This is a genomic window from Hymenobacter koreensis (assembly GCF_039541855.1).
In the GTDB taxonomy this organism is placed as follows: domain Bacteria; phylum Bacteroidota; class Bacteroidia; order Cytophagales; family Hymenobacteraceae; genus Solirubrum; species Solirubrum koreensis.
The window spans coordinates 402,993-460,378 of record NZ_BAABHA010000002.1; the positions used below are offsets into that span (position 1 = coordinate 402,993).

Below are 57,386 nucleotides of genomic sequence, written 5' to 3' on the forward strand. Positions count from 1 at the left end.
ATGACGAATTCGGCACCGAGGTATTCCGCTACGAAGGCCTTTACTGCGTAACCGGGTTTGAGTACGGCCCCGGCAAGTCAGGGGTGAATGTGTGGCGGTTTCGGCTAGTACCTGTTCGGTTTGGGGTATGAAGTACCTGGATTCACTTTTTGTAACGATGTACCGGCGGCGCCCCCACGACATACCGCGTGTATACGCCGTTCTCGTACTGGGGCTATTGTTTAGTATTTGGGTCTTGCTCCTGCTGGTGTTGACGGCGTTTGACACCTCAGTACAGTTCCCGCCGTGGTCAGTGCTCTTAGCTTTTCTGACTTTGCATGCCTTTGTGGCACACCGCTACCGTGCCAGCCGACGCACCTACTTGCTGCAAAGCCGTGAGCTACCGGCGACCAACCTATGGCACGTGGTTCTCTTCTTATTTGTACCGCTCGCTTTGTTTATGGCCTGGCGGCTTTACGTAACCAGCACCTGATCTGATGGATCAAGCCAACGCAATCCAAGCCTACGCCGACGACCACACCTCGCCCGAGCCGGCGCTACTGAGCCGCCTGGTGCGCGAGACGCACCTGCAAACGCTCATGCCGCGCATGCTTTCGGGGCACTTTCAGGGGCGGCTGCTGAGCATGATCAGCCACATGGTGCGGCCGCAGCGGGTGCTAGAGCTGGGCACATTTACCGGCTACTCGGCGCTGTGCATGGCCGAAGGACTGGCCGACGGCGGCGAGCTACACACCGTGGAGCAAAACCCCGAATTGCGCAGCCGCGTGGAGCGCTACGTTACCGAGGCTGGCTTTTCCGGGCGCATCCACCTGCACATCGGCGACGCCGAACAACTGCTTCCCACCCTCACCGAAACCTGGGACCTAGTGTTCATCGATGCCGACAAAATCCGGAACCGCGTGTACTACGATCTGGTGCTGCCGCAGGTGCGGCCCGGTGGCTTTATCCTTATCGACAACGTGCTTTGGAGCGGCAAGGTGCTGCCTTCGCACGCCATCAAACCGGCCGACAAAGACGCCCAGGCCGTGCGCGACTTCAACGACTTTGTGCAGCAGGACGAGCGGGTGGAGAATGTTTTTTTACCCCTGCGCGACGGTTTATTTCTAGTGCGAAAACGCTAGAAATCGGGTTTTTACCGAAAAACTACGTTTTACGGCGAGCTGCGTATAAGCGGGTCTTAAACATAAGGGCCCGGGCTTTGTCGAAGCCCTAAGCTTATTCTGCCCCACCCCATGAATCAACGCATACTCTGGCTGCTGGCCTTGCTGCTAACGGCAGCGCAGGCCACGGCCCAAACGTACCCGGTCAGCGGCCGCGTGCTCGACGGCAAAGACCAGGCACCGCTTATTGGAGCAAACGTACTGCTCACCCGCCTCAGCCCCGACTCGGCCCGCACCGGCGCGCCCGTAGATGCCGAAGGCAGTTTTACCATTCCGGCTGTCGAATCGGGCCGTTACCGGTTAACGGTGTCGTTTTTGGGCTACCAAACCCTCAAGCGGGCCGTAACGGTGAATGGGGCACCGCTGGGCTTGGGTACGCTTACCCTTCAGGGCAGCGGCGTAACGCTGCGCGGCGTGGAAGTAACGGGCCGAGCGGCGGCGGCGGTACAGAAGGGCGACACGGCCCAGTTTGACTCGCGCGCCTTTAAAACCAACCCCGACGCAAACGCCCAGGACCTGATTACCAAAATGCCCGGTGTAACCGTGGACCCCGGCACCGGCAAGGTGCAGGCCCAGGGCGAGCAGGTGCAGCGCGTGCTGGTCGACGGTAAAGAGTTCTTCGGCAACGACCCCGACGCGGTGCTCAAGAACCTGCCGGCCGAGGCCATCGATAAGATTCAGGTGTACGACCGCTCCTCCGACCAGTCCCAGTTTACGGGCTTCGACGACGGTAACCAGCAGAAAACCATCAACATCGTTACCAAGCCGCAATTCCGTAACGGGCAGTTTGGGCGGGTGCTAGCTGGCGCCGGGCTCGGCGAGGACAACCGGAGCCGCTACCGCGCCAGCGGCAACATCAACTCGTTTAAAGGCCGGCAGCGCATCTCGCTTATTGCCCAGAGCAACAACGTGAACGAGCAGAACTTTGGTACCGACGACCTGCTGGGCGTGGTGGGCAGTTCGGCCCGCGGCGGCGGGGGCGGCGGACGTCCCGGCGGCGGCGGTGGACGCCCCGGTGGTGGCGGCCAGGGCGGGGGCGGCAACAACGCCAGCGACTTTCTGGTGGGCCAAAGCGGTGGTATTTCGCAAACCCACGCCCTGGGCTTGAACTACTCCGACGCCTGGGGCAAGAAAACTGACATACAAGCCAGCTACTTTTTTAACCGCAGCACCAACACGCTCAGCAGCGTTACCAACCGCACCTACACGGCGCAGGATTCGCTCGGCCGCTTTCTGGTGTACAACGAAAACTCGCTCACGGGCAGCACCAATACCAACAACCGCTTTAATGTGCGCCTGGAGCATAAGTTCGACTCGCTGAACTCCTTGCTGTGGCAGCCGCGCCTCTCGGTGCAAAGCAACGACAGCCGCAACGACCTGAACGGTGCCACCTTCCGCACGCAGACTTTCAGCGAAACCGGCGGCGAGGTGCGCAGCACCAACCTGAGCAACTATAACGCCGATAACCTCGGCATTAATTTCGGCCAGCAGCTGCTGTACCGGCACCGTTTTACGAAGCGCGGCCGCACTTTCTCGTTGGGCCTTAACATGAGCTACAACGACCGGGAGGCCGAAAACTACCTCAACTCGCTTAACGAAGACTACACCCGGCGTACGCCACCCATCGTGAGCCGCACCGACCAGTTTTCTGCCCTCGACCAAGTGGGCTGGGCCTGGACCGGCAACGCCAACTACACCGAGCCACTGAGCCCCAAAAGCCAGTTGCAGGCATCCTACGGCCTGTCGTACACGCCCAACGATTCGGACCGGCGCACCAGCAACCTCGACCCGCTGACGGGTGAGTACACCGTGTTCAACGCTCCGCTGAGCAACGTATTCGAAAGCCGCTACCTCACCAACACCGGCGGCCTGACGTACCGCTACAACGACCGGGAGCTGCAGTGGTCGGTAGGGGCTTCGGTGCAAAACGCCGAGCTGCGCAACGAGCAGCAGTTTCCGCAGCTAGCCAACACCCGCCGCAGCTTCTTTAACATATTGCCCGAAGCCCAGGTGCGCTACAATTTCAACCCACAGCAAAACCTGCGCCTGTTCTACCGCACCCGCACCAACGCGCCCAGCATCAACCAGCTGCAGGAAGTGGTGAACAACTCGAACCCGCTGCAAATCACGACCGGCAACCCCGACCTGCGCCAGGAAACCACGCAGAACCTGTTCCTGCGCTATTCCGCCGCCAACGTGGAGAAGTCGACCTCGTTCTTCGCCCTCATCGGCGGCTCGTACACCGACAACTTCATCAGCAACAGCACCCAGGTGCTTACCCGCTCCGATACGCTGAACGGCGTGCCCATTGTGGCCAATGCCCAAATTACGCGGCCGGTGAACCTGAACGAGCAATATTCCTTGCGCTCCTTTGCCAATTACACCCTGCCCCTCACTTTCGTTAAATCAAACCTGAACCTGAACGCCGGCGCCAGCTACTCCCAAACGCCGGGCCTGGTGGCCATTACCGGGGTGGAGGGCCAGCAGCTCAACTTCAGCCGCACGCCCAGCTTCAGCTTCGGCGCCGTGCTGAGCAGCAACATCAGCCCGAACCTAGACTTCACGCTCTCGTCGAACTCCAGCCAGACGTACGTACGCAACAGCGCCCTGCCGGCCTCTAACCGTGACTTTTTCCGCCAGAACACCTCCCTGCGCTTCAGCTGGATTGTAACCAAGGGCGTCACGGTGCAGTCGGATGTAAACCACGTGGCTTTTACCGGCCTGTCGGCGGGCTTTAACCAGAACTTTGTGCTCTGGAATGCTTCGCTGGGCAAAAAAGTGTTTGCCAAGCAGCAAGGCGAAATCCGGCTTTACGCTTTTGACTTGCTGAAACAGAACAACAGCATTCAGCCCAACAACACCGCCGCCTACACCGAAGACGTGCGCACCAACATCCTTACCCGCTACTTCATGCTGATGTTCACTTACAACATCCGCAATTTCGGCGGTGGCCCCAGCCCCATTGATGCGCCCGCCGACAACGACCGGCCCAACCGCGGCCCCGGTGGGTTTGGCCCAGGTCGGCCGGGCGGTTTCGGTGGCCCGCCTCCCGGCGGCGGTTAACGAGCGGCTTGTAACGCACGAAACCCGGCCCGTAAGCCGGGTTTCTTTTTGGGCAAACGCCCGGTTCCAAGTGAATTATTTCAACCCAACAATGCTTGTTTTCAGCCGAAAAGCCCCCACACGCGGGTTTTTTTCGCCTATTTTGTAGGCTGAGGGGCCGTCCAGCACCGTCGGGCCCACTTGCTTGCCTGTTTATGAAACGACTGTTGCCCCTGCTGATTTGGTTGCTGCTGCCTTTGCTGGCCGTGGCCCAACGTGCTGCCCCTGCCCCCACGCTGCCCACCGTTACGGTACCTTCCGAGCTGGCCTTTGCCGGCCTGCGCCTGCGCCTGAACGATGGCGGCCGCGCTGCCGTGCAGCAGAAAGTTGACGCCTTGCGGCGCCACCCTACCTCGTTCCAAACGCGCGTAGCCTTGGCCGACGCCGCCTTTCCGCTCATCGACCGGGTATTTCAGGAAGAAGGCGTACCGCTGGATTTCCGTTACCTGTGCCTGCAGGAAAGCGGCTTACAGGGCGACGCCCAAAGCATCCACGACGCCGTGGGCTACTGGCAGTTCAAGCGCGAAGCAGCCATCGACTTCGGTCTGGTAGTGAACGACCAGGTAGACGAGCGCAAGCACTTGGTAGCGGGCACCCGCGGGGCGGCCAAGTACCTGCTGCGCAGCCAGCGCATGTACCAGAACTGGCTGAACACGCTGCTGAGTTATAACCTGGGTCCGGGCGGCGTGAAGCCCTACACCCTGCCCACCGACGCCAACGCCACCGAAATGGCGGTGACGGAGAAAACGCACCAATACGTGCTGACTTTCCTGGCCCACAAGCTGGCCTACGAGTCGGCGGTGGGGGCCAACCCGCGGCCGGCCATGCGCCTGCGCGAGTACCCGGCCGTGGCGGGGCAGTCGTTGGAAGTGCTGGCTAAGGCCCTGCAAACCGAGCCGGCCGAAATGAGCAAGCACAACCGCTGGCTGCTGACCGGCACCGTGCCCACCGACAAAACCTACACCGCGCTGGTGCCCGTAACCGACTCCCTGCAACTGCTGGCCATGTCGGTAATGCAGAAGCAGAACGCCACCAAGCTCATCAGCAAGCCCGAAACCGACCCCACCGATGCCGCGTTCGTGAGCGTGAACGGCATTCGGGCCGTAGTGGCCTTACCGGGGGAGTCGAAGGAGGAGCTGGCCCGCCGAGCCGGATTGAAACTGCGCAAGTTCATGCAGTTCAACGACCTGAAAGCTTTCGACCCCATAGTAGTAGGGCAGCCGTATTTCGTGCAGAAAAAGCGCGACAAGGCCGATACCGAATACCACGTGGCCCAAGCCGGCGAAACCGTGGCCACGGTGTCGCAGAAATACGGCGTGCGCGCTAAAGCCATTCGGAGCAAAAACCGCATGGTGGTCAACGAAAACCTGCAACCCGGCCGCGTGCTTTGGCTGCAGCACACCCGTCCGCGCGAAGTAGCTGTGGAGTTTATTCAAGCCGATGCCGGCGCGGTAGCCGCGCTGGAACGCCCGTTGGGTCAACCCGCACCCCGTCCCGAAACAGCCGCTCCTGCTCCCGCCGAACCCGTAAAACGCAAAGCCCCAGAAGCTGAAGCGACTAGCCGTACGCCCGAAACCGTGCGCGGCACTGCTACTGGCAACAACGATACCACCGTCACTCCGGCTCAACCTACGGCTCCCGCCAACGCCGATGCCGACAGCGGCGTAGAGAGTCTGAACGAAGTAGCCGTGGATACCAACTCGGCTGCCGTCGCGCAGCCGGCTCCCGCCCCTGCCTCAGCCTCCGCCGACCGCGGCCTGTACGCTGGCGGTACCGCCAAAAAACCGCTGCCCGCCTCGGCCCCGGTAGCCGACGAACCACAGGGAGAAGAGGAAGTCGTGGTTGCGGAAGCCGAACCCGTTAAACCGGTTACGCCGCCCGTAACGGAAACCCCCAAGCCAGCCGCGCCGCCCGTTGCGGCTGCTAAACCAGCTCCTGCCCCACCCGCTACGCCGGCCACCGCTTCACCAGTCAAGCCAACGCCCACAGCTGCCCCAACGACCGTTACCACCGAGGTAGTAGCCATTCCAGCTAACGGTCAGCACGTGGTGCAGCCCCGCGAAACGCTTTACGGTGTGGCCCGGCGCTATGCCCTGGCTCCTGCCGACTTGATTGCCTGGAACAACCTGCCGGCCAATCCGGGCCTGCGCACCGGCCAAGTTTTACGCCTCACCAGCCCGGCAGCCGGCACCGCACCCGGCGCCAGCCCGGCCGTTACGGCCTCGGCGAGCAAACCCGTAACGGTGGCAGCAGTACCTGCCGGTAAACCAGCCGCTCCAGCTGTGGCTCCGACCGCTGCACCAGTCGATGGCGTGGTAAAGCACACCGTAGCGGCTGGCGAGTCGATGTACGCCATTTCGCGCAAGTACGGCGTCACCATCAAGCAGATTATGGAGTGGAACAACAAACCCGATTTCAACGTGAGGCCTGGCGAAGTACTTACCCTGCGGCCGGCCAAGTTGAACTAACAAATCATAAGTAGCTGCTTCGCTAAAAACACAGCGGGGGACGCCTGGTAGGCGTCCCCCGCTGTGTTTGGGCACTGCTGCGTTAGGCGGCCATGGAGGCCGGCTGCTGCCGGGCAATTTTACGGGTGCGGTTTTTCAGAAGCTCAATTACCTCTTCATCGGAGCGGTACCGGTCGCCGAGGTTCACGAAGTTCTTGGCCAGCAGGTCGTAGCGCTTGGTCATCAGCCAAGCGAATACGTGCAGGAAGTGGATGCCGTCGAACACCACCGAATCGTGCTGGATATACTTATGCACGTTCTTCTGGAAGTTAGCCGGGTGCTCGGTCCAGTGCAGGCCGGGGCGCACGTGGTGGCTGGTGTGGTAGCCATCGTTCCAGCATTTGTGGTTGTACTTGGTGTTCAGGCACGTAATGCTGTTCGTGTAAGAATTACCGGGGTCCTGAGCATCCACAAAGGCGTGCTGGGTCCAGTTGCCCAGCATCATGATGATGCGGGAAATGACGAAGGGCAGCACGAACACCACCAGCGTAGCCGGCCAATTCACCAGCCACAGCCCAATGCACAGCGCAAAAAAAGCTATTTCGCCACGTAGAGAGCGGAAAAGAAACCTCCGCTTTCGGGTTTGAATGAAGTAGTGCGACATGTGAAAAATGCCTACGAACATGAACGTGCCCAGGTACTGCAGAAACCCGCGCCACGAGTCGCGCTGGTAGTGCATAGTGGAGCTGCGGTCCTCGGTCTGATTGTTTTCGGCGTGGTGCATACCCATGTGGTGGGTATAGTAGGTTTCCGGCGTTTGCCCGAACAACGGACCGATAACCCAGGGCAAGTAGTGATTCAGGAAACCGTATTGCTTCTTGAAAATGGGCCGGTGGCAGCTGCAATGCAGCATGAGCCCGAAAGGCCCTTTGAAGCGGATGTTGTTCAGGAACAAGTACGCTGCGGCGGCCAGCCACCAAATGCCGTTGGGCAAGCCCGGCACGAACAGCAGCACGGCCAGCGGAATAAGGGTAACACTGATTTGGAAAATGAGGTAGAGAAAGGGCAGGTCGCGCGGGTCCTGGGCGAAGCGCAGCAGCCATTTACCAAACGCCGACACCTGTTCCTCGGGGTTGTAAACCCGGTCTGTAAGCGGGAAAAGGGGTTTCATACGGATTCTTAATGAAAGGCGAAACGGAGAATTCCTCCGAAGATTCCGGTACTGCCCGAGTTAAAAACAGGTTTCAGCCGGAAGTTGCGCTTGTAACTGGCTTAACGAACAAAACACGGCTTCCGATGCCTGGCTGCTTTCTGCGAAGCCGGGCGAAAGACCGTTTTAGTGCTCGTACCGGCCAAGGTAGGCCTTTCCCGCTCGTAGGCCGGGTAGCGCGCCCATGCGCTTTTTCTGATTTACTGCGTTTATTAGGCAGCAGGCGTTTGTTCGTTTACCTGCTCAACGCTTGTCGCACTGCCTTTCTGCTTCTCTCCCAGGCTATTTGGGACCGAGCAGTGTGCCGATTAATTCTTCGCAACTTAAATTTTATGAAACGTCTTTTTGGTCTTGTTCTGCTCCTTTTTCCTTTCACGCAGCCGCTGCTGGCGCAAACCAAGCCAAGTGCGCCAGCACAAGCGGCCGCGGCTACCAGCCTTCAAGGGCGCGTGAATCAGTACTACACCGACCTCACCCAGCGCCTGCGCGAAATCTACTTTGCGCCCAGCGACGGACGAGCCATTGCCTTGCTCAGCACCACGCTGCAGGAAATGAGTGCCCGCCGCAAAGGGCTGCAGACGGAAATGCAGCAATTCAGCCAGAACGCAACGGCGGCTGGTAAACTGGCAGCCTGGCAAAAGGAGGTACAAGCGGTGCACGGCAGCACCTCGGCCGCGAAATTCCCGGAACGCTTCGTGCGCAACCCTGCCCTGGAATCGGCCTACACGCGCTTTATGGCTGCGCGATTAGAAGAGCTAAACCCCAAACCGGTCAAGAGCGCCCAGTAGTGCAGCGGTTGTTAATGCACGGTTTGGCCGACGGGTTTTATGCTTATGCCTATCTTTTGCCCGCTCATTCTATCACCTGACCTTCTCCCTGAGTTCATGATTCGTTCGTTCTGCATCGTACTTCTATCGTGGGTACTGGCTTTATCTGCCGCTGCCCAAACCGCCAAACCTGCTGCTGGTCCCGAGGCGCAGGTTAACCAGTATTTCAACGATTACATTGCCCGCATGGAGCCGGTGTACAGCGCCCCTACCGATGCGGCAGCCATTACCCTCATCGACAAAGTCATTAAGGACTTTTCGCCGCGTCAGGCCGTACTAGCCAAAAGCGTAAACCAATGGCTGGCCACCGCCAGCCCCGCCCAGCAGAAAGCCGCCCTTATGCGCATGCAAAAAGCGCCTTGGGTGGCACGGTACAGCAACATGGTGGCATCACCGCAACTCATGAAATTCATGGACCGCGAGAAACGCAATTCACAGCTAAAAGCCGCCTCGGCCCGTCTGATGGCCGCGAAACTTTACTCCGCTGGCTCACTTTCAAGCGCCACCATTCTCAAAGAACAACCCGCCGACGATACGGAATCGGAGTTTGTGGCCGATTAATAAGAACCCGTAGGCGCAGCCGATTTATTTCCCGAAAAGGATGGCTTTAAGGGCCATCCTTTTTTTGTGGCTGATACACAAAACATCGAGCCCGGCAACTTTCGCCGGGCCTGATTCGGCGGTAACTTTACCTACCGGTTCGGGTGTTCTTTCACCGAATCACCGCCTGCTTATGCCCACGTTCTCGCACCTGCACTGCCACACCCAATACTCCCTGCTCGACGGCCAGGCCAGCATCAGCGCGCTGATGAAAAAAGCCCAGGCCGACGGCATGCCCGCCGTAGCCCTTACCGACCACGGCAACATGTTCGGGGCGTTCAACTTTGTGGCCGAGGCAAATAAGTACAACGTGAAGCCAATCGTCGGCTGCGAGTTTTACTTAGTGGAGGACCGGCACAAGAAGAGCTTCAGCCGCGAAAAAGGTGAGCGGGACGTGCGTCACCACCAGTTGCTGCTGGCCAAGGACCAAGCCGGCTACCACAACCTGGCCAAGCTCTGCTCCATGAGCTTTATCGAAGGTGTGTACTCGAAGTACCCACGTATCGACAAGGAGCTGTTGCTGCAGTACCACGAGGGCCTCATTGCCACCTCGTGCTGCATTGGCGCCGAGATTCCGCAGGCCTTGCTGTGGAAAACCGAAGCCGAGGCCGAGGAAAAGCTGAAGTGGTGGCTCGACGTGTTCGGAGAGGACTACTACATCGAAATCCAGCGCCACGGCATCGAGAACATCGATAATACCGGCAAAAGCCAGGAAGACCTCAACCAAATTCTGCTGCGCTGGGCCCAGAAGCACAACGTAAAGGTCATTTGCACCAACGACTCCCATTACGTCGACCAGAACGACTTTGCCCCGCACGATTTGCTGCTGTGCGTAAACACCGGCGAAGAGTACAGCATTCCGGTTGGTGACTTCCAGACCAAGTATTTCCGCCTGATTTCAGGTAAAAACGAGGTACTCTACGACCACCTCGACCGCCTGCGCCCCCTGGCTGGGCGCGACGAGCAGGTGCGCCGCCAGCTCATGCGCATCGACGAGGAAATGCAGCTGCCTAAGCCCCGCTCCCGTTTCGGTTTCCCCAACGACCAGTTCTATTTCAAGACCCAGGCCGAAATGGCGCTGCTCTTCCACGACGTGCCGGAGAGCCTAGACAACACGAACGAAATCGTTGACAAAATCACGCCGCCCAAGCTGCAGCGCGACATTCTGCTGCCCAACTTCCCGCTGCCGCCCGAGCATCCCACTGCCGACGCTTTCCTGCGCCACCTCACCTTCAAGGGTGCCTTCGAAGGTCCGCGCCCGCGTTACTCCGAGCGCACGCCCGAAATCGAGGAGCGCCTCGACTACGAGCTGCGCGTGATTGAAACCATGGGTTTTGCGGGCTACTTCCTCATCACCCAGGACTTCATCAACCACGGCCGCAACATTGGCGTGGCCGTGGGCCCGGGCCGTGGCTCAGCCGCCGGATCGGCCGTGGCCTACTGCATCGGCATCACCAACATCGACCCCATCAAGTACTCCTTGCTGTTCGAGCGTTTCCTGAACCCCGAACGCGTGTCGATGCCCGATATCGATATTGACTTCGACGACGTGAACCGTCAGAAAGTCATCGACTACGTGGTGGACAAGTACGGCAAAACCCAGGTGGCCCAGATCATCACCTTCGGTACCATGGCCGCCAAATCCAGCATCAAGGACGTGGCACGGGCCATGGAGCTGCCGCTGCCGGTTGCCAACGACCTGGTAAAAATGGTACCCGAACAGGTGGGCACCACGCTGGCCAAGGCCTTCGCCGAAAACCAGGAGCTGGACATGATCCGCCGCGACGACGCGCCGGACAACTTGCGCGGCCAGATTCTGCGCCTCGCCGAGCGCCTCGAAGGCTCGGTGCGCAACACCGGCATCCACGCCGCCGGCGTCATCATCGCGCCCGACGACATCACCAAGTACATTCCGGTTTCGACGTCGAAGGACTCCGACCTGCTCGTTACGCAGTTCGACGGCAAGGTCATCGAATCGGCGGGGATGCTGAAAATGGACTTCCTGGGGCTGAAAACGCTGACGATTATCGTCGACGCCATCAACCTTATCGAGAAGAACCACGGGGTTAAAATCGACATCGATGAAATTCCCATCGACGACCCGAAAACCTACGAACTGTACCAGCGCGGCGACACCATCGGCACGTTCCAGTTTGAATCGGAGGGCATGCGCATGTACCTCAAGGACCTCAAGCCCACGAACATTGAGGACCTGATTGCCATGAACGCCCTCTACCGTCCGGGCCCGATGCAGTTCATTCCGAACTTCATCAACCGCAAGCACGGGCGCGAGGTGGTGGACTACCCGCACGAGCTGCTGGAACCCATCCTGAACTACTCCCAGGGCATTATGGTGTACCAGGAGCAGATCATGCAAACGGCCCAGATTCTGGCCGGCTACTCCCTGGGCGGCGCCGACTTGCTGCGCCGCGCCATGGGTAAGAAGGACATGAAGAAGATGGCCTTGGAGCGGGAAAAGTTCTGCGAGGGCGCCGAGAAGCTGCACGGAATCAAGGCCAAAAAGGCCAACGAAGTGTTCGACGTGATGGAGAAGTTTGCGGCCTACGGCTTCAACCGCTCCCACTCCGCCGCCTACTCCGTGGTGGCCTACCAAACCGGCTACCTCAAGGCCCACTACCCGGCCGAGTACATGGCCGCGGTGCTCACCAACAACATGGGCGACATCAAGAAGGTGACGTTCTTCATTGAGGAAGCCCGCAAGCAGGGCGTGCAGGTGCTGGGGCCCGACGTGAACGAATCCATCCTGAAGTTCAACGTGAACGAGAAGGGCCAGATTCGTTTCGGCATGGCCGCCGTGAAAGGCGCCGGCGAAGCGGCCGTGGAAGAAATGGTAAAGGAGCGCGAAAAGGGCGGCCCCTACCAGGACATTTTCGACTTCTCACGCCGCGTGAACCTGCGCGCCGTGAACAAGAAGACCTTCGAAAGCCTGGCCCAGGCTGGCGCCTTCGACTCGTTTGAGCGCTACCACCGCCGCCAGTACTTGGAAGGCGCCGGGGCTGGCGACCAGAACGTCATCGAGAAGGCCATGAAGGTGGGCCAACAGCACCAAGCGGCCAAAGAATCGGCGCAACAAAGCTTGTTTGGCGGCGGGGGCGGCGAAATGGCCATTCCTATGCCCAAAGTACTGGACATGGAGCCTTGGAGCCCCACCGAGAAGCTGCGCCGCGAAAAGGAAGTGGTGGGCTTTTACCTCTCCGGCCACCCGCTCGACGACTTCAAGCTCGAAATCGACAGCTACTGCACTTGCGGCCTCGACAAGATTGAGACCTACAAGAACCGCGACATTACCGTGGCCGGGCTGATTTCGAACGTGATGTTCAAAACCACGAAAACGGGCCAGCCCTTCGTGAGCTTCAACATAGAAGACTACGACTCCAGCATAAACCTGGCCCTGTTCCGCGACGATTACAGCAAATTCTCCCCGCTGATTAACCCGCGCAACTACGACAAAGAGCAGGTACCGCCCATGTTTATTCGGGGCAAGTACGCGCAGCGTTTCCGCGACTCCGACCAGTTCGAGTTCAAGATTATGACCATGGAGCCGCTGTTCAATGTGGCCGAAAAGCTGGCCAACGGTGTGCGCGTGCAGCTGGATTTGCGCACCATTACGGAGCCCTTCATGGACCGCTTCATGGAGGCTGTAGAAGGCTGCCAAGGCTCCAAAAAGCTGGAAATTAAGTTCGCCGAGCCCCACGAGCAGCTAACCGTAGACACTTATTCCCGCCGCTACCGAATCGAGCCCAAGGAGTTCATTAGGCGTATGCGCGAAATGGAAATTGATGCCTGCCAACTGATATAAATAGCAGCATTGTAATACTTGAACTTTCTCCCTTGGAGTATGTTTGACAAGCAATCCACTACCTTGCGCGCCCAATCTGCGTAAGCACAAGGACTCAACACTGACCCCCACTTTCACCAACTGAATACGACAATGGGACATAAAGCCATTGAAATAACCGACGCCAACTTCGACGAAATCATCAACTCGGATAAACCCGTGCTGGTGGACTTTTGGGCTGAATGGTGCGGTCCGTGCCGCATGGTAGGCCCGGTAGTAGAGGAGCTGGCCGGCGAATACGAAGGCCGTGCCGTTATCGGCAAAGTAGATGTAGATGCCAATCCGCAGACCTCGGCCAAATTCGGCATCCGCAGCATTCCTACGCTGCTGGTGTTCAAGAACGGCCAAGTGGTTGACAAGCAAGTAGGCGCCGTGCCTAAGCACGTATTGGCCCAAAAGCTGGAAGCCCAGGTTACGGCGTAGGTTTGCCCTAATCCGAAAGCAAGCGGCCCCGCATCAAACAGATGCGGGGCCGCTTGCTTTGTTACGGCCCTATTCACAGGCGCTCCAAACTGGTGCTTCACCAAGAGGCCCGGGCCTCTATGGGCGGCGTGGGCGCGGGTTTATGCCCGCCAAACAACCGAAAATCCGGCGCGAAATGAATGGGTACGGTGTACGTAAAGGCCGTGGGCACATTGTACTCGCGGCCGGGCTTAAAGCGGGGTAGGCTGCGCACCACCCGCAGAGCTTCGTTATCGACATCGGCCGAAAGCCCGCGCACCACGCGCACCTGCCCTACCCGGCCGTCTTCGCCCACGGTATAGCTGATGTACACTTTACCGGTAATACCCTTGCGGCGGGCGTCTTTGGGGTACTCGGTGTGCATATTCAGGTATTCGAGCAGAGCTATTTCGCCGCCCGGAAACGCTGGTGGCACCCGCCGGAGCAAGGGGCCGGCCTGCAGGGCACCGTTTTCGTTGTAAAACGTTAACGCGGTAGGCAAACCCCGCTCAATGCTTTCCACGGCGGCGAGCTGGCCGGAATCGTAATAAAAGCGCCAGTCACCGAGGGGGCGGCTGCCCACGTATTGGCCCTCGGAGCGTTTCTGTCCGTTGCGGTGCACGCTCAACCAGCGGCCGTTGCGTTGTCCGTTGTCGTATTCGCCCCGTTCGCGCACCTTGCCGTCGTCGTACCAAGCCACGAAAAGCCCGTTCACTTCGTCGTTACGGAAGTAGGTTTGGCTGGCCTTCACTCCGTTGGGATGATACCAGGTGAATTGCCCAGCCCGCGTAGGCGGTTCATCGGGGGTTAAAAAACCACGTAGCAGTAAGGTGCCATTCATGGCGTACTCGCGCATAGGCAGCAAGCCGCCCGACTCCGGCCGCCGCTCCACCACGCGGTAGTGGCTTGCGCTGTCGGGCACGGTCTCTTCGCCCCGCTCATTGAGATACACGGCGGGCAGGCTTTGCGCAACTCCCGAGAAGGCACCAGCAAGCAAAAGTGCGACGAGCAAAGATTTCATAGCCGTGAACAAGCGGCAGTTGGTTACGGGCAACGGTCGTTAAATATACGTTTAGTTGAACTTGCTAACGATCAAGGCTCTGGGTTTTTTACAAAAAAATAGGTACCGGCCATGGCGCCACCCACGACCGGCACCGGGCGCTTCCAAACCGAAAGCGCACCTGCACGCGTCTCTGCTTCGTCTCCACCTGCACGAAGTAAAGGCCGCGTTGCAATCATTCTACCGCGTGCCGCCACTGGGCACTGTGAGTAGTAAAGCCAGTGAAATAGCTTGCACCACCTATGTAGCTACGCAGCGGTACACAATCTTGTGGGCTGCTATAAGCGCCGTTTGTAAACAAGAGCAACGGCTGATCGTGCGTGGCTCGATTGGCCCGTTGTTTAGACCTGGTCGTCCACCCGCAAGGACGTATAAACCATTGTTTAAGAGACCTTAATTTGCAGAACCTGGTTTTCTTGAAAGCCGCACACATTGCTTTCACTAATGGAGTGATGGAAGGGGCTCGTTTTTCGTTCCACTGATACCAACCGTTTATACTACCAGCAAGCCAGTGCAAACGCTGATTAGGAACAGACGGTGACCTGCTGGCAAGTGTGACGAAAGGCACCATGCGGCGGCGAATTGGGTGGAGAGTTTAAGGGTGTCGCGAGCGAAGCATGCCAAGCAGCAATAGCAGCCTGCTCACATAAGCATGTAATTATAGCTTTATATTTTTGCACTTTATGCATCAATTTAAAAACCACCACCTATTTTTTTCTAATGTCTAATGTTCTGAGTATAGTGCTACTTTAATCTAAAAGCCCCCAGAGAGCTTAATGCTTTCTGGGGGCTTTAGCTGATTAGCGCGTTAGCGGCTAAATCAAGTGTATTGGCCGGTTCAATGTCTCCTCCAAAGAAATGAGCGTTTCTGTTCGCTCGATACCCTCAATCAACTGAATTCGGTCGTGCAATACATCACGCAGGTGTTGGGTATCCCGGCATACCAGCCGTGCAAACACGCCATACGCTCCCGTAGTGAAGTGAATACTGACCACTTCGGGAATATCGCGTAGCTGCTCAGCCACGCTACTGTACACCGAGCTCTTCAGCAGGTAAATGCCGAGAAAGGCATTAACGCCATAACCCAGCTTGGGGTAGTCTATTTTTAAAGTAGCTCCCCGAACGATGCCCAACTCCTCCAACCGAGCCATGCGAACGTGTACCGTACCTCCCGACACGTGCACCTTCCGGGCTATTTCGGTGTAGGGCATTTTGGCGTCTTCCAGCAACAAAGCCAGGATCTTGCGGTCGGTGTCGTCAAGTTCGTAATTCCGAGCCATTTTGAAAGGGGTTGTTTAGGAAAGTGTCAAAACTTAGTCATTTAAATAAAAATATTGTAAATATTAACCCTTATAACTGAATATATTTCACAGGAGCAAACCATATGTTACATTTGTCACAATACAACGCAGAAGGTGTTGAAGATTTTGTAGAACGGGAGAATAGACAAACCTAGTCTCTTTTCCGGAGTAATGAGCGAATCTCCCGTGTATAAAGTGGGAATGCGCTTTGCGGAGGTTCGAGCCCTCCATCTACAACCAGGGATGATAGTGTGAAGAGGGAACTTATTGGGACGTATCTGGGTGGGTGCGTCCTTTTTCAAGAGGCGGCATCTGGGTGGGTGCCGCCTTTTTTTGTCGCCCTAAAAAGCTTCCTATCTAACCGCAGCAGCTTTACGGACTGCAGGGCGCTGACTAGCGTACTACAACGGGCTGCGCGCTGCGAAACTGAGCCAGGCCGCGGTCGAGGAACTGCACGAAACGATTAACATCGGGCTCGTACGCCAGTGGCTCTACCAAGGGCTGGCCATCCGGGGAAAGCAGCACATAATACGGTTGGGCGTTGGCCTGAAAGCGGCTGATTTCGAAATCCAGGTTTTGCTCACCGATGGCCTTCTTCACCCGCTGGTCGCGTTTGGAAGTATACCATTCGTTTTCGGGTAGCTCGGTTTTGTCGTCTACGTACAGGGCTACCACCACGTAATCGTTGCGCAAGCGTTGTAGCACCTGCGGGTCGCTCCACACCGAGGCCTCCATCAGTCGGCAGTTACCACAGTTATGACCTGTGAAGTCTACAAATACGGGCTTGTTCTGCTGTTTGGCGCACCGCAAGGCCTGCTCTAAATCGAAATAGCCCTGCAGATTTAGCGGCAATTCCAGAAAGTTGCCATGGCGCGGCGTTTCGCACAAAGCACTTGGTGTAGCTCCACCCGGCATCGACACCGACGTGGCGGATGTAGCGAGAGAGAAATCGTGGCGGGAAGGGGGCGGCAGCAGCGCAGAAAGCGCCGGCAGCGGTGCCCCAAACAGGCCGGGTACCAAGTACAGCATAAACGTAAACGTTACTCCAGCCAATAACAGACGGGGTACGCTTACACGGGTGCTTTCGTCGTCGTGAGGCAACCGGATGAAACCCAGCAGGTACAAGCCCAGCAGGCCGGCCAAAACCACCCAAATGGCTACAAATAGGGCGCGGGGCAGAAGCCCCCAGTGGTAGGATAAATCAGCCGAGCTCAGAAACTTGAAGGCCAGTGCCAGCTCCACAAAACCCATCATCACCTTCAGGGTGTTAAGCCAGCCACCGGAGCGCGGCAAGCTTTTCAGCCACGACGGGAACAGGGCAAACAGCATGAACGGCAAGGCAAAAGCCAGTGCGAAGCTGAGCATGCCCAAAGTAGGTCGCAACAATTCGCCGCCGGCCGATGCAATGGCGACTGAACCCACGAACGGCACGGTGCAGGAAAAAGACACCAGCACCAGCGTAGCCGCCATAAAGAACAAGCCCGACCAGCCGCCTTTATCGGCCTGCCGGTCGACCTTGTTAACCAGCCCTGAGGGCGCCTGAATTTCGAACAGGCCCAAAAACGACAAGCCGAACAGTACGAAAATAACGAACGACACCACGTTGGGCAGCCAGTGTGAGCTAATAACATTGGCCGCGTCGGCGCCCAGTACCAGACTTAGCACCACGCCTACACCGGTGTAAATAGCCACAATGGAGAGTCCGTACACCAATGCCTTGGCTATGGATTGCCCCCGCGAACCACCCGTGCTGGTGAAGTACGACACCGTCATGGGCAGCATGGGATACACGCAGGGCATTAGCACGGCCAGCAAGCCAGCCCCGAAGGCCAGCGCCAGGTACTGCCATAAGCCCAGGGCAGTGGTACCCGCGGGCGTAGCAGCGGTATCCGAGGCAGCAACGGCTTCGGTAGGAGGCACGGCAGCCACGGGCGTTTCCGCCGCTACGGCAGGACTGGCAACATTCGCATCGGCGGAGGAATCAACTGATAGTGCGGTACCGGGCAGGGTTGCCGGAGCACTTGCCACCGCTGGGGCCGGCGTTATGGCAGGTACCGATGTGCCCGGCTGGGCTGCAGAAGCACTGGCCGCTGGGGTAGCCGGAGCTGCGGCACCCGTTACCTCAATCGGCCCGAAGACCAGACTTTGCTGACCGGGAATGCAGCGGCCATCAACGTCAGTACAGCTCTGAAAGTCTGCGTCTGCTTTTATGCTAAGCGTACCGGGCTGCAATAGCCGAATGCGTTGCCGAATTTGACCGGTGTTTTCAAAGTACGTGACGTCGCCCTTGAATACGGTATCGAACTTCTTTTTCGTGCCTACCGACTTAGGGGCTCCTACCAACTCATATGCGGGGCTCTTGGCCCAGGCAAAGGTAAAAACGGTGGGCCCCAGATCGGGGTCGAAATCGGTGGCGTAGAGGTGCCACGTGGGGTCCATTCGGGCGTTAACGAGCAGTTCCACTTCGTCGCCCACCTTGGCCGCCGATTTAGTAACGGCCGTGGCAAGCTTGGTGGGCTCCAGGACCTGTGCCCAGCTGGTCGCCGCTACGAGCAGCAGGATCCAACTCAGCAGCGCGGATTTTCTCAAAGACATAGGAAGGAGTCGGAATTTCCGAAGAAGAAACAAAGTTACGGCAAGCGTTGCACAACACTTGGCAACAACGAATGGAACCGCCTGTTCCAAATCCCGTACTTTTGAAGCACAATGGTGGCTAGGCCGACTGCGCCGCGGTTACCGCATCTATGATCTTAAAGATTGTTTTCACCCTGCTGCTGGTTTTGGCAAACGGGTTTTTCGTAGCGGCCGAGTTTGCTATTGTTAAGGTCCGCATGTCCCAAATGGAGCTGCGGGCGCAGGAAGGCAGCCGCTGGGCGCGGCTTTCACTGAAGATTCTGCACAACCTCGACGCCTACCTTTCGGCTACTCAGCTGGGCATTACCCTCGCCTCACTCGGTTTGGGCTGGATTGGGGAAAGCGTGGTATCCGATATTATACTGGCTATTATTCACCAGTTCGAGCTCAATATTTCGGACGCCGTAGCCCACAGCATTGCGCTGCCTGTTTCCTTCACGCTCATCACCATTATGCACATTGTGTTTGGTGAATTAGCGCCGAAGTCGCTGGCTATACAACGGCCTGAGGCTACTTCCTTGGCCTTGGCAGCCCCGCTGTACGCGTTTGCCTGGCTATTCCACTACCCCATTGTTATTCTGAACTGGTTGTCGGGCTTGCTTTTGCGCGCCGTCGGCCTCACGCCCATCCACGGCTCGGAGGTACACACCGCCGAAGAACTACGCCTGCTACTCGACCAGAGCAAGCAGAGCGGTGAAATTCAGGACTCAGAGCACGAGCTGATCGAAAATGTGTTTCAGTTCAACGACCGGATGGTAAAGCAGATTATGGTGCCGCGTACTCGTATTGCTGCCATCGATGTGGATACGCCCCAGGACGAGCTGTTTGAAACAGTGTACAACGAAGGTTACTCGCGCATTCCGGTGTACGAGGATAACATCGACAACATTGTGGGCGTGCTGTACGTGAAGGATTTGCTGCCGCTGGTGCGCCGCAAAGAAGACGTGGTGCTGGCCAAAATCATGCGCCCGGCCTTCTTCGTACCCGAAACCAAGAAAATCAACCGTCTCCTGCGCCAGTTTCAGCGCAAGCACATGCACATGGCCGTGGTGTCCGACGAGTTTGGCGGCGTTTCCGGTATTGTCACCATCGAGGACATCATGGAGGAGCTGGTAGGCGAAATCCAGGACGAGTACGACAATGAAGTGCCCGTGGTGGAAAAGGTATCGGAGGTGGAATACCGCGTGAATGCCTCCACCGCCATTTCCGATGCCAACGAATTCCTGCCTTTCCCCCTGCCCGAAGGCGACGATTACGAAACCGTGGGCGGCCTGCTGAACGTGATTTACGGCGCCATTCCCGAAATTGGCGACGTAGCCGTGCTCGACCATTACGAGTACCGGGTGCTGCAACGCTCACGCCGGGCTGTGGAGCTGGTGCAATTGCGCGTGCTGCAAACCGATGAGCGCGAAGCCGTGGGCGAAATGCCCAACCTGGAAAACTAGCAGCGGCAGCAGCCGTTGGTTTACCCTTCTTGCTTGAACCAGCCGGCGTACATCACGTAATTATCGGCGGTACGGCCCATGTTCTGGGCTTGCACTTCCGTAACCGGCTTGATCCTTTTGGCCGGTACGCCGGCGTATAGGTAGCCCGGCTCGCATTGGGTGTTTTCCAGCACAATGGCGCCGGCGGCGATAATGCAGCCCCGGCCCACTACGGCGTTATCCATTATGATGGAGCCCATGCCGATGAGCACGTCGTCTTCCACGGTGCAGCCGTGCACAATGGCATTGTGCCCAATGCTTACTCGGGCCCCGATGGTGGTAGCAGCCCGCTGGTAGGTGCAGTGAATAACCGCGCCATCCTGAATGTTGGTCTTCTCCCCTACCCGAATGCTGTTCACGTCGCCGCGCACCACGGCGTTAAACCACACAGTGCAGTCGGCTCCCAGCACCACGTCGCCTACAATGGTCGCGTTATCGGCCACAAAGCAGTTAGAACCGAGTTCGGGGTGTTTACCGTTCACGGGCAGTATGAGAGCGGGCATACTAGAGCTATTTAGGCGTGGGGGATTAGCTTGCGCCGGAGCCCGAAAGTATAAACCCAGCGCAGCGTTTCAGCAATTCCCGATGAATTCTCCGGCAGTTTACTTCGAAACCCAAAGCTTTCTGCGGCATTGGTGGGCCTTGCTAATGGTACCGATAGTACTAGCGGCAGTGCCCTTAGCGCTACAGCTTGGCGGCCAATGGCCAATTTCCCAGCCCATTACCTGGGTGGGCCTTGCCACCGCTTTGTTCATTGCCTTTCTGCTGCTGACACTACGCCTCGAAATTCGCCTCGATGAAACCGGAGTCCATTACCGTCTGGCTCCGCTTCACCGGAGTTGGCGCCACAAGGCTTGGGCCGAAATCAGCCGCGTTCAGGTACGCAGCTACGACCCACTCGGTGAATACGGCGGCTGGGGGCTGAAAGGCACTAGCCGAAACCGCGCCCTAAACATTGCCGGCAGTGAGGGCCTACAGTTGGAACTACGCGACGGCACCCGGCTTCTGCTGGGCACGCAGCGCCCCGCCGAGTTGCGGCAGGCTTTGGCCACGCTGAACATTACTCCTGCGCCCACGGCTTAGCGCGTCAGCATCCGCTTCCAAGTGCCTTTTGCCCAGTTGTACTTGAGGGTGCTGGGCAACGCCTGCCAGAAATACTTACTGGTTTCCACAGCAAAGCTGGGCTGCATGTAGCAGTTAATGGTGCAGCCTTCGCACTGCGGCAGTCGGCCTTCCAGTGCGGCCAAGGTTTGCACGGGTTCGGAGCGGTACAAATCGTGCAGCTTGCCATCAATAGGGAAGCTGCGCGTACCCAAGTGGTAGCAAGGCAGCACCAGCTCGTTCGAGGGTGAAATAACCAGCGTGGTGCTAGCCGCGCGGCACACGGGCGCGGCCACGTGGTTGCCACCGTCGCGGCGCAGTTGAATAAAGGCTTCGTTCAGATAAACGCCCGGGCGCTTGCCAAAGGCAGAGAGGAAGCTCAGTTCTTCTTCGCTCAACTGGTCGCCGGTTGCCACGCTGTTGTATTCGAATGCCGGATTAATAATCAGGACCAAGCCGTTTGGCCGGCTGATGTTCTGGTACACGGCCTCCAGTTGATCGAGGTTTTCGCGGAAAACGGTAAACAGGATGTCCGGCTTTTCGCCTAGCTCCTTGGCCACCCGAATGCTTTCCATCACGAAATCGAAGCAGGGCACTCCTCGGCCGCGGTCGTGCTGCTCCTTCTCGCTGGAATCGAGGGAGAAGTGCAGCATATCGATTTTTCCGCGCAGCCGCTCGGCGTACTTGGGGTACAGCATGCCGTTGGTCGTCACGGTGGTAATGAACCCCATGTCGTGCGCCAGCTCCAAAAAGTCGGGCAACTGGCGGTGCAACAGCGGCTCACCGCCGGTAAAGTCGATAACGTTTACGCCCAGCCTTTTCAGGTCGCGTAGGTTCTGCTCCACATCGGCCAGCTGAATGTAGGGCGAGGGTTTCTCCCAGATGTCGCAGAACGAACACTTGGCATTGCACCGGTAGGTGACGTAGTAATTGCACAGAACCGGATGACGAACAAGACGCATGAAACAAAGATAGGATACCAACAGGGCCCAAAACCTCAGCCGCGGTTTACACGGGCGGCTGCCGCGGCCTTAGTGCTGCTTCTTTCCTTCCCATTTGGCTGGGGTAGCCGATAAAGCAGCAGCATCGGCCGGGCCGTAATGTTCCAGGTAGTAATTACAAAAGCCTTTCAGGGGGCACGCCGGACAATTGGGCTTCGCAAAAAAGCAAATATGCTGGCCCAACCAGTAGTTGTGCTTGTGAAAGTTGAATAATGCCTCCGCATCGGGCGGCAGCAGCGCCAGCAGCACCTGATGCGCCTTTTCCACCGAAACTTTCGGCCCGATGATGCCCACGCGTTGCGCCACGCGGTGCACATGGGTATCGACGGGCAACAGCGGCTTGCGGAAGTTGAACAGCAGCACCAAAGACGCCGTTTTCAGCCCGATGCCCGGCATGTCGGTCAGCCAAGCAAGGGCTTTATCGGTGGGCCAGTCGGCCAGAAAATCCAGCGTGTAGTCGCCGGCTTCGGCCTTAATGCGGCGCAGAATTTCCTGGATGCGCGGCGCCTGGGTATCGGGCCAGCGGGTGGTGCGAATGGCATGGGCCAGTTCGCTGGTCGGTGCGGCTTCCACAGCGGCCCAGTCGCCGAAGGTTTCCAGCATGCGCGTGTACGCCAACTCTTCGTCGTCGTGGGTAGTGCGGTGCGAGAGTACAGTGCTTACCAGTTCGCGCATGGGCGTGCGGCGCGGCTCACGCGGCAGTAACCCATAGAAGTCATTGAGGATGGAGTGGTCGGCCAGTGCCTTTTCAGCGGGCAACGAGGCATAGGTGACAGACGAGGCAGGCATGCCGGGTTGTACCGCTTGGCTCGGGCCAAGGTTGCAGAGGAAAACCGAACCGCATTGGCACAAAAAAATCCGGCGGCTCCCACAAGTGGGAAGCCGCCGGATCAGCAGCGGGCGTCGGCTATGGCCGGCCCGGCTTAGATGGTGCCTTTTTCGGCAGCTTTTTTCAGCTTCTCGTTGGCGTAGATGGCAACTTCCACGCGGCGGTTCTGGCTGCGGCCGGCTTCGGTGGTGTTTTCAGCTACCGGCTCACGCGAGCCCAGGCCTTTTACTTCGAAGCGCGACGACTCCACACCTTGGTTCATGGCGTAGTTGGCTACAGCCTGCGCCCGGCGCTGCGAGAGTGGGTCGTTGATAGCGTCCGAGCCTCTGTTGTCGGTGTGGCCTTCAATCAGCACATTCGTGTCGCCGTACTTTTTCAACGTCTCGGCCAGGGTACCAATGTTTTCCTGAGCAGCCGAGGTCAACGTAGACGAGTTAGTGGCGAACAGGATGCCCGAAGCAAAGGTGATTTTAATGCCTTCGCCTACACGCTCAACGGTGGCACCAGCCATGTCGCGGCGCAGTTCTTCGGCCTGCTTGTCCATGCGACGGCCGATAAGAGCACCAGCACCACCACCTACGGCAGCACCAATGATGGCACCAGCAGCAGTACCTTTTTTACCGCCAATAACGCGGCCCAGTACGGCGCCGCCAGCAGCACCACTCAAGCCGCCAATGATACCGCCCTTAGCGGTTTTGCTCATCGGCTTGCGAGTCTTGGTGGTAGTGGTTTGAGCCTGCGAGAAAGTGGAGCCCAGCAAAAGCACGATGGCCAGCAAAAAGGCAAGGGAGGAACGAAGGGTATTCATGGGTATTAGGGGTTGGTATGGTTTCGGGTTGGTTTCTTTTTCAAGGCGAAGCACCAGGTGGTGTACTTCGTATCTGATATATGCTAGGCAACCACCTTGCCAAAAACTGAACTTCTAAGGAAAATTCAAAACAAAAGCATTGATAATCAGCTACAATAATTTACAGAAAAGGCTAAAAGGCACTTCAATCGAGGATCTACCTTACCAGCCGGCCTGCTGTATCTGACTTTACTTCTTGTTTTTTTCCTGAAAAAGCGTTCTTCGATTTGAGAATTCAGGCATTGCGGCCTTGAACGCAGCTAATCTAGGAATGTTATAGGCAATGAACGCAAAAAAGGCCGCTCCCGGATTGGAACGGCCTTTCGTACGGAAAAACAAGTTTATCCTTGCCTCTCTTTATCTGCTGTTTAGGATTGAACCAGTGTTAATCCCGCTTCGAATACTGGTCGTAGCGTACCGGGTCCTTTTTCTTGTCTTTCTTTCGGCCGATAATGGCGCCGCCTACCGCACCGGCAGCACCGCCGATAAGGGCACCTTTGCCCCGGTCGCCTTTACCGGCAATAACAGCACCGGTAGCGGCGCCGGCGCCGGCACCAATGGCGGCACCTTTGCCCTTTTTGCTCCAGCCCTTTTTCTGGGTGGTTTGGGCCTCAGCCGAAACCGATGCAGCGCCCATCAGCGAAACGCTGAGTATGGCGGCAATGAAAGTTTTATGGAAGTTCATGATTTTCAGATTAGTTCTTCCTTGGCGCAGCGGCAACGGCGCCCGTGGAAGAATCGTGAAACGATAGCACTAAAACGAAAACTTGGTACAAAAGGGTTACGCCACGTCCCTGTTATCGTGGCCCACCTAGGCGTAACGGCATAAAAAAGGCCGCACCACTGGTGCGGCCTTTCCGATTAAGGTGCGGGAATACCCGTTACAGCGTGCCGTTTTCGGCTGCCTTCTTCATCTTTTCGTTAGCGAAGATGGCTACTTCCACGCGGCGGTTGGCTTGCTTGCCTTCCATAGTGGTATTATCAGCCACCGGCTGCGACGAACCGTAGCCTTTGGTGGTAATGCGAGCCTGCTCAACGCCTTGCTGCACGGTGTAATTAGCCACCGACTGGGCACGACGCTCGGAGAGCGGCTGATTGATGGCATCCGAACCGGAGTTGTCGGTGTGGCCTTCCACCAGGATATTCGTGTCGGGGTATTTCTTCAGCACCTCGGCCATTTTCTGGATTTCGGTTTGCGAAGCGGTGCGCAAGTCCGACTTGTTTACGTCGAACAGGATACCAGCATCGAAGGTAATCTTGATGCCTTCGCCTACACGCTCTACGCGGGCGTTCTTCATATCGCGCTGCAGCTCTTCGGCCTGCTTGTCCATTTTACGACCGATAACAGCACCGGTGGCACCGCCCACAGCAGCGCCGGTAATGGCACCAATAGCCGTACCGTTTTTACCACCGATTACGCGGCCCAGCACGGCACCAGCCGCTGCACCCGCGCCGGCGCCAATCAGACCGCCTTTGGCCGTTTTGCTCATGCCGTCTTTACGCTCGCCGGTACCGTTGCTCGAAGGCAGGCTACCACTAGATGCCGTTTGCGACGATTTACATGCGCTGAACATCATGGTAAACATGAGCAGAAGCGCCAGTAACGATTTGAATGATTTCATGGTGTTGTGAGTGAAAGGAGTTGAGAGAAGGTAAGCCGTTTGTCTTTTGCCGTTACTTACTGATTCCAGCAGCAAAATGTTCAGCAAACATAGAACTTGTACTATTAAACTAACTTACTCAACTCAAGGGTGGACTTAATACTGAGGTTAAACGGGAAACCCCGCCTAGCGTTCAACTGAACAGCTAAGCGGGGTTTTCCAAGAAGCGTGCCGGTTTACTTGGCTAGCGCGGCGTAATGGGTGCCTCTACTACGGCCGGCCGCAGCATATGCAGCAGATCGGTAAGCTGTTGCTTGAGCTGTTTGCGGTCCACAATAAAATCGAGGAAGCCGTGCTCCAGCACAAACTCGGCGCTCTGAAAACCCTTCGGCAGGTCTTTGCCAATCGTTTCCTTGATAACCCGCGGACCTGCAAAGCCGATGAGGGCGCCTGGCTCCGAGATATTAAAGTCGCCGAGCATGGCGTACGAAGCCGTAACACCGCCCGTGGTGGGGTCGGTGAGCATGGAAATGTACGGGATGCCCGCTTCGGCCAGCAGGGCCAGCTTGGCCGAGGTTTTGGCCATCTGCATCAGCGAGTAGCCCGCCTCCATCATGCGCGCCCCACCCGATTTGCTGATCATCAGGAAGGGCAGACGGTTCTGGCGGGCGTAATCGATGGCGCGGGCAATTTTTTCGCCCACTACCGAACCCATGGAACCACCAATAAACCGGAAGTCCATACAGGCTACCACCAAGCCTTGGCCGTTCAGGCGGCCGTGAGCCGTGCGTACTGCGTCGCGCAGGCCGGTCTGGCGCTGCGTGGCGGCAATGCGCTGCGGATAGCCTTTGGTGTCCACAAAGTGCAGCGGATCGGCCGAGGTCAGGTTCGCGTCAAGTTCCGTGAACTGGTTGCCATCGAACAAAATCTCGAAGTACTCCGCCGAGTCGATACGGTCGTGGTGGTTGCACTTGGCGCAGGTATAGAGCAAACGCCGATGCTCGCCCATGTCGGTAACGGTGCCGCACTCCTGGCATTTATACCACAGGCCGTCGGGCGTTTCCTTCTTCTGCTCTGTGGGCGTGATAATGCCCTTCTCCTGACGCTTAAACCAAGCCATTCGTATGTATGCTATTAGCTATCAGCAGCTGGCTGTTAGCCTATGTTTGACAGATTTTTAAAGCAACTCGGCTGGCAGCAGGCCGAGCTTTCTTTCTACAAAGAAAGCCGGCAGCGAACGGGCAGCAGCTCTCGGCTCTAAAAAGTTACGCAATTGTGATTTGCTCGTTCAGGTAAACATCCTGAATGGCATTGAGCAAATCGACGCCCTCGGCAAAGGGCCGCTGAAAAGCTTTACGACCTGAAATCAGACCTTGCCCACCGGCGCGCTTGTTGATGATGGCCGTACGAACGGCTTCTTCGCGGTCGGTGGCGCCTTTGCTTTCCCCACCGGAGTTAATCAGGCCGATGCGGCCCATGTAGCAGTTGGCTACCTGATAGCGGGTCAAGTCGATGGGGTTGTCCGACGACAACGACTCGTACATGGCCTTGTGGGTTTTGCCGAACTTAAGGGTACTGAAGCCGCCGTTGTTTTCAGGCAGCTTCTGCTTGATGATATCGGCTCCGATGGTTACGCCCAAGTGGTTGGCCTGGCCCGTAAGGTCGGCCGATACGTGGTAGTCTTTGTCAGAGGTTTTAAAGGCGTTGTTGCGCGTGTAGCACCACAGTACCGTGGCCATGCCCAGCTCGTGGGCCCGCTCGAACGCCTGCGCCACTTCCTGAATCTGGCGGCTCGACTCCTCCGAGCCAAAGTAAATGGTAGCGCCCACGGCCGTAGCGCCGAGGTTCCAGGCTTCCTCTACCGAGCCGAACATGATCTGGTCGAACCTGTTGGGGTAGGTCAGCAGCTCGTTGTGGTTGATCTTAACCAGGAACGGGATTTTGTGAGCGTATTTGCGCGCTACCGTACCAAAGGTGCCGAACGTGGTGGCTACCGCGTTGCAGCCGCCTTCCACGGCCAGCTTAATGATGTTTTCGGGGTCGAAGTACATCGGGTTTGGGCCGAACGAGGCGCCGGCCGTGTGCTCGATGCCTTGATCGACGGGCAGGATGCTCATGTAGCCGGTGCCGGCCAAACGACCCGTGTTGTAGAGCTGCCCGAGGCTGCGCAGCACCTGCGGCGAGCGGTTCGACTGCAGGAAGCAGCGGTCGATAAAGTCGGCGCCGGGCTGGTGAATCTGGTCTTTGGTGATGGTTTTACACTCGTGCTGGAGCAGCGCTTCTACTTCGGCGCTAACCTGGAGGGAGCTGGTAGCCATGCTAGGGTGAGGGGTGAGAAAAGGAGGGGAAACGTGCGACAAATATAGGTCGAAAATCGGTTGAGGAAGGCCAATTGATTGAACTTGCGGCCGCTACTGGCTACCTTGCCACGGCCGCCCGGCTGCGCTTGCAACCGGTTCTTTTTGCCTTGTTTACTCGTGAAAAACTCCTCTCCTGCCCTTCTGCTGGCCACCGCTTTACTGGCTAGTGCCTCCTTTACCAGCTGCGTAACGGCCAAGAAGTACGACGACCTCTCGGCCCGCCAGAAAGCCACCGACCAATCCCGCGAAGCGGCCGAACGGCAGGCCCGCGAAGCCGTGGCTGAACTCAAGAAAGCCACCGAAAGCCTGAACGAGCTAAAGCTGGAAAACCGCCGCCTCGTAAACGACTCGGCCCAAACCGGTACCATCCTGCGCAAAACCCAGGGCTTGTACCGCGAGCTGAGCGACACGTACGACAAGCTTATCCGCAACAACGAGAAGGTACTGGCCAACAAAACGGCCGACTACCAGAAAGTAGCCCAGGATTTGGCCCGGCGCGAGGCCGAGCTCGGCGACTTGTCGAACAACCTCAACAAGAGCCGTTCAGAAATCGACAAGTTGGCCGCCGACGTGAAAACCCGCGAAGCCCGCCTGGCCGAATTGGAAAAAGCTTTGGCCGAAAAAGACGCGGCCGTAAACGCGCTGCGTGCCAAGGTGAGCAACGCCCTGCTCAGCTTTAAGGCCAGCGACCTGCAGGTGAAAGTGAAGGACGGCAAGGTGTACGTGTCGCTCTCGGAGCAGCTATTGTTCAAGTCGGGCTCCACGAAAGTAGACCCCAAAGGCCAGGAGGCGCTAACCAAGCTAGCGGGCGTGCTCAAAGACCAGCGCGACGTAAACGTGGTGGTGGAGGGCCATACCGACAACGTCCCGATTTTGAAAGGCACCGCCGGTATGCAGGATAATTGGGACCTGAGCGTGCTGCGCGCCACCGAAATTTCGCGCCTGCTTACTGTGGGCGGCGTGCAGCCGGAGCGCATCACGGCTTCGGGCCGCTCGCAGTACGTGCCCGTGGCCGGCAACGACAACGCGACCAACAAGGCCATGAACCGCCGCACCGAAATCATTTTGACGCCCAAGCTCGACGAGCTGTTTCAGCTGCTGGACGCCAACTCGCAGGCAACGAAACCGACGAAGTAAGCAGCAACTTGTTTTGTTAAACGCCAGACGGGTCCCACGCATTAATGTGTGGGACCCGTCTGGCGTTTAAGGCCTGTTACTATTCCCACCAGCGCGAGTTATAGGCCCCCTGTGCCAACGTAACGGGTTGTCCCGGCGCGGGCAGCAGCAACGACACGCCGTGAGCTTCGGCAGCTACTTGCAGACGTTCGACGGGCTCTATCCAGCTGTGAAAGGCCAGATTGAAAGTGCCCCAATGTATGGGCAGCAGCAGTTGACTATTCAGTGCCAAGTGCGCCTGCACGGCGTGGTCGGGCCCCATGTGAATATCGGCCCACAGGTCGTCGTAGGCCCCAATTTCGAGCAAGCTCAAATCGAATGGGCCGTAGGCAGCGCCGATTTCGCGGAACCCGGCTTCGTACGGGCCAGAGTCGCCGCCGAAGAACGCGCGGTGCGTTGGGCCCAGCAGGCACCAAGAAGCCCAAAGGGTGTCGTCGCGGCTGAAGGAACGGCCGGAGAAATGGCGAGCGGGCGTGGCTACCAGGGTGTGCGTTTCGCCTACTGTTACTTTCTGCCACCAATCCAGCTCGTGAATTTGCTCCGGCTTCACGCCCCAGCGGCGCAGGTGTGCACCCACGCCCAGCGGACAGTAAAACGGCACGCCGGTAGGCATCAGCTGCCGAATGGCCGCTTTGTCGAGGTGGTCGTAATGGTCGTGGGAAATGATAACGCCGTCGAGCTTAGGCAATGCGGCTAATGCTACGGGCGGAGCGAAAAACCGCCTGGGCCCTACTCTGGCCGACGGCGACGCCCGTAGGGCCCACACCGGGTCGGTCAGGAACCGTTTGCCGTTCAGCTCAATCAGTGTAGACGAATGCCCAAACCATGTAACGCGTACGCCTGCGGTGGGCGCGGGCTCGGCCAGGGTAGCCGGATGGAGACTAAACGGCCCCAGCGGCTTAAGAGGCTCCCGCTCTTCTTTGCCCCATAACCAGCGGCGGGCCATACGGCCGTAGTCGGCCGACATGCCGGTGGCAACAGTGTTTAAATACTTCTTGCCGTTGAACCGGGAAGGGGTTTTCATGCAGGTTGAGAATAGAATCAGCAATGTGCTACGTGCTTCTATTGCTGACGCAGAAGTCGTCGGTTTGCTTTAAACTCTACCCAACAAAAAACCGCCTACTCATTGTGGAGCAGACGGCTTTATATCGAGGGCAACTTTTAGCAACGTACTAGTACGAACTGCAAGCCACTCAAGGCAGCAAGCAAACGCAAGCGCATTAGCCGATGGCCTGAGCCAGATCCGCAATCAGGTCCTCAGCGTCCTCAATGCCCACACTCAGGCGAATAAGCGAGTCCGACAGGCCGGCTTTGCGGCGCTCTTCGGCCGGAATGCTGGCGTGCGTCATGGTAGCGGGGTGGCCCGAGAGGCTTTCCACACCGCCAAGGCTTTCAGCCAGCGAGAACAGCTCGAACTTCTCCAGCACGGCCACCGCGTCCTCAATCTTATCGGTTTTGAGCACGAAGGAAATCATGCCGCCGAAGTCGCGCATTTGCTGGCGCGCCACCTGGTGGTTGGGGTGCGACTCGAAACCGGGCCAGTACACCTGCCCTACTTTGGGGTGCTGCTTGAGGTATTCGGCCACGGCACGACCGTTTTCGCAGTGGCGCTGCATGCGCACGTGCAGGGTTTTCAGACCGCGCAAAATCAGGAAGCAGTCCTGCGGACCAGGCGTACCACCCGAGGCGTTCTGGATGTAAGCGAGGCGCTCAGCCAGCTCGGCATCTTTCATTACCAAGGCGCCCATAACCACGTCGGAGTGGCCGCCCATGTATTTGGTGAGCGAGTACATGACCACGTCGGCGCCCAGCTCCAGCGGGGTTTGCAGGTAGGGCGTGGCAAAGGTGTTATCAACCACCAGCAGCGCGCCCGACTCCTTAGCCACCTCGGCCATGGCCTTGATGTCGATGATGTGCAGCAGCGGGTTGGTGGGCGTTTCGGCCCAAATAAGCTTGGTGCGTTCGTTGCAGGCGGCGCGCACGGCTTCTTTGTCGTGCATGGGCACGAAGTGGAATTTGATGCCGTATTTGGCGAAGATGCGGGTGAAAATGCGGTAGGAGCCGCCGTACAGGTCGTTGGTGGCCACCACTTCGTCGCCGGGTTCCAGCAGCTTCACCATGCAGTCGATGGCAGCCATACCGGAGGCGAAGCACAGGCCGTGGGTGCCGTTGTCCAGCGCCGCCAGGGCATCCTGCAGCTGGGTGCGGGTGGGGTTGTGCGTACGCGAGTACTCGTAGCCTTTATGGTCGCCGGGCGAGCGTTGCACGTAGGTCGAGGTCTGGTAAATGGGCGTCATGATGGCGCCGGTAGTAGGGTCCGGATGTACACCGGCATGAATGGCTTTGGTGCCGAATTTCATAGCGAAGGGTTGATTCTGAGAAACAGGAAACGCCGAAAGAGCCCAAAGGTAACAGGCCTATTTTTCTTGGCGGCACTTGCCGGCTAAGCTATTGTAAGCGCCTACCTTGCACCGGTTTGTACCTATTTCTCATTTTACCCTTTACCGCTTGAAACAACTTCTACGCTTCCTCTGCTTGCTCCTTCTGCCCGCACTCAGTGCCCGGGCCGCCAGCACGCCCATCGATTCGACCGCCCTGCGTCAGGCCCGCATCGATTCCGTTAACGCCACTTTCCGTTACCAGACCGGCAAAATTCAGCTTCCCGAAGGCCTGGGCAGTCTTACCGTGCCTGCCGGTATGCGCTTTCTCGATGCCGAACAAAGCCGCCGCGTGTTGGTAAACCTCTGGGGCAACCCCGAAACGGCCACCGAAGGTGTTAAAGGCATGCTTTTCCCCGCCGATAAGGGCCCAATTGCCGAAGGCAACTGGGCGTTTGTGGTTAGTTACGAGCCCATGGGCTACGTGAAAGACGACGACGCCGAAGACATCAATTACGACGAATTGTTGGCCGACATGCAGGCGGAAACCCGCGAGAACAACGAAGCCCGCAAGGCTGCTGGTTACGGCGGCTTCGAGTTGCTCGGCTGGGCCGTTGCACCGCACTACGACAAGGCAACCCACGCCCTGCACTGGGCCAAAAAGCTGCAATTTGAGGGCAGCGAGACGCCCACCCTCAACTACGACGTGCGCCTGCTCGGCCGCAAAGGCGTGCTCAGCCTGAACGCCGTGGCCGACTCCATGCAGCTTGGCCTGGTACAGTCGCAGATTCCAGCCGTAGTAAAAGGTACCGATTTCGCCCAGGGCCTGCGTTATGCCGACTTCAACCCCGACATCGACGAAGTAGCCGCGTACTCCATTGGCGGTTTGGTAGCCGGCAAGGTGCTGGCCAAGGTGGGTGCATTTGCCCTCATTGCCAAGTTCTGGAAAGTTATTCTGGCGCTGCTGGCTGCAGGTTTCACGGCCGTTCGCCGTTTCCTCTCGGGTCGTTCAAAAACCGATGAGGAGCCCGCGCTGGCCTACTCCGAAACGGCCGACAACGGTAATCCTCCGGCCGAAGTGTAGCTTCGGCGCCGGATTTTACGTTTCAGCCTCACGAGCGGGCCGGCCCGGTGGCCGGTCCGCTCGTGCATTTAGCCCGCTGCCGTTTGCCCATGCGTTTTCTCCGCGACCTGTTCCGCACCAATTTCTCCACCCTGCTCTCCATGGGCCTGCTGGTGGCCATGCCCGTGGTGGGCAGCTCGTCGCTCACCTGGATTTTGTACCGCAATCAGGATTTGTTGCAGCAGCTCACGCCGGTTCAGGTGGGGCTGTATTTCGTGCTCATTGCCTTTACCATGGCGTTTGCGCTTACGCCCACCACGTTTGTGGCCTTGGTAACGGGCTTTTACTTCGGCTGGCTGGGCTTCCCCGGCATGGTGGTGAGTTACGCCTTGGCGGCCCTAGTGGGTTACGCCATTGCCTCGGCCCTCGACCACGGCAAAATGCTCACCTTCCTGCACCATTTTCCCAAAGCCGATGCTGTAATGCGGGAGCTGAAAAACGAAAGTTGGCAGCTCATCCTGCTCACGCGCCTTTCTCCCGTACTGCCCTTCGCCCTCATGACGTTTGTGCTGGCCGTGATGCGCGTGGACCGGAAACGGTTTTTACTGGCCTCGGTGCTGGGCATGCTCCCGCGCAGCCTATTCTTCTACTGGCTGGGCACTAAAGCCCAAGACGTATTCAGCGCCGTGAGCGACCCCGACAGCGGCACCGCGGGCAAGCTGCTGGTGGCAGCCCTGATTGTGGTATCGGTTTTTGGCTTGTACTGGCTTTTCAACCGGGCGCTGAACCGCGCGCTGCAAAAAGGACAAAAAAATTCTGTCTGACTTTCAGTCGCTTGCTGCCCACCACGACCCTTTTTCACGGAAATAGCAGCTTGTAATTTGCGTTTCCGAAATTTCAGCGGCTATCTTTGCGCTCCGCTAGACGGAAAAGGGTCACGTAGCTCAACTGGATAGAGCACCTGGCTACGAACCAGGAGGTTTGGGGTTCGACTCCCTACGTGACCACAAAAAACGCCCTCGGCATTGCGCCGAGGGCGTTTTTATTTCCGGGCACTTTCCTTTTTCTGGTTGATCAAATAGTTCAGCACCAAGTAGCTGACGGCTACCAAAAGAATTGCTAAAAGCGGGTAACCGAGCACTGTAGGCAAAGGGCATTCGGTAGGCTCAAGCGGCATAAGCACCAGCATTTAGGGCCACAAACATTGTCCCCGTCCGGGCGTTGTACCGAAGGCAAAACACCTGCCGCTGAAACCTGCTGCATGAAAGTCTTGTACTGGCTGCGCAATGATTTGCGCTTGCACGACAACGAAATTCTGACGGCTCTGCCAGCTTCCGCCGAAGCGCTGCTGCCCGTCTATTGCTTCGACCCGGCTGCCCTAGGGGCCGACCGCTATTTGGGCCTGCCGCGGCTGGGTCCGCACCGCCTGCCGTTTCTGTTGGAAAGTCTGGCCGATTTGCAGCGCCAATACTCCACTTTGGGTTCCGGTATCCACTTTGTGTTCGGGAATCCTGCCATTGAGCTGCCGCGCCTAGTTCGCGAATTAAGTCTGAGCGCCGTGTGGACGAGTGCCGAACACCCGCACGAAGAAACTACCGCCGAAACCGAACTCGTAGCTGCTCTGGGCCGCAGTGTGCCCGTCCGCTTCTTCGAAACGCTTTCGTTGCTGCACCCGCACGACCTACCCATCTCCGTGCAGCAGCTGCCGCTTTCGTTCAGCAAGTTTCGGTTTGATGTAGCGGCGGGCACGCAGGTGCGCCCGCCCTTGTCCACCCCCCGGCAGTTGCCGCCGCTGCCCGCCGGCGTAACGCCCGCGCCATTGCCCAGCGCAGCCGCTGTGACCGAAGCACTGGGCCAATCAATGGCTGCAGAGCGCCGCCGCGACTCTCGTTCGGCACTGCCAGCGCTAGGCGGGGGCGAAACTGCCGCATTGGCCCGCCTGCACGACTACATAGTGGACCGCCGCCTCATTGCGCGCTATAACGACACCCGTAACGAGATGCTAGGCGAAGCTTTCAGCACCAAGTTTTCGCCCTGGCTGGCCAATGGCAGCTTGTCGGCCCGCCAAATATGGGCGGCCATCAACGACTACGAGGCCGTAGCGGGCCCGAACGGAAAAGGCTCCCAGCAGCTGCGTATGGAACTCGTGTGGCGCGACTATTTCCGGCTGCTCGCCCGCCGCGCTGGGGCTGGCTTTTTCCGCCTCGCGGGCCTGCGTGGCCAGCTGCCCAAGGCCATCAACCCAGACCGGGCCGCCTTTGAAAGCTGGACCCAGGGCCGTACCGGCAACGGGTTCGTCGACGCCAACATGCGCGAGCTGGCCGCCACGGGCTTCATGAGCAACCGTGGCCGCCAAAACGCGGCCAGTTACCTCATTCACGACTTAGGCCAAGATTGGCGCTGGGGCGCGGCCTGGTTTGAACACCAGCTCATCGACCACGACCCAGCTTCGAACTGGGGCAACTGGAAATACATAGCCGGCACCGGCACCGATGTGCGGGACACCGCTTTCGACGTGGCTCAGCAGGCCCGCCGCTACGACCCAAAGGGCCGGTACGTTCGCACCTGGATGCGCGAAGCCTGAAGAGGCGGCAACGAGCTGCGCCATTAACTATGGCCCTGGCATGCTGCTGGGGTCTTTTTTGCATGTTGCTCCTTATGCCAAGACAGGGTCTCCAAGATCAGGCAAGGGCCGACGCAACGGAGCGGTTCGGTTTCTCGTTCGCAAGCAGACTTCCTCACCTAATCATGCGCATATGAGCCAGCCGATTCAGGGAAAAGATTTCTACGACAGTGTGCTGCAGTTTTACGACAAGGCGGCGCGGTTTTCCCGGCTGGACCCGGGCATTCTGGAGCAAATCAAGGTTTGCAACAGCGTGTACAAGGTGAGTTTTCCGGTGGAAGTTGATGGCCACGTGCAGGTGTTCGAAGGCATTCGGGTGCAGCACAGCCACCACAAACTGCCCAGCAAAGGAGGCATCCGCTATAGCGTTTACGTGGACGAAGAAGAGGTAAAAGCCCTGGCCACGCTCATGACTTTTAAATGTGCCTTGGTGGACGTGCCGTTTGGCGGAGCCAAGGGCGGCGTGAAAATCAACCCGCGCACCAGCTCCGTGCAAACGCTGGAACGCGTAACGCGCCGCTACGCCAGTGAGCTGATCAAGAAAAACCTGATTGGGCCGGGCATGGACGTGCCCGCGCCCGACTACGGAACCGGCAGCCGCGAAATGGCCTGGATTGCCGATACCTACCTAGCTTTTAAGTTTGGCGACACCAATGCTCTGGGCTGCGTTACGGGCAAACCCGTGGGCCAAGGCGGCATCCGGGGCCGCACGGAGGCCACCGGCTTGGGCGTGTTCTTCGGCTTGCGTGAGCTGTTTAACGACATGGTCATGCTCAAAAAACTGGAGTTGAGCAGCGGCATTGCGGGCAAGCGCATAATTGTGCAAGGCTTGGGGAATGTGGGCTACCACGCCGCGCATTTCTGCCAGCAGGCCGGCGCCATTATTACGGGCATTGCCGAGCGCGAAGGCGGCATTTTTAACCCCGACGGCCTGGATGTGGAAGCCGTGATGAGCCACCGCACCGAAGGCGGCTCCATCCTCAATTACCCCGGCGCTGAAAACGTGGCCGACTCGGGCAAGCTGCTGGAATACGAGTGCGACGTGCTGCTGCCTGCTGCCCTCGAAAACCAGATCCACGAAGGCAACGCCGCCCGCATTCAGGCGAAAGTGGTGGCTGAAGGAGCTAACGGCCCGGTAACCCGCGCCGCCGAGCAAATCCTGCTCGAGCGCGGCGTAGTGGTTCTGCCCGACCTCTACCTAAACGCCGGTGGGGTAACCGTGTCGTACTTCGAGTGGCTGAAGAACCTTTCCAACGTACGCTTCGGGCGCATGGGCAAACGGGCCGAAGAGGCATCGTTGCAGCGCTTGGTTACCACCATCGAGCAAACCACCGGCAAGAGCATCAGCGCGCAGGAGCGGGAACTGATTGTGCGCGGCGCCGACGAAATCAGCCTAGTACGCTCGGGCCTCGAGGATACCATGATTGTGGCCTACCACGAAATACGGGAGGTGCAGAATCAGATCAAAGGCATCGAGGATTTGCGCACGGCCGCCTTTTACAGCGCCATCGAAAAGGTTGGCGTGAGCTACCAGGCGCTCGGCATTTTCCCGTAACACGATGGGCAGCGGCTCTTCCGGCAACTGCTATTATTCCTAGTCCAGGCCGCGGTTCAAAAACCGGATCAGGGGCTGTAGACCTTGGAAGCCGGCGGTTACGCGGGCCTGTAGTTCCGGACTGGTAACCTCGGCATCGGTTAAAGGGTGCGAGGCGGTGAAGCTGCGCAACTTAAGATACGGCAAGGCTGGGTTGGCGGCATCGTAGCCTTTGGGTGGGCGCCGCAGGGCGGTTTCCTGGCTCAGGCCCGTAAAGTAGCGTCGAAAATCGGGGCCGGCCAGCAGCTGTTCGAAGGCGGGCAGGTCATAATCTATTTCCTGCCGAATGGCGGCCAGCGCGGCGGCGTCGGGCATGTACAGGCCACCGGCCACAAAGGAGTTGGCAGGCTCGATGTTCAGGTAATAACCGGCCGTAGGTGCGCCTTTGCCCCCGGCGTTAAACCAAGCCCCGAAGTTGGATTTGTACGGCGACTTATCGGTTGAGAAACGTACGTCGCGGTTGATGCGGAATACGCACTTTTTGGGCTGCAGCCGCGAGGCAGCAATGGCTGCGTCAAAAGCCTCTACGCCGGCAAGCAGCTCTACCACCAGGTTCAGAAAATCGGCCTTGGCGAGGTCGTAAGCAGGCCGGTTCGCGTCGAACCAGGGCTTGGTGTTGTTGGCTTTTAGGTCGGCGAGGAACGTGAGGGTAGCAGCTTGAAGCATATGCGGTAGGTTAAGGCGGCAAATACGCAAGCGCGCGGCAAACCTGCGGCCCCATGCGGCAAACAAACCTGGGAGCTGCGGCTTAACCAGCGGCAGTACCTTCGGTTTAAGCGTGCGTATTCCTCTTTGCTGCTATACCGTTTGTTTAACTACTCTGCATGATGCCTTCTGCGCCGTGCCCCTGGGCCGAACACAGCCCATTGCTACGCGACTTCCACGACCACGAATGGGGCGAGCCAGTGGCCGAGGCCGCTATTTTGTTTGAGTACTTGGTGCTGCACACCTTCCAGATCGGGTTCGACTTTCCGGTGGTATTGCGCCGACGCGAAGCATTTCGGGAACTACTGGCTGGGTTCGACCCCGAACGCCTGGCTCGTTTCGGCGCCGAGGAAGTAGAGGACTTGCTGCACAACCCGCGCATTCTGCGCAACCGCCGCAAGCTGGAAGCCACGCTGCAGAACGCTCGGGCCTGGCTGCGCCTCCGCCAAGAGCTAGGCGGCGACGAGCAATTACTTGCCTTTTTCTACGCGTTTGTGGGCGGCTTTCCGCTCGATACCCAACGCAGTGCCAATAACCCGGTACCACTCAGCACGCCCGAAAGCGAAGCCCTAAGCAAGGAACTCAAGCGGCGAGGCTTTACCATGACGGGGCCCGTTACCTGCTACAGTATTCTGCAAACGGCGGGCATGGTAAACGACCACCTGCTAGCTGCCCGCGCCATACCGAGTGCTTAGGATTGGCGGCGGACCGGTAGCGCAACGGTGAGCTTTCGAACCAAGCAGGTTTACAGCGGATGTACGCCGCCGATATTGCTCGCGCCGGGGTCCGTTTCGCCGCTGGTGTCGGGCTGCACGTTGGCCGCACCGGGGTCGACAGGCGTTTCTTCGTTGTCTTCGTCAACTGGCTCGGGCACCGCGGCGGGTTGCGGCGGGGTGGTGCCGCTGGTTTTGGGGTCCTGCTTCGGGTCGGTTTGGTGGGCCTGATTTCTTGGGTCTTCGGGCCTATAAGCTGATGTGGTTTTCATGAAAGATGCGGCAAAGTGAAAGGAGTTACCGCCGGCACCGGCAGTCTTGGTCATGTGTGTACGCAAACGGAGCGGCCTACGGTAATGGCGGGGCTGAGACGCATCGTTACGCCGGACCTAGGGCTCTGGTAGCCGCTGCCCGCGTTGCTTGAACCAGGCGCCGCTGATGCAAACGCGGGCCGCGCCGTGGTGAGCGGTTCCTCCCCGCTTCAGCCCGGTTTCAGCAGCCACCAACTTCGCCCTGCCGCCTATTTTTGCGCCATGCAAACTTCCCTGCACCTCGTCAGCGCAACTCCAGCTGATGTTCCTGAGCTTCTGACGCTGGTTAACCGCGCTTACCGCGGCGAAGCCGGGGCGGTAGCGGGCTGGACCAACGAAGCTCATCTGCTGGAAGGTCCGCGCACCTCGGCCGCCGCGCTAACGGAACTCCTCACGCAACCAGCCGCCGCCATTCTCGCCTGCCGTATGGGTACGAATGGCCCGTTGGTTGGCAGCGTGTACGTGCAGGTTCAGGCTCCCAAACTATACCTGGGTATGCTGGCAGTAACTCCCGAACACCAGGCGTTGGGCATTGGCAAATTCCTGCTGCAAGCCGCCGAACACCATGCCACGCAGCATGCCTGCCGCTCTGTGGTCATGACGGTGCTTTCGGCGCGGCCCGAGCTGTTGGCTTGGTACCAGCGGCGCGGCTACTTGCCCACGGGAGTCATTCAGCCGTTTCCTACCGGGCCCGATCATGGCACTCCGAAGCAGGAATTGAGTCTGGTAGAACTCGAGAAAACCCTGTAAAGCCGCCGAAGCTACGTGTTTGCCAAGCTTTACTCAGTCAACTGCCTGGTCTTCTGAACGCCGAAGCGCCGGCTTCTTTTCCCTAAGGCATTGGGAAAAGAAGCCGGCGCTTCGGCGTTCGGCAAACCGGGTTACAGCACGTCCTTGATAACGGCTACGGCTTCGTGCAGGGTTAGGTCTTTGCGCAGGGGCTTGGTAAAACGAGCCAGCCGCTGGGTTTGGGCGCTATCTGTAGCCACGCCCGTTCCCAGGGCCGACACTTCCAGACCCGGGGCAAGGTTTTGGGCCTGCTTGAACTTCTCCGAAGCCGCCTGCACCAGCTTTTGCTCGGCGCGGAAGGTGGCCAGGTGCAACGGCGCCTGCGTGGTTTTCTGGCGCTTGAGCATGTTCTGCACCGACTCGTTTAGCACCTGGAACGCGGGGTTTGCGGCTACGCGCTGTTGGCTGGCGGCCGCCAGTTTAGGCAGCGGCAAGGCCGTGGCGGCCGTTTTGTAGGTAGCGGGCGCAATTTCGTCCCAGGGCAGGGCGTACTTGGTTTGCTGCTCGCCGTCGGCAAAGGCGCTGTAGGCATCGGGCACCACAATGTCGGGCGTTACGCCCTTGAACTGGGTGGACGCGCCGTTAATGCGGTAATACTTCTGAATGGTCATTTTCAGCGACCCAAACGGCTTCAGGTTGGCAAAGTCGGACGGCAGAGCCTGGTCGAGGTCGAAGACGCGCTGCACGGTGCCTTTGCCGTAAGTGGTGTTGCCCATAATTACGCCGCGCTTGTGGTCCTGAATGGCAGCCGCCAGAATTTCCGAGGCCGAGGCGCTGTACTTGTTTACCAGCACCACCAACGGGCCGGTGTACTGCACCTTCGGGTCGGGGTCGGCTAGTACGTCGGCGGCGCGCTGCCGGCTCTTTACTTGCACCATGGGGCCGCTTTCCACGAAGAGGCCGGCCATTTCCACGGCGTCCTGCAGGGAGCCGCCGCCGTTAAAGCGCAGGTCCAGCACCACGCCCTGCACGTTTTCCTTCTTGAGCTTTTCCAGCTCCGTGGCCACATCCTGGGCCGAGCTCCGGCCGCCATTCTGGTTGAAGTCGGCGTAGAAGCTGGGCAGCAGGATGTAGCCAAACTTGCGGCCGTTTTCCTCGATTACCGCCGACTGCGCGTAGGTTTCCTCAATCACCACCACGTCGCGGATGATGGAAATAACCTTGGTGGTGGCGTCGGGCTTTTTCACCGTCAGGCGCACTTCGGTGCCTTTCTTGCCCCGAATCATCTGCACCACTTTATCGAAGCGCATGCCTTCTACGGCCACGGGCTCGGCGGGGCCTTGGGCCACGCGCAGAATCACGTCGCCGGTTTTCAGCTCGCCCTGACGGTAAGCAGCGCTGCCGGGCACGATGTAGGCTACTGTAATCTGGCCGTCTTTTTCCCCAAGTTGCGCGCCGGTGCCTTCGAGGCGGCCGGTTAAGGCGAGGTCGAAATTGGTTTTGTCGCGCGGCGCGAAGTACTCCGAGTGCGGGTCGTAGGTGTTGGCTACGGCGTTGGCAAACTGCGTGAGGCGGTCGGCGGCATCGGTCTGGCGCAGGTCGCTAAACCACTCCTCGTAATACTTGCGCACACGGGTGCGGGCGTCTTCCTCCAGCTGGGCCGGAGTGCGCAGCGGAGCCGAAACAACGGCTTCGGAGGGCACTGCTTTGGTGGAAGCTAACGACTTTTTTTGCTGCCGCTCCTGCTCGTCAAGTAGCTCGGCGTAGCGCACCATGGTTTGGTACTTAAGCAACCGGCGCCACAAGTCGCGGCGGGCGGCGGCATCGGCCGGGTAATCCAGCTTGTCGGACTCCGTCTCGAAGGTTTCGTTGACGGTGAAATCGAAGGGCTTGGCCAGCAGTTCGCGGTAAAGCACCTGCGCCTCCTGCATGCGCTGGTCCATGAGTTTGGTGGTCAGGTCCAGAAAGTCGTGCTTGCCGGCTTTGATCTGGTTGTCGATTTCCTTTTCGTACTGCTGCAACTGCTTGATGTCGGATTGCAGCAAAAAGCGTTTGTTGTTGTCGAGGCGCTGCAGGTACAGGGCAAAAGCGCGGCGCGAGAAAGCGTCGTCGAGCTGCTGGGGTTGCACGTGGGCCATGGTCAGGCCCTGGGCCACGGTGTGCAACAGAATTTCCTTTTTCTGCGGTGGCACCTCGTCGCGCTTGGGCGCCGGCGAATTGGGAAGCAGCAGGAAAAAACCAGGAAGCAGCGACGCGTACACACCCAGCGTAGAACGGAAGAAAGCCATAACGAAGTAGCGAGGTCAGAGGTAGAAGACCAGCCCGGCATTACTGCCCAGCGGGAACAACTCAAAGAGACGTTATGAGCATGCGAGTTGCACGGGCCCATTTGTGAAAGATAAACCCGCCGGCGCATTTACCGGGCAAGTCCGTCGGCGCCTTTAGACCAAGGCGTACTTTACGGGTTTAAAATCACTGATTTACAGATCCTTGTATTTGCACTTCTTTCTATCACCAAAGCACTTTCGCTCTATTATATACCGCAGCCAGCCACATCATTATGCTATGCCAAGCGGTTTGTGCCAAGTATTCGGCCAACTGAATTTTACTACTGATGAAGAGCCAGCCAGGAATTCATCGGAGGCATTTCAACGGGAAACATGCCTCGGAGGGAAGCGGCCTGCATCGTATCTTCGGGGTTCCATGAACGACCCGGACATCCGCGCCCTGCTTTATCCGCTGCTTCAGAGCGGCGTATACGTCGACGAGTTGCCCACCGGCACCACCCGCGCCGACGTGGTGCACATTACGCCCGCGTTCATGCACGGCTACGAGGTGAAAGGCGACGGCGACACGCTGCAGCGCGTGGGCAGTCAGCTGCCCTGCTACGCCCGCGCCTACGATTTCGTGACCTTCGTAGTAACCGAAAAGCACCTCGCCAAGCTGCTGCCGCAACTGCCCGAATGGGTGGGCGTGCTGGTGGCCACGGAGCAGGAACTGCGCGAGCATCGCCCGGCGTGTTACAACGCCACCGTGGAGCGGGCTGCCGTAGCCGGCTTGCTGCGGCTGGAAGAAGTGAAACAGTTTCTGCTGGGCTACGGCCTGCACCACCTGCCGGTGCTGCGCCGCCGCGACGTGGCCAAGCTGCTGCAAACCTCTCACAGCATTCCACTGTCGGCGCTGGCCCAGTTTGCCCGCGAGCGGCTAATTGCCCGCATGCCACAGCGCCTAGAAAACCGCGCCGTGCGCAAAGCCGAACGCCAGGCCCGACCCGCCCGCAAAACCAAGCGAAAAAAGCGCACTACCACGCGCAAAAAAAGCCCGCAACGCGTGGCAAAACGTACGTAGCTTTTGCCACCGAAAGCCCCGTGCCTTTTCCTCGCGCTATGACTTCCTTCCATTACCTGTTCACGGCTGCGCTGCTGGCCGCCCTGCCTAGTCTGTCCGTATCGGCCCAGCAATTCACGCCGCAGGTGCGCGAGTTCATCAAGGTAAACGCTCCCCTTATTGCCCTTACCGACGCCAAGGTGATTGACGGCACCGGCCGCCCGGCGCAGCTGCACCAAACCGTGCTGGTGCGCGACGGCCGCATTGTGCAGGTAGGACCGGTTAAGAAAGTGAAAGTGCCTAAGGACGCGCAGGTAATAAACTGCGCGGGCAAAACCCTCATTCCAGGCCTCGTGATGCTGCACGAGCACCTGTACTACACCATGCCGGCGGGTGGTTTCTTCAACATTGCCCAAATGCCGTACTCTTTTCCGCGGCTGTATTTGGCGGGCGGCGCCACCACCATTCGTACGGCGGGCAGCATCGAGCCGCAAACCGATTTGGCCATTCAGCGGCTCATTGGCGAAGGCAAATACATTGGCCCCGACATGGACGTAACGGCGCCCTACATTGAGGAGCCGAGCATGGATATTCCGGCGCTGAACACCGTGAAAGGCCCCGAAGATGCGGCCGCTACCGTGCGGTTTTGGGCCGACAGGGGCTGCACGTCCTTTAAAATGTACATGCACGCCACCCGCGCCGACCTGGCCGCCGTGCTGCGCGAGGCCCACCAGCGCCGCCTGAAAGTAACCGGCCACCTCTGCGCCATCAGCTACCGCGAAGCCGCCGAAATGGGCATCGACAACCTTGAGCATGGCTTTATGGCCAGCTCCGATTTCGCGGCCAACAAAGTAGCCGATGCCTGCGACTACCCCGCCGCCCGGCGCGGCCTGCAAAACCTGCCCGTGAATAGCCCCGCCATGGCCGACCTCATTAAGCTGCTCATCAGCAAAGGCGTGGCCCTCACTTCTACCCTGCCGGTATTCGAGCCTTACACCGGCCGCGAAGCCGTACTGGGCGGTGGCATGGAAGCCCTGATACCACAGTTGCAGGAACGCGAAACCACTACCTGGAAGCAAAACCAGCAGAAGGATTCGGCCAGCGTGGCGCTATTCAAAAAAGAATTAGCCTGGGAGAAAATGTTCTACGACGCCGGTGGCCTGCTGGTAGCCGGCACCGACCCCACCGGCGCCGGCCGCACCATTGCGGGCTACTCCAACCGCCGCCAAATTGAGCTGCTGGTAGAAGGCGGCTTTACGGCCGTACAAGCCATTCGCATCAGCACCCTAAACGGCGCCACCTACCTCGGCCGCGCCCAGGAAATCGGCAGCATTGAAGCTGGCAAACGGGCTGATTTGGTGCTGGTGAACGGCGACCCGGAGCAGGACATCAAGCAGATTCGCAACATGGACACCGTATTCAAAAACGGCGTCGGCTTCGATTCAGCCAAGATTTTCGAATCTGCGAAGGGCAAGGTGGGTCTGAATTAGCCTTTCCATAACACTACGTTTGTCATCCTGCGGCGCAGCCGAAGGACCTTCTTACGTCAGAACGAGTCGGTGTTACGATGGTCGTTCTAGAGTTAAGAAGGTCCTTCGGCTGCGCCTCAGGATGACTGGATCTAACGTCCTTCTTGTATTTTAGGCTACCGGGGCCTGCTTCCGCATCGACGATTCCCGCACCAGCAAATCCGGCTTTAGAATAATCGGTGGCGGGGTTTCGTGGTTTTCGGCGGGGCTTTTCAGCATCTTTTGCAGCAGGCGCACCGCTGTTTTGCCCATTTGCTCGCAGTGCTGATCCACGGAAGTCAGCATGGGCTCGGTGAGCGTGGTAAACACCTCGTTGCTGAAACCGGCAATGGCCATATCGTGCGGTACGCGCAGCCCGTGCGCTTTTACGGTTTGCATGGCGCCCACCGCAGCCAAATCGTTCGAGGAAAATATGGCATCGGGTGGCTGCGGCAGTTTCAGCAGCTTTTCCATGGCCTGCTGGCCGCCCTGCTGGTTCATCGGGCAAAGCGCAGTCAGGCGCTCATCCACGGGAATGCCGTGGGCTTGCAGGGCATCGAGGTAGCCTTGGTGCCTGTTTTTGTGGATGTTCAGGTGCAGCGGCCCGGTGAAGTGCGCAATACGCGTGCAGCCCTGCTCGATGAGGTGGGCCACCACTTGGTAGGCCCCTTGGTAGTCGTCGAGCACCACGGCGCTAACGTTGCTGCCCCCGAAGTCTTCCACCACGCGGTCGAAGAACACGAGCGGCAGGTTTTGCTTGCGCACAGCTTCGAAGTGGCTGAAGTCTTTAGTGGTGTTGGCCAGCGACACCAGGATGCCCTCTACCTGCGCATTCATCAGCAGGTCGATGTTCTTGCGCTCCTGCTTCACGTCTTCGTTCGACTGGCAGATCATCACGTTGAAGCCGGCCTTGCTGGCCTCGGTGGCAATGCCGTGCACCACTTGCGGGAAAAAGTGCCCGGTAATGTGCGGCACCAGCACGCCCAGCGTGTTGCTGCGGCCGCGACGTAAAGCAGCGGCCAGTTGGTTAGGCTGGTAATTGAGCTCGTCGGCCAGTTGCCGCACGCGCGCTTTGGTCGCTTCGCTCACGTCCTCGTGGTCGGATAGCGCCCGCGAAATGGTAGAGGCCGACAGGTTTAGTGCCTTGGCCAAGTCTGTAAGGGAAGCCCGACGATTTGCCATCTTGGTACGTAGTCCAGGGCCGCGAATGGCGCAACCCAATTGGAAATTCCTCCAACGGCCTCAACAGGTAAAACAATACCCGCTCTGATACGGGCCGCGGACAACGGAGCCGGCAAAATAGCACCGTAAACCTCAATTCCCACGCGCTGTTGCCGCTCATTGCGCAATTCCTCCCTATTCTGCTTTCCTGGCTCCTTCAGCCTGCTTCGTTACCTCTTCCTGTCTGGCTTCAGCTACTGCCCCACTAACCGCTACCCGATAATCAGATGCTTCGGTGCCGTTTTACTTGTGCATTATATTTATGTTTCGCGAGTAAATACGCACGACGTACCTCAGGCCTTTCCCGTTGGCTTTACATCGGCTAGCCACGAGCGTGCAGGTAAGTTTTACGTACAGAGGCACGGTTAGAAAGTCACCGGCTGTAACTTGCGGCCTGCCAAAGCACTGGGCGGTTCCCGCTAGGTTGCTTATTCTTGTATCTGATTTGGACTACCTGCTTTGCCTCTCCGGGCCGACTGGTATAACCGCTCATTCTTTATTACCACCTCGCGGCTTGCCGCGCTCTGCGCTCCTCTCCTCGACATTCCCTTTCCTTCATCCATGGCTGAACAAACTCTTACCCAACTGCGCGCCGGTGTACTCCACGGCGACGAAATCCAGTCCCTTTTTCAGTACGCCAAGGCCAACGCCTTTGCCCTGCCGGCAGTTAACGTAACGGGCACGAACACCGTGAATGCGGTGCTGGAAACGGCCAAGGCTGTGAACTCGCCCGTCATGATTCAGTTCTCGAACGGCGGTGCGCAGTTCTTCGCTGGCAAGTCGGTGCCTAACGGCGACCAGCGCGCCAGCATTGCCGGTGCCATTTCGGGTGCTCAGCACGTGCACCTCATGGCCGAGCTCTACGACGTGCCCGTGGTACTGCACACCGACCACGCCGCCAAGAAACTCCTGCCCTGGATCGACGGCCTGCTGGCTGCTGGCGAAAAGCACTTCGCACAGTTCGGGCAGCCGCTCTACAGCTCACACATGCTCGACTTGTCGGAGGAGCCGATTGAGGAGAACATCGAAATCTGCAAGCGGTACCTGGAGCGCATGCACAAAATTGGCATGACGCTGGAAATTGAGCTGGGCGTAACCGGCGGCGAAGAAGACGGTGTGGACAACTCCGATGTGGATTCGTCGAAGCTCTACACCCAGCCCTCGGAAGTGGCCTACGCCTACAAAGAGCTGAGCGAGGTGAGCCCGCGCTTTACCGTGGCTGCCGCCTTTGGCAACGTGCACGGCGTGTACAAGCCCGGCAACGTGAAGCTGCAGCCGAAAATCCTGCACAACTCGCAGCTGTACGTGCAGGAGCACTTCGGCACCGGCGAGCAGCCCATCGACTTCGTATTCCACGGCGGCTCGGGCTCCAGCCAGGAGGAAATCCGCGAGGCCATCAGCTACGGTGCCATCAAAATGAACATCGACACCGACCTGCAGTGGGCGTTCTGGGAAGGCCTTAAATACTACTACGTGAAGAACGAAGGCTTCCTGCAAGGCCAGATCGGTAACCCCACCGGTGCCGATTCGCCCAACAAGAAGTACTACGACCCCCGCGTGTGGCTGCGCAAAGGCGAAGAAACCTTTGTGGCCCGCCTGCAGCAGGCTTTCGAAGACCTGAACTGCATGAACCGCCGCCCCTAACCGGCAAAGCCAACCGCCGTTCAAACAGTTGATTTTGTTTGAACGGCGGTTAAGTCAAAGACCACCGTTAGCGGCTCGCCAACGGTGGTCTTTGCACGCCGGGCCTTTCTTTCGCGGCTGTCGTAGCAGCGGCCGCGTACAGGGAAGTGCCTCGGTGAGAGAAATAAGTACCTTGGTGGGTAGTAGGCTGCCTCTGGCCGAAATGCCTCCGAGTTTTTCACAAACGGCTCAGCACTTGAGTCACTTGCGCTTTGGACGCTGGGAAGGCGCACCCGGTTCAAGCCCATTTTTTTAGCGCCACGACAACATGAAACGGATCGGAGTATTGACGAGCGGGGGGGACTCGCCGGGCATGAATGCGTGCGTGCGGGCAGTAGTGCGCACGGCCCTCTACCACGGAGTAGAGGTATACGGCATCATGCGCGGGTATTCGGGCCTGATTAAAGGCGAGATTGTGCGCCTCGACACCACCGCCGTGGCCAACATGGTGCAGCGCGGCGGCACCCTCCTCAAAAGCGCGCGTAGCCAGAAATTCACCACCCGCGAAGGCCGGCAAGAAGCTTACAACCAGCTGGTACACCACGGCATCGAAGGCCTGGTGGTTATCGGCGGCAACGGCACCTTTACCGGCGCGCAGCTTTTCGAGCAGGAGTTCGGCATTCCTACCGTAGGCGCGCCCGGCACCATCGACAACGACCTGTACGGCACCGATTACACCATCGGCTACGACACGGCCGTGAACACCGCCCTGGAAGCCATCGACAAGATCCGCGACACAGCCGACTCGCACGACCGCGCCTTTTTTGTGGAGGTGATGGGCCGCGACTCGGGCTACATTGCCATTCCCTGCGCCATTGGCGGCGGGGCCGAAATTGTGCTGGTGCCCGAGCAGGAACAGTCGCTCGAATCGGTTATCGATATGCTGCAGGCCGGCCGCAAGCGCCAAAAGTCTTCCTTCCTAGTAGTAGTAGCCGAAGGCGACGAAGAAGGCAATGCAACTACCGTAGCGGCCAAGGTGAAAGAAGCCATTCCCGAGCTCGATGTTCGGGTAACGGTTATCGGCCACATCCAGCGGGGCGGCGCACCCTCGGCGGCCGACCGTCTGCTGGCCTCGCAAATTGGTATTGCGGCCGTGGAAGGCCTTATCAACGGCATGCACTCGGTTATGGCCGGCATTATCGACCGGAAGTTGGTGTACACGCCGTTCGAGGACTGCATCAAGCGCAAAAAGCCGCTCAACCAAAGCTTCATGCGCATGATCGAGATTCTCTCGACTTAATATTTAGGAGTAACGCTGAAATACCCAAAAGCGCCTGCAATGCTGATTTGCAGGCGCTTTGGCATTTATGCTGGTTATGTTTTCATTGGCTGCGCCGCACTTCAATCCGCGTGCACAAGTTGAGGGATATGGCAAAGCTTATACTTACTTTGTATTTCAAAGTTCTTTTAATAAATTTGAAACATCGACACCAAACCAGCTTGGAGAACGTTTGGCGTTGAGCAACACTTACCAGTAGCCTATGTCGCAGCGCCAGGAGTACTTCGTAGCCCCTAACTCAGTGGTCCGGACCATATGGGGCAAGGCCGATACCGTTCTGTTCATTTTTGCAGGCGCTGCCGCCGAGTTTGCCCTCAACAAAGCCGTCGATTGGCTTTACTTCACCGGCCGCCTCCCCGCCGACCCATTGGCTCGCCTGTTTTCCACCGTGGAGTACGCCCGCCAAATCGTATTTGCCGAACGGGAGGCAGCGGAACGCGCTATCGACAGCATTAACGCCATTCACGCGGCCGTAGAATCCAAGCGCGGCATGTCTATCCCGGCCTGGGCCTACCGCGACGTATCGTTCATGCTCATCGACTACTCCATTCGGGCGTACGAAACGCTGGAGCGGCCGCTGACTTTGGCGGAGAAAGAAGAGGTATTCGAGGTGTTTGCCCGGGTAGGCCAGCGCATGGGTATTCCTGATTTGCCGGCTACGTACGCGGAGTGGCTTACGGCGCGGCAAGGCAGCCTGGAAAACCACTTAGAGTACAGCCGTTTCACCGCCGATTTGTACCAACAATACGCCCGCCATTTGGGCAAGCTGCGCTACCGCCTGCTGCTGCAAGCTCAGCGCGTGGTAACCCCGGCGCAAGTGAATACCCTATTGGGCCTGGGTCGCACACCGTGGCTGCTGCCCGCGCTGTTCGTGTACCGCTACACCCAGCACCTGCCCTTCAGCAAATGGGCGCGGGCCAGCCTGCTTCCTGACGATTACAAAGAGAAAATTCTGCGGCTGGACGTGGTTCCAACCTCCGCTTTGCGCGCCGCCAGCTAAGCTTTTCTGTCATCCTGAGACGCAGTCGAACCGAAGGAAGGCGAAGCCAAGGACCTTACCACGCGTGAACGACCATCGTAGTAGCGACTCGTTCAGCAGTGATAAGGTCCTTGGCTTCGCCTTCCTTCGGTTCGACTGCGTCTCAGGATGACAAATGAAAACAGGTGCTACTTCAGCATCTCGTGCAGCACAGTTTGCATGGAAAACACGCGGTTACCGGCTTCCTGAATAACCAGGGAGTTGGGCGAATCCAGAATGGCATCGGAGACTTCCACGTTGCGGCGCACGGGCAGGCAGTGCAGGAATTTGGCGTTGTGGGTGCCGGCCATGTGTTCGGGCGTGAGCATCCAGGCGGGATCGGTGCTGAGTACCTGGCCGTAGTCGCGGTAGCTGCTCCAGTTTTTGGCCTGCACGAAATCGGCGCCTTCCAGGGCTTTGCGCTGGTCGTACTCGATGCGGGCGCCTTTGGTGAACTTCTCGTCCAGCTCATAGCCCTCGGGGTGAGTTATAACGAAGTCAACCCAGTCTACTTCCGAGAACCAGTCGCAGAAGGAGTTGGGCACGCACTGGGGCAGGGCGCGCACGTGCGGGGCCCAGGTGAGTACCACTTTCACGCGCTCCTTCGGCTTGTGCTCGGCCACGGTAATGAGGTCGGCGAAGCTTTGCAGCGGGTGCAGCGTGGCGCTTTCCAGGCTGATAACGGGCACGGTGGCGTACTGCAGGATCTTGTTAAACACCACCTCCTCGTAGTCCTCGGCTTTGTCTTTGAGCGTGGGGAAGGTGCGTACCCCCAGCACGTCGCAATACTGGCTCATCACGGCAATGGCCTCCTTGATGTGCTCCTGCGTGCCGCCGTTCATCACCGCGCCATCAGCCATTTCTAGGGTCCAGGAATCGGCGCCGGCATTCAGTACCCAAGCTTGCGCCCCCAAGTTGTAGGCGGCCTTGATGGAGCTGAGGCGGGTACGCAGGCTAGGGTTGAAGAAAATGAGTCCGACGGTTTTGTTGCGGCCAAGGTGCTGGTATCCGAAGGGGTTCTGCTTAATCTCCAGCGCCTGTTTAAGCAAGGCGCGGTAGTCTGGGACGTCGGCGAACGAGGTGAATTTGTTCATGGGGTAGGTTGCTTGAATTTATTATTCGCCAGCTGGTTATTTTTTCTATTTTTTTAAAGCAGCTGTACGAACAAAATAATACGTATTTACTATTATTTATTTGACACTTGTTGGTATAAAGTTTCTCCATTGAGGTATTTAAATCGGAGTTTAATAACACCATTTTTACTTTTTACAAGGGAGCTAGAGCCACCGGTGGTATCATTTATTAAGTGCGGAAATTTGACTAAATCGTCATCTAGATTAAAATAGAACGAATAAAACTGGACTTGCGTACCTCCATGTAGATACCAACTACCCTTCATATTGAGCAATAATTTTTTATTTTTATCCCATACTCTGCGCTGATATTGATTATCCTTTGACAACAAAATAGTATCATAATTATTATTGTATTCTATGGGAGTGTAAGATCCATAAAGTGCATCTTCGCTAAAATGATCTACGCAGGATGTAAGGATCAATACAGAAAGACAAATTACTAGCTTCATAGATACGCTTTGTTTGCAACTGAGGGTACGAAAGCAGACTGTCATGCTGAGCTTGCCGAAGCATCTCTGCCGCTAACATCAGACAATACTACCTGGAATCAGCACGCGAGACATCTCGGCAAGCTTAATATGATGGTCTCTTCTCAGCAATGCAGAGCAGCATTAACGCCGCGCTACATGGCCTTGTACTCGTTCCAGCTCTTGATCTTGAGGTCCTTCATTTCCAGCGTGCAGAAGGCTTGAATGAACGCCTTGGCCAGGCGGGCATTTGTCAGCAAGCCCACGCCGAAATCCACGGCAGTGCGGCGGATTTTGTAGTCGTTGTCCAGCTCGCCTTTGGAGAGGTTCTTGGGAATGTTAATGACCAGGTCAATTTTTTTCTCCTTGAGGTAGGTCAGCACGTTGGGCTCCTGGTGGTCGTCGGGCCAGAAGACGAGGGAGCTGGGTACGTTGTTTTCGGCAAAAAAGCGGTGCGTGCCCTGCGTGGCGTAGATGCTGTAGCCACTTTGCACAAGCAGCCGCGCCGATTCCAGCAGCGCTATTTTGGAGAGGATGGGGCCGCTGGAAATCAGCACCGACTTCTGCGGAATCTTGTAGCCCACGCTCAGCATCGATTTCAGCAGGGCTTCCTCGGCCGTGTCGCCCAGGCAGCCTACTTCGCCGGTACTCACCATGTCTACGCGCAGCACGGGGTCGGCGCCGGGCAGGCGGGTAAACGAGAACTGCGGAGCTTTCACGCCCACAAAGGGCAGGTCGTAGACCAGCTCGCTCGCGTCGCGCTCCACTTTCTTGCCCAGCAACACCTGGGTGGCCTTGCGGATGAGGTTGTGGCCCGAGACCTTGCTCACAAACGGGAAAGAGCGGGAGGCGCGGATGTTGCACTCAATCACCCGGATTTCGCGGTTTTTCTCCAAGAACTGGATATTGAACGGCCCGCTGATTTCGTAGCGCTTGGCAATCTTTTCGGCAATGATTTTGAGCTTGCGCACCGTGCCCACGTACACGCGCTGGGGCGGGTAGTACATGGTGGCGTCGCCGGAGTGCACGCCGGCAAACTCCACGTGCTCGGAAATGGCGTAGCTCACGATTTCGCCCTTGTCGGCCACCGCGTCCAGCTCAATTTCCTTGGCTTCCTGAATAAACTCCGACACCACCACCGGGTATTCGGCGCTTACTTCGGCCGCCGCCTTCAGGAACGACTCCATCTCAAACGCGTTGGAAACCACGTTCATGGATGCGCCCGACAGCACGTAGGAAGGCCGAATCAGTACGGGGTAGCCCACCTCGCTCACAAACTCGAACATCGCGTCCAACGAAGTCAGCTCTTTCCAGCGGGGCTGGGCAATGCCCAGCTCGTCCATGATGCTGCTGAACTTGTGGCGGTTCTCGGCCTCGTCGATGCGGGCCGGGGCAGTACCCAAAATGGGCGCATTGGCATCGGCCAGACGGGTAGCGAGGTTGTTCGGAATCTGGCCACCGGTGCTTAGAATCACGCCGCTGGGTTGCTCGAACTCCAGAATGTCCATCACCCGCTCGAAGCTCAGCTCCTCGAAGTACAGCCGGTCCGACACGTCGTAGTCGGTCGACACGGTTTCGGGGTTGTAGTTGATGATGATGGTTTTGTAACCCTCCTCGGCGGCGGTTTGCACGGCATTTACGCCGCACCAGTCAAACTCCACGGAGCTGCCGATCCGATACACGCCCGAGCCCAGCACCACAATGGACTTGCTGGCTTCGCGGTCCAGGTCGTTTTCGGTGCCGTGGTAGGTGCTGTAGAGGTAGTTGGTTTTGGCCGGGAATTCGGCCGCCAAAGTGTCGATTTGCTTGATAACGGGCAGCACGCCCAGGGCCTTGCGGCGGGCACGCACCAGCAGCTCGTCGGCTTTCACGTCGCCTTCGCCCAGCAGTTTCACGGCAATTTGCTGGTCGGAGAAACCGGCTTTTTTCACGTCGCGCAGCAGCTCGGTTTCCAGCGCGTTCAGGCCCGAGGCGCGCCGCTCGGCCAACTGGTTGCCGAGCTGGAAGATGGTGTAGAGGCGCTGCAAAAACCAATGGTCAATCTTGGTCAGCGCGTGTACCTGCGCCAGGGTGTAGCCGGCCTCAAACGCTAGGTTGATGGCGAAAATGCGCTCCTCGTTCGGCTCGCTCAGCAGCTGGTCAATGGTGGCGTTGTCGGCCATTTCGGGCTTGTTGGCCACGAAGCCGCGCTTGCCGGTATCCAGCATGCGTAGGCCCTTCTGAATGGCTTCCTCGAAGGATTTTCCGATGGCCATGACCTCGCCCACGCTCTTCATGGCGCTGCCAATTTGCCGGTTCACGCCCTCAAATTTGCCCAGGTCCCAGCGCGGCAGTTTCACCACCACGTAGTCCAGTGCCGGCTCGAAAAACGCCGAGGTCGTCTGGGTTACGCTGTTTTTCAGCTCCGAGAGCGAGTAGCCCAAGCTTAGCTTGGCGGCCACAAACGCCAGCGGGTAGCCCGTGGCCTTGGAAGCCAACGCCGAGGAACGCGACAAGCGCGCATTCACCTCAATCACACGGTAATCTTCGGAAACGGGGTCGAGGGCGTACTGAATGTTGCACTCGCCTACAATGCCCAGGTGACGAATGGTCTGGATGCCGATGCTGCGCAGCTTGTGGTACTCGCGGTTGCTGAGCGTCTGCGACGGCGCCACCACGATGCTCTCGCCGGTGTGAATACCGATGGGGTCGAAGTTCTCCATGTTGCAGACCGTAATGCAGTTATCATACTGGTCGCGCACCACTTCGTACTCCACTTCCTTCCAGCCCTTCAAGGATTCTTCCACCAAAATCTGGTCGGAGGTGGTGAAAGACTTTTGGGCCAGGGCCCGCAGCTCGTCCATGTTGTTGGCAAAGCCGCTGCCCAGGCCGCCCAGCGCAAACGCCGCCCGCACGATGATGGGGAAACCGATTTTTTCGGCCGCCGCCAGGGCGTCTTCCATTGTGGTAACGGCCACGCTGCGGGCCGACAACACGCCAATCTGCTCGAGCTTTTCCTTGAAGATGTCGCGGTCCTCGGTGTCGATGATGGACTGCACGGGCGTGCCGAGCACTTTTACGCCGTACTTCTCAAACACGCCGGCGCGAAACAAGGCCACGGCGCAGTTCAGGGCCGTTTGGCCGCCAAACGCCACCAGAATGCCATCGGGCTGCTCCTTTTTGATGACTTCCTCCACGAAGTAAGGCGTCACGGGCAGGAAGTACACGTCGTCGGCAATGTTGTCCGACGTTTGCACGGTGGCAATGTTGGGATTGATGAGGATGGTGCGGATGCCTTCCTCTTTCAGCGCCTTCAGGGCCTGCGAACCGGAGTAGTCAAACTCGCCGGCCTCGCCGATTTTGAGGGCGCCGGAACCGAGGACGAGAACTTTATTGGGTTTGTTCATTCTGAGGGTTGGGTAACAGGCCGCTGGTGCGGTCGTGTTAAATGGCAGTCGAGCTAAATCAGTTGCAGACTATTGCTTTGGCAGCGGGGCAGAATTTGTAAACAGGGTGTCGCTTTTCACTATTTCCCATTCACCGGACGGCCGTTTAGCCATCCAGATCTTGATGATTGCGTCGGCGTCTTCACCGTCCAAGAAGAATCGAAACGCGAGGGAGTCCTTTTTCGCACCGAGTTTTTCAAGCTTGAAGTTTTTGGCCGTTATTCTTCCGGTTCTTCTGGTTATCCTGGGAAACTCTCTGGCCGAATTCATGGCCCGATCAATCACCTCGGCTGGCTGCCCTAGCGCAGCCTTCAGCACCGTTCGCTGCCCCATGTTCTTGACAAATAAGTACAGGGCGAAAACCGTGGCGCCTAGTAGCAAGTAGCCCCAGTTTGGGAAACCTCTATCTTTTAGCTGCATGAGAGTAAGCTCTATGAATGACGCTTACAAGGAACCCTTTATTCCCCTGTTCATAAAACATGGCCCACTGCTCTCTTCGGGCTGACGCACCGCAGCACCTTTAGGCCAATCTACTTGGCTGATTTGTGCTCGGCTACGGCCTTCAGGAAGTCGTCGAACAGGAACTCCGTGTCCTGCGGTCCGCCGGCGGCTTCGGGGTGAAACTGAGTGGAGAAGAAGGGTTTGGTTTTGTGCTTAATGCCTTCGCAGGTACCGTCGTTCAGGTTTTCGAACAGCATGTCCCAGTCGGCGGGCAGCGTGGCGGTGTCCACCGCGAAGCCGTGGTTTTGGGAGGTAATGAAGCTGCGCATGGTGCCCGTGAGCTTCACCGGCTGGTTGTGGCTGCGGTGGCCGTACTTGAGCTTGAAGGTGTCGCCGCCGGCGGCCAGGCCCATGAGCTGGCTGCCCAGGCAAATGCCGAAAATGGGCTTGTCCTGCTGCAGCGCCTTTTGCAGGTGCTCGATGGTGGCGGTGCACATTTTCGGGTCGCCGGGGCCGTTCGAGAGGAATAGGCCGTCGTAGGCGAGCTGGGTGAAGTCGTAGTCCCAGGGCACGCGGATGAGCTCCACGTCGCGCTCCAGGAAGCAGCGGATGATGTTGGTTTTGGTGCCGCAGTCCACCAGCACGATTTTGTGCTGGCCGCTGCCGTAGCGCTGCACGCCCGCGGGGCTTACCTGGGCCACCAGGTTTTCCAGGTTCGGGTCGTGCAGAGGCACGTCTTCTTCGGCTACGATTTTGCCCAGCATGGCGCCTTTCTCGCGCAGCACTTTGGTGAGCATGCGCGTGTCCACGCCGAAGATGCCGGGGATGTTGTACTCCTTCAGCCAGTCGCCGAGGCTTTTGGCCGCGTTCCAGTGGCTGTGCTGCTCGGAGTAGTAGTTCACCACCAAGCCGGCAATGTGAATCTTGTCCGACTCGAAAATGCGGGAAATCGACTCGTACAGTTCCTCGCCCGGTACGCCGTAGTTGCCCACCATGGGGTAAGTCAGCACCAGAATCTGGCCGGCGAAGGATGGGTCGGTCAGGTTTTCGGGGTAGCCGGTCATGGCCGTGCTGAACACCACTTCGCCCGCGGCCGAGGTATACGCGCCGAAGGAAGTGCCTTGGATTTCGGTGCCGTCTTCCAGCACCAGCTTCACCGATTTAGCGTTTTCCACTCTGTTCTGCGAAAAAAGGGTTTGCTCTATGGTTGATTTTCTGCGGTAATCCGGCAGTGTGCCAGTTTCGCCGAATCGGATGAAGTAGCGCATGTGCCATCATCCCGATCCGAGCCTAATCGGAATCGTGCCGGGGAGAGAAACGTGACGGTGCTGGGACGCCCCAAGCCGGGCGTTTTGCGGGTGCACGGCGTAGCCGCCAGCTGTTGGAACTGCCCGGAAACAATTTCGGCTGGAACAGGACCAATAATGAGGGGTCTGTTCCAGCCGAACGAGGGGGTAAGCCTAACGGGGACGAATGAAGGTATATCAATCGGTCCCGTACCATACCGCTCCCAGACGTCAGGCATCGGGAAGTCGGGCGGGCACGACTGCTGGAAAGTGGATTGGGTGGCCGCTCTTTCAGAAAAAGAACCGGCCAGGGGCTGCGCAATTATAAGCAACGGCAGCGTGCAGCTTATCAGAAGAAGAGCTATGCTCGTGAACTTCGTCGTGCCACTCATTAAGGCCGCAAGTTAGGCCACAAGTCGCTTAACTCCTTACCTCCGCCGGAATAATTGCGTACAGCGCCTGCAAAAACTGGTCTACTTCCTCCCGTTTGATGTTCAAGGGCGGCAGCAGGCGCAGCACGCCGGGGTCGGAAGCGTTGCCCACAAAAATGTGGTGCTCGGTCAGCAGCTGGTCGCGCATATCCTTAATGGGAAAATCGTACTTGATGCCCACCATCAGCCCGCGGCCGCGCACTTCTTGGGCACCGGCGTTGGCCAGCAATTCGGTGCGCAGATACTCGCCCATTTCCGTGGCGTGGGCCAGCAGGTTTTCCTGCTCGATGACTTCCAGCACGGCCAGCGCGGCGGCGCAGGCCAGGTGGTTGCCGCCAAAAGTGGTACCCAGCAGCCCGTACGACGCCTGGAATTCCGGCGCAATCAGGATGCCGCCGATGGGGAAGCCGTTGCCCATGCCCTTGGCCACCGAAATAACGCCCGGCCGCACACCGGCGTGCTGGTGGGCGAAGAACTTACCGCTGCGCCCGTAACCGCTCTGCACCTCGTCGGCAATGAGCACCGCGCCGTACCGCTGGCAAAGCTGCTCCAGCCCCTGCAGAAACTCGTCGGAGGGCATGATGATGCCGCCCACGCCCTGAATCGGCTCAACGATGACGGCGCAGGTCTGGCCCGCTTGCAGCACGCGCTCTACGTCCGCGAGGTCGTAGGGCAGGAAGCTGATCTGGTGCCCGGCATTGAAGGGCGCCACGATTTTCTGGTTGTCGGTAGCGGCTACCGCGCCCGAGGTGCGGCCGTGAAAGGCGCCCTTGAACGCAATGACGTGGCTTTTGCCGGTGTGGAAGGAGGCCAGCTTCAGCGCATTCTCGTTGGCCTCGGCGCCCGAGTTGCAGAGGAACAGCGCGTAGTCCGCGTAGCCCGACACCTCGCCCAGCTTCCGAGCCAGCTCGCGCTGAATCGGGATGTGCACCGAGTTGGAGTAGAAGCCGATCTGCTGCACCTGCTCGGTGAGGCGCCGCACGTAGTGCGGGTGGCTGTGGCCGATGC

Annotated in this window: 46 protein-coding genes and 1 tRNA gene (2 of these 47 cut by a window edge); 23 read left to right on the forward strand and 24 right to left on the reverse strand. The window is 58.4% G+C overall.

Annotated features, from left to right (window positions below):
• The 4 genes from ABD903_RS04625 to ABD903_RS04640 all read left to right on the forward strand — a co-directional run.
• Positions 1 to 131: the end of a YDG/SRA domain-containing protein gene (locus tag ABD903_RS04625; RefSeq protein ID WP_345221828.1), read on the forward strand. 328 nt of this gene lie to the left of the window's left edge; the window shows 131 of its 459 coding nt (coding positions 329–459); its start codon lies off the left edge, out of view; its stop codon occupies positions 129 to 131.
• 345 nt (positions 132 to 476) lie between these two features.
• The gene (locus ABD903_RS04630) at positions 477 to 1,121 is read left to right on the forward strand and encodes an O-methyltransferase (protein ID WP_345221830.1); all 645 of its coding nucleotides are present in this window, start codon (positions 477 to 479) and stop codon (positions 1,119 to 1,121) included.
• Between the two features lie 111 nt (positions 1,122 to 1,232).
• A complete protein-coding gene (locus ABD903_RS04635; protein WP_345221832.1) occupies positions 1,233 to 4,223 on the forward strand; it encodes an outer membrane beta-barrel protein in 2,991 nt (996 codons plus the stop codon).
• Positions 4,224 to 4,417: 194 nt separating this feature from the next.
• Positions 4,418 to 6,730, forward strand: coding sequence for a LysM peptidoglycan-binding domain-containing protein (locus ABD903_RS04640; RefSeq protein WP_345221833.1), 2,313 nt, complete (start codon positions 4,418 to 4,420; stop codon positions 6,728 to 6,730).
• Positions 6,731 to 6,812: 82 nt separating this feature from the next.
• Here ABD903_RS04640 and ABD903_RS04645 read toward each other — a convergent pair whose 3' ends face one another.
• Positions 6,813 to 7,880: a fatty acid desaturase family protein gene (locus tag ABD903_RS04645; RefSeq protein ID WP_345221835.1), complete on the reverse strand. Its 1,068-nt coding sequence runs from the start codon at positions 7,878 to 7,880 to the stop codon at positions 6,813 to 6,815.
• A 371-nt stretch (positions 7,881 to 8,251) separates the two neighbouring features.
• Here ABD903_RS04645 and ABD903_RS04650 point away from each other — a divergent pair, with 371 nt between their 5' ends.
• The 4 genes from ABD903_RS04650 (at position 8,252) to trxA (ending at position 13,628) form a co-directional block, all read left to right on the forward strand.
• A complete protein-coding gene (locus ABD903_RS04650) occupies positions 8,252 to 8,707 on the forward strand; it encodes a hypothetical protein (RefSeq protein ID WP_345221836.1) in 456 nt (151 codons plus the stop codon).
• 96 nt (positions 8,708 to 8,803) lie between these two features.
• Positions 8,804 to 9,307, forward strand: coding sequence for a hypothetical protein (locus tag ABD903_RS04655; protein ID WP_345221838.1), 504 nt, complete (start codon positions 8,804 to 8,806; stop codon positions 9,305 to 9,307).
• Positions 9,308 to 9,479: 172 nt separating this feature from the next.
• Complete coding sequence (gene dnaE / locus ABD903_RS04660) at positions 9,480 to 13,166, forward strand: DNA polymerase III subunit alpha (protein ID WP_345221840.1); 3,687 nt, start codon at positions 9,480 to 9,482, stop codon at positions 13,164 to 13,166.
• A 132-nt stretch (positions 13,167 to 13,298) separates the two neighbouring features.
• A complete protein-coding gene (gene trxA / locus ABD903_RS04665) occupies positions 13,299 to 13,628 on the forward strand; it encodes a thioredoxin (protein ID WP_345221841.1) in 330 nt (109 codons plus the stop codon).
• A 97-nt stretch (positions 13,629 to 13,725) separates the two neighbouring features.
• On the opposite strand, the gene ABD903_RS04670 is transcribed toward trxA, so the two are convergent.
• The 3 genes from ABD903_RS04670 to ABD903_RS04680 all read right to left on the reverse strand — a co-directional run bounded on the left by ABD903_RS04670 (position 13,726) and on the right by ABD903_RS04680 (position 18,602).
• On the reverse strand, positions 13,726 to 14,667 hold the full coding sequence (locus tag ABD903_RS04670; RefSeq protein ID WP_345221843.1) for a TonB family protein: 942 nt from the start codon (positions 14,665 to 14,667) through the stop codon (positions 13,726 to 13,728).
• 854 nt (positions 14,668 to 15,521) lie between these two features.
• Entirely contained in the window at positions 15,522 to 15,986 is a 465-nt protein-coding gene (locus tag ABD903_RS04675) for an Lrp/AsnC ligand binding domain-containing protein (protein WP_345221845.1), read from the reverse strand.
• 414 nt (positions 15,987 to 16,400) lie between these two features.
• On the reverse strand, positions 16,401 to 18,602 hold the full coding sequence (locus ABD903_RS04680; RefSeq protein ID WP_345221847.1) for a protein-disulfide reductase DsbD family protein: 2,202 nt from the start codon (positions 18,600 to 18,602) through the stop codon (positions 16,401 to 16,403).
• Between the two features lie 149 nt (positions 18,603 to 18,751).
• On the opposite strand from ABD903_RS04680, the gene ABD903_RS04685 reads away from it, so the two are divergent.
• Positions 18,752 to 20,086, forward strand: coding sequence for a hemolysin family protein (locus tag ABD903_RS04685; protein ID WP_345221849.1), 1,335 nt, complete (start codon positions 18,752 to 18,754; stop codon positions 20,084 to 20,086).
• Positions 20,087 to 20,106: 20 nt separating this feature from the next.
• Here ABD903_RS04685 and ABD903_RS04690 read toward each other — a convergent pair whose 3' ends face one another.
• Positions 20,107 to 20,628 (reverse strand): gamma carbonic anhydrase family protein, encoded by a 522-nt coding sequence (locus ABD903_RS04690; protein ID WP_345221851.1) that lies wholly within the window; start codon positions 20,626 to 20,628, stop codon positions 20,107 to 20,109.
• 82 nt (positions 20,629 to 20,710) lie between these two features.
• On the opposite strand from ABD903_RS04690, the gene ABD903_RS04695 reads away from it, so the two are divergent.
• Positions 20,711 to 21,208, forward strand: a complete 498-nt coding sequence (locus ABD903_RS04695) for a hypothetical protein (protein ID WP_345221853.1) — start codon at positions 20,711 to 20,713, stop codon at positions 21,206 to 21,208.
• Here ABD903_RS04695 and ABD903_RS04700 read toward each other — a convergent pair.
• The 7 genes from ABD903_RS04700 to ABD903_RS04730 all read right to left on the reverse strand — a co-directional run bounded on the left by ABD903_RS04700 (position 21,205) and on the right by ABD903_RS04730 (position 27,822).
• Positions 21,205 to 22,188 carry a radical SAM protein gene (locus ABD903_RS04700; protein WP_345221855.1) on the reverse strand — a complete coding sequence of 328 codons (984 nt, stop codon included), beginning with the start codon at positions 22,186 to 22,188 and terminating at the stop codon, positions 21,205 to 21,207. The genes ABD903_RS04695 and ABD903_RS04700 overlap by 4 nt on opposite strands.
• Before the next feature lie 69 nt (positions 22,189 to 22,257).
• Positions 22,258 to 23,016, reverse strand: coding sequence for an endonuclease III domain-containing protein (locus ABD903_RS04705; RefSeq protein ID WP_345221857.1), 759 nt, complete (start codon positions 23,014 to 23,016; stop codon positions 22,258 to 22,260).
• Between the two features lie 134 nt (positions 23,017 to 23,150).
• Positions 23,151 to 23,864 carry a YiaD family glycine zipper/OmpA-like lipoprotein gene (locus tag ABD903_RS04710; RefSeq protein WP_345221858.1) on the reverse strand — a complete coding sequence of 238 codons (714 nt, stop codon included), beginning with the start codon at positions 23,862 to 23,864 and terminating at the stop codon, positions 23,151 to 23,153.
• A 424-nt stretch (positions 23,865 to 24,288) separates the two neighbouring features.
• Positions 24,289 to 24,588, reverse strand: coding sequence for a YMGG-like glycine zipper-containing protein (locus tag ABD903_RS04715; RefSeq protein ID WP_345221860.1), 300 nt, complete (start codon positions 24,586 to 24,588; stop codon positions 24,289 to 24,291).
• 196 nt (positions 24,589 to 24,784) lie between these two features.
• On the reverse strand, positions 24,785 to 25,525 hold the full coding sequence (locus ABD903_RS04720) for a YiaD family glycine zipper/OmpA-like lipoprotein (RefSeq protein WP_345221862.1): 741 nt from the start codon (positions 25,523 to 25,525) through the stop codon (positions 24,785 to 24,787).
• A gap of 223 nt (positions 25,526 to 25,748) precedes the next feature.
• Positions 25,749 to 26,624, reverse strand: coding sequence for an acetyl-CoA carboxylase, carboxyltransferase subunit beta (gene accD / locus ABD903_RS04725; RefSeq protein WP_345221863.1), 876 nt, complete (start codon positions 26,622 to 26,624; stop codon positions 25,749 to 25,751).
• A gap of 145 nt (positions 26,625 to 26,769) precedes the next feature.
• The gene (locus tag ABD903_RS04730; protein ID WP_345221865.1) at positions 26,770 to 27,822 is read right to left on the reverse strand and encodes a class I fructose-bisphosphate aldolase; all 1,053 of its coding nucleotides are present in this window, start codon (positions 27,820 to 27,822) and stop codon (positions 26,770 to 26,772) included.
• A gap of 159 nt (positions 27,823 to 27,981) precedes the next feature.
• Here ABD903_RS04730 and ABD903_RS04735 point away from each other — a divergent pair, with 159 nt between their 5' ends.
• Positions 27,982 to 29,001: an OmpA/MotB family protein gene (locus tag ABD903_RS04735; RefSeq protein ID WP_345221867.1), complete on the forward strand. Its 1,020-nt coding sequence runs from the start codon at positions 27,982 to 27,984 to the stop codon at positions 28,999 to 29,001.
• A gap of 79 nt (positions 29,002 to 29,080) precedes the next feature.
• Here the strand turns inward: ABD903_RS04735 and ABD903_RS04740 are convergent, their stop codons facing one another.
• Both ABD903_RS04740 and ABD903_RS04745 read right to left on the reverse strand, forming a co-directional pair.
• Positions 29,081 to 30,064 carry an MBL fold metallo-hydrolase gene (locus tag ABD903_RS04740; RefSeq protein ID WP_345221869.1) on the reverse strand — a complete coding sequence of 328 codons (984 nt, stop codon included), beginning with the start codon at positions 30,062 to 30,064 and terminating at the stop codon, positions 29,081 to 29,083.
• 196 nt (positions 30,065 to 30,260) lie between these two features.
• Positions 30,261 to 31,400: a cystathionine gamma-synthase gene (locus ABD903_RS04745; protein WP_151077952.1), complete on the reverse strand. Its 1,140-nt coding sequence runs from the start codon at positions 31,398 to 31,400 to the stop codon at positions 30,261 to 30,263.
• 148 nt (positions 31,401 to 31,548) lie between these two features.
• Here ABD903_RS04745 and ABD903_RS04750 point away from each other — a divergent pair, with 148 nt between their 5' ends.
• The 5 genes from ABD903_RS04750 (at position 31,549) to ABD903_RS04770 (ending at position 36,659) form a co-directional block, all read left to right on the forward strand.
• Positions 31,549 to 32,502 carry a DUF2167 domain-containing protein gene (locus tag ABD903_RS04750; RefSeq protein ID WP_345221873.1) on the forward strand — a complete coding sequence of 318 codons (954 nt, stop codon included), beginning with the start codon at positions 31,549 to 31,551 and terminating at the stop codon, positions 32,500 to 32,502.
• 89 nt (positions 32,503 to 32,591) lie between these two features.
• Positions 32,592 to 33,305 (forward strand): TVP38/TMEM64 family protein, encoded by a 714-nt coding sequence (locus ABD903_RS04755; protein WP_345221875.1) that lies wholly within the window; start codon positions 32,592 to 32,594, stop codon positions 33,303 to 33,305.
• 109 nt (positions 33,306 to 33,414) lie between these two features.
• Positions 33,415 to 33,488, forward strand: a tRNA-Arg gene (locus ABD903_RS04760).
• Positions 33,489 to 33,742: 254 nt separating this feature from the next.
• Positions 33,743 to 35,065 (forward strand): DASH family cryptochrome, encoded by a 1,323-nt coding sequence (locus tag ABD903_RS04765; protein WP_345221877.1) that lies wholly within the window; start codon positions 33,743 to 33,745, stop codon positions 35,063 to 35,065.
• Positions 35,066 to 35,237: 172 nt separating this feature from the next.
• Positions 35,238 to 36,659 carry a Glu/Leu/Phe/Val family dehydrogenase gene (locus ABD903_RS04770; RefSeq protein WP_345221879.1) on the forward strand — a complete coding sequence of 474 codons (1,422 nt, stop codon included), beginning with the start codon at positions 35,238 to 35,240 and terminating at the stop codon, positions 36,657 to 36,659.
• 39 nt (positions 36,660 to 36,698) lie between these two features.
• Here ABD903_RS04770 and ABD903_RS04775 read toward each other — a convergent pair whose 3' ends face one another.
• On the reverse strand, positions 36,699 to 37,364 hold the full coding sequence (locus ABD903_RS04775) for a DUF2461 domain-containing protein (protein WP_345221881.1): 666 nt from the start codon (positions 37,362 to 37,364) through the stop codon (positions 36,699 to 36,701).
• 158 nt (positions 37,365 to 37,522) lie between these two features.
• Here ABD903_RS04775 and ABD903_RS04780 point away from each other — a divergent pair, with 158 nt between their 5' ends.
• A complete protein-coding gene (locus tag ABD903_RS04780; RefSeq protein WP_345221883.1) occupies positions 37,523 to 38,098 on the forward strand; it encodes a DNA-3-methyladenine glycosylase I in 576 nt (191 codons plus the stop codon).
• A 50-nt stretch (positions 38,099 to 38,148) separates the two neighbouring features.
• Here the strand turns inward: ABD903_RS04780 and ABD903_RS04785 are convergent, their stop codons facing one another.
• Complete coding sequence (locus tag ABD903_RS04785; protein WP_345221885.1) at positions 38,149 to 38,442, reverse strand: hypothetical protein; 294 nt, start codon at positions 38,440 to 38,442, stop codon at positions 38,149 to 38,151.
• A 207-nt stretch (positions 38,443 to 38,649) separates the two neighbouring features.
• Between ABD903_RS04785 and ABD903_RS04790 the strand changes: the two genes are divergently transcribed.
• Entirely contained in the window at positions 38,650 to 39,177 is a 528-nt protein-coding gene (locus ABD903_RS04790; RefSeq protein WP_345221887.1) for a GNAT family N-acetyltransferase, read from the forward strand.
• Positions 39,178 to 39,308: 131 nt separating this feature from the next.
• Here ABD903_RS04790 and ABD903_RS04795 read toward each other — a convergent pair whose 3' ends face one another.
• Complete coding sequence (locus ABD903_RS04795; protein ID WP_345221889.1) at positions 39,309 to 41,444, reverse strand: carboxy terminal-processing peptidase; 2,136 nt, start codon at positions 41,442 to 41,444, stop codon at positions 39,309 to 39,311.
• Positions 41,445 to 41,859: 415 nt separating this feature from the next.
• Between ABD903_RS04795 and ABD903_RS04800 the strand changes: the two genes are divergently transcribed.
• The gene (locus ABD903_RS04800; protein ID WP_345221891.1) at positions 41,860 to 42,504 is read left to right on the forward strand and encodes a sce7726 family protein; all 645 of its coding nucleotides are present in this window, start codon (positions 41,860 to 41,862) and stop codon (positions 42,502 to 42,504) included.
• 38 nt (positions 42,505 to 42,542) lie between these two features.
• Positions 42,543 to 43,973: an amidohydrolase family protein gene (locus ABD903_RS04805; protein WP_345221892.1), complete on the forward strand. Its 1,431-nt coding sequence runs from the start codon at positions 42,543 to 42,545 to the stop codon at positions 43,971 to 43,973.
• A gap of 150 nt (positions 43,974 to 44,123) precedes the next feature.
• Here the strand turns inward: ABD903_RS04805 and ABD903_RS04810 are convergent, their stop codons facing one another.
• Positions 44,124 to 45,173 (reverse strand): LacI family DNA-binding transcriptional regulator, encoded by a 1,050-nt coding sequence (locus ABD903_RS04810; protein WP_345221894.1) that lies wholly within the window; start codon positions 45,171 to 45,173, stop codon positions 44,124 to 44,126.
• A gap of 600 nt (positions 45,174 to 45,773) precedes the next feature.
• Between ABD903_RS04810 and fbaA the strand changes: the two genes are divergently transcribed.
• From fbaA to ABD903_RS04825, 3 genes are all read left to right on the forward strand, one after another.
• On the forward strand, positions 45,774 to 46,856 hold the full coding sequence (gene fbaA / locus ABD903_RS04815; protein ID WP_345221896.1) for a class II fructose-bisphosphate aldolase: 1,083 nt from the start codon (positions 45,774 to 45,776) through the stop codon (positions 46,854 to 46,856).
• 307 nt (positions 46,857 to 47,163) lie between these two features.
• Entirely contained in the window at positions 47,164 to 48,135 is a 972-nt protein-coding gene (pfkA, locus tag ABD903_RS04820; RefSeq protein WP_345221897.1) for a 6-phosphofructokinase, read from the forward strand.
• Between the two features lie 241 nt (positions 48,136 to 48,376).
• Positions 48,377 to 49,174, forward strand: a complete 798-nt coding sequence (locus ABD903_RS04825) for an oxygenase MpaB family protein (protein WP_345221899.1) — start codon at positions 48,377 to 48,379, stop codon at positions 49,172 to 49,174.
• 167 nt (positions 49,175 to 49,341) lie between these two features.
• Here the strand turns inward: ABD903_RS04825 and ABD903_RS04830 are convergent, their stop codons facing one another.
• The 6 genes from ABD903_RS04830 to ABD903_RS04855 form a co-directional block, all read right to left on the reverse strand.
• The gene (locus tag ABD903_RS04830) at positions 49,342 to 50,286 is read right to left on the reverse strand and encodes an N-acetylornithine carbamoyltransferase (protein WP_345221901.1); all 945 of its coding nucleotides are present in this window, start codon (positions 50,284 to 50,286) and stop codon (positions 49,342 to 49,344) included.
• Between the two features lie 92 nt (positions 50,287 to 50,378).
• Positions 50,379 to 50,777, reverse strand: coding sequence for a hypothetical protein (locus ABD903_RS04835; protein WP_345221903.1), 399 nt, complete (start codon positions 50,775 to 50,777; stop codon positions 50,379 to 50,381).
• A 173-nt stretch (positions 50,778 to 50,950) separates the two neighbouring features.
• Complete coding sequence (gene carB, locus ABD903_RS04840) at positions 50,951 to 54,181, reverse strand: carbamoyl-phosphate synthase (glutamine-hydrolyzing) large subunit (protein ID WP_345221905.1); 3,231 nt, start codon at positions 54,179 to 54,181, stop codon at positions 50,951 to 50,953.
• 69 nt (positions 54,182 to 54,250) lie between these two features.
• Positions 54,251 to 54,640 (reverse strand): hypothetical protein, encoded by a 390-nt coding sequence (locus tag ABD903_RS04845; RefSeq protein WP_345221906.1) that lies wholly within the window; start codon positions 54,638 to 54,640, stop codon positions 54,251 to 54,253.
• Positions 54,641 to 54,750: 110 nt separating this feature from the next.
• Positions 54,751 to 55,836, reverse strand: a complete 1,086-nt coding sequence (gene carA, locus ABD903_RS04850) for a glutamine-hydrolyzing carbamoyl-phosphate synthase small subunit (protein ID WP_345221908.1) — start codon at positions 55,834 to 55,836, stop codon at positions 54,751 to 54,753.
• 531 nt (positions 55,837 to 56,367) lie between these two features.
• Positions 56,368 to 57,386, reverse strand: the 3' portion of a protein-coding gene (locus ABD903_RS04855; RefSeq protein ID WP_345221910.1) for an aspartate aminotransferase family protein. Its footprint extends 121 nt past the window's final position; the window shows 1,019 of its 1,140 coding nt (coding positions 122–1,140); the start codon falls outside the window, past its right edge; the stop codon is at positions 56,368 to 56,370.

Excerpts from the sequence above, each read along its gene's own strand:
- ABD903_RS04695 (WP_345221853.1), top strand. The coding sequence starts at position 20,711 with ATGAATTCTCCGGCAGTTTACTTCGAAACCCAAAGCTTTCTGCGGCAT.
- ABD903_RS04715 (WP_345221860.1), bottom strand. The coding sequence starts at position 24,588 with ATGAACTTCCATAAAACTTTCATTGCCGCCATACTCAGCGTTTCGCTG.
- ABD903_RS04670 (WP_345221843.1), bottom strand. The coding sequence starts at position 14,667 with ATGAAATCTTTGCTCGTCGCACTTTTGCTTGCTGGTGCCTTCTCGGGA.
- ABD903_RS04635 (WP_345221832.1), top strand. The coding sequence starts at position 1,233 with ATGAATCAACGCATACTCTGGCTGCTGGCCTTGCTGCTAACGGCAGCG.
- trxA (WP_345221841.1), top strand. The coding sequence starts at position 13,299 with ATGGGACATAAAGCCATTGAAATAACCGACGCCAACTTCGACGAAATC.
- ABD903_RS04645 (WP_345221835.1), bottom strand. The coding sequence starts at position 7,880 with ATGAAACCCCTTTTCCCGCTTACAGACCGGGTTTACAACCCCGAGGAA.
- ABD903_RS04705 (WP_345221857.1), bottom strand. The coding sequence starts at position 23,016 with ATGCCTGCCTCGTCTGTCACCTATGCCTCGTTGCCCGCTGAAAAGGCA.
- ABD903_RS04745 (WP_151077952.1), bottom strand. The coding sequence starts at position 31,400 with ATGAAATTCGGCACCAAAGCCATTCATGCCGGTGTACATCCGGACCCT.
- ABD903_RS04675 (WP_345221845.1), bottom strand. The coding sequence starts at position 15,986 with ATGGCTCGGAATTACGAACTTGACGACACCGACCGCAAGATCCTGGCT.
- ABD903_RS04765 (WP_345221877.1), top strand. The coding sequence starts at position 33,743 with ATGAAAGTCTTGTACTGGCTGCGCAATGATTTGCGCTTGCACGACAAC.
- ABD903_RS04690 (WP_345221851.1), bottom strand. The coding sequence starts at position 20,628 with ATGCCCGCTCTCATACTGCCCGTGAACGGTAAACACCCCGAACTCGGT.
- ABD903_RS04800 (WP_345221891.1), top strand. The coding sequence starts at position 41,860 with ATGAACGACCCGGACATCCGCGCCCTGCTTTATCCGCTGCTTCAGAGC.
- fbaA (WP_345221896.1), top strand. The coding sequence starts at position 45,774 with ATGGCTGAACAAACTCTTACCCAACTGCGCGCCGGTGTACTCCACGGC.
- pfkA (WP_345221897.1), top strand. The coding sequence starts at position 47,164 with ATGAAACGGATCGGAGTATTGACGAGCGGGGGGGACTCGCCGGGCATG.
- ABD903_RS04825 (WP_345221899.1), top strand. The coding sequence starts at position 48,377 with ATGTCGCAGCGCCAGGAGTACTTCGTAGCCCCTAACTCAGTGGTCCGG.
- ABD903_RS04830 (WP_345221901.1), bottom strand. The coding sequence starts at position 50,286 with ATGAACAAATTCACCTCGTTCGCCGACGTCCCAGACTACCGCGCCTTG.
- ABD903_RS04685 (WP_345221849.1), top strand. The coding sequence starts at position 18,752 with ATGATCTTAAAGATTGTTTTCACCCTGCTGCTGGTTTTGGCAAACGGG.
- accD (WP_345221863.1), bottom strand. The coding sequence starts at position 26,624 with ATGGCTTGGTTTAAGCGTCAGGAGAAGGGCATTATCACGCCCACAGAG.
- ABD903_RS04710 (WP_345221858.1), bottom strand. The coding sequence starts at position 23,864 with ATGAATACCCTTCGTTCCTCCCTTGCCTTTTTGCTGGCCATCGTGCTT.
- ABD903_RS04640 (WP_345221833.1), top strand. The coding sequence starts at position 4,418 with ATGAAACGACTGTTGCCCCTGCTGATTTGGTTGCTGCTGCCTTTGCTG.
- ABD903_RS04770 (WP_345221879.1), top strand. The coding sequence starts at position 35,238 with ATGAGCCAGCCGATTCAGGGAAAAGATTTCTACGACAGTGTGCTGCAG.
- dnaE (WP_345221840.1), top strand. The coding sequence starts at position 9,480 with ATGCCCACGTTCTCGCACCTGCACTGCCACACCCAATACTCCCTGCTC.
- ABD903_RS04650 (WP_345221836.1), top strand. The coding sequence starts at position 8,252 with ATGAAACGTCTTTTTGGTCTTGTTCTGCTCCTTTTTCCTTTCACGCAG.
- ABD903_RS04775 (WP_345221881.1), bottom strand. The coding sequence starts at position 37,364 with ATGCTTCAAGCTGCTACCCTCACGTTCCTCGCCGACCTAAAAGCCAAC.
- ABD903_RS04795 (WP_345221889.1), bottom strand. The coding sequence starts at position 41,444 with ATGGCTTTCTTCCGTTCTACGCTGGGTGTGTACGCGTCGCTGCTTCCT.
- carB (WP_345221905.1), bottom strand. The coding sequence starts at position 54,181 with ATGAACAAACCCAATAAAGTTCTCGTCCTCGGTTCCGGCGCCCTCAAA.
- ABD903_RS04655 (WP_345221838.1), top strand. The coding sequence starts at position 8,804 with ATGATTCGTTCGTTCTGCATCGTACTTCTATCGTGGGTACTGGCTTTA.
- ABD903_RS04810 (WP_345221894.1), bottom strand. The coding sequence starts at position 45,173 with ATGGCAAATCGTCGGGCTTCCCTTACAGACTTGGCCAAGGCACTAAAC.
- ABD903_RS04755 (WP_345221875.1), top strand. The coding sequence starts at position 32,592 with ATGCGTTTTCTCCGCGACCTGTTCCGCACCAATTTCTCCACCCTGCTC.
- ABD903_RS04845 (WP_345221906.1), bottom strand. The coding sequence starts at position 54,640 with ATGCAGCTAAAAGATAGAGGTTTCCCAAACTGGGGCTACTTGCTACTA.
- ABD903_RS04630 (WP_345221830.1), top strand. The coding sequence starts at position 477 with ATGGATCAAGCCAACGCAATCCAAGCCTACGCCGACGACCACACCTCG.
- ABD903_RS04720 (WP_345221862.1), bottom strand. The coding sequence starts at position 25,525 with ATGAAATCATTCAAATCGTTACTGGCGCTTCTGCTCATGTTTACCATG.
- ABD903_RS04835 (WP_345221903.1), bottom strand. The coding sequence starts at position 50,777 with ATGAAGCTAGTAATTTGTCTTTCTGTATTGATCCTTACATCCTGCGTA.
- ABD903_RS04785 (WP_345221885.1), bottom strand. The coding sequence starts at position 38,442 with ATGACCAAGACTGCCGGTGCCGGCGGTAACTCCTTTCACTTTGCCGCA.
- ABD903_RS04805 (WP_345221892.1), top strand. The coding sequence starts at position 42,543 with ATGACTTCCTTCCATTACCTGTTCACGGCTGCGCTGCTGGCCGCCCTG.
- ABD903_RS04790 (WP_345221887.1), top strand. The coding sequence starts at position 38,650 with ATGCAAACTTCCCTGCACCTCGTCAGCGCAACTCCAGCTGATGTTCCT.
- ABD903_RS04740 (WP_345221869.1), bottom strand. The coding sequence starts at position 30,064 with ATGAAAACCCCTTCCCGGTTCAACGGCAAGAAGTATTTAAACACTGTT.
- ABD903_RS04700 (WP_345221855.1), bottom strand. The coding sequence starts at position 22,188 with ATGCGTCTTGTTCGTCATCCGGTTCTGTGCAATTACTACGTCACCTAC.
- ABD903_RS04730 (WP_345221865.1), bottom strand. The coding sequence starts at position 27,822 with ATGGCTACCAGCTCCCTCCAGGTTAGCGCCGAAGTAGAAGCGCTGCTC.
- ABD903_RS04780 (WP_345221883.1), top strand. The coding sequence starts at position 37,523 with ATGATGCCTTCTGCGCCGTGCCCCTGGGCCGAACACAGCCCATTGCTA.
- ABD903_RS04680 (WP_345221847.1), bottom strand. The coding sequence starts at position 18,602 with ATGTCTTTGAGAAAATCCGCGCTGCTGAGTTGGATCCTGCTGCTCGTA.